The organism is Haloplanus sp., assembly GCF_028275055.1.
Lineage (GTDB): Archaea > Halobacteriota > Halobacteria > Halobacteriales > Haloferacaceae > Haloplanus.
Genome location: NZ_JAQCNJ010000046.1, coordinates 1 through 55,716 on the forward strand (window position 1 = coordinate 1; position 55,716 = coordinate 55,716).

Consider the following 55,716-nt stretch of genomic DNA (forward strand, 5'->3'; position numbering starts at 1 on the left):
TCGCCAACGCGGCAACTGGTCAGACAGGGTGCCGCGCTCCAGCAGGTCGAGATACGCCCCGATTCGAACGATATCGCCGTGACGGTGCGGTTGCCGTACGAAACCGAGATTCGGGAGTACGTCGACACCGTCACCGACGTGCTTGACGGCGCCGAACTGGTCGCCAAACGTCACCGGTCCGTCGACCGGCAGTCGGACTCGACCGTCGCCACGGCCGTCGACGACCGACTGACGGATCGACAGCGCGAGGCGCTCCAAATAGGGTTCCACGCGGGGTACTTCGACTGGCCGCGGAACGCCGACGCGGACACCGTCGCCGCGGAGATGGGTATCGCACAGTCGACGTTCAGCCAGCACCTCCGGGCGGCGGAGCGCAAACTGCTCGAGGAACTGTTCTCGTAGGCGCCGACAGCGCTTCCCCCGACGCCGGTCGCTTTGGCTCCGTCCGAGCCCACGCCGTTCCGGTCTCGAGACATCACACGCGGTACACCCCCACGTCCACGTGGTCGAAACTCCCCCGGCAACGGTGCAGGCCATGTCACACTCGAATACACATCGGGGCCGAGCGGCACGGCCCGATATAGATGCCAGTGAAGGCGTTACGACCACGGACACGCCATGGCGTATGGCAGTGTTCCGCGGTGGACAACGGAGTGACTCCCACGACGACGTCCCGGCAGACGCGGTCGTTTGACCCACCACAGGTGACGACGTCCTCGGCCGTTCGGCGTCGGCTCCGGCGGTCGTCATCGCGGGCGAGACCGGTTCGATCACCCGCTGCGCGTCCTGGCTGGCGGACACATACGAAACGCAGACCGTCCGCCGCGGGGAAACGATACCGCCCCATCCCGGCACGGAGGTGGTGGTCGTCGACCACCGGACGCCAACGATGGCGGGGGAACGTGCCCGTGGCCCGATCAGCCGGCGGCGTGGTAGCTGCCGGGTGCTTGCACCTGCTACGCTGACCCCGTGTGACGGTTTCATCGACGGGTACATCGCCGAACCGGTCGGTCGGGACGGACTGCTCGGACGCGTCGAGACGGCCATGCGGATGGCGACGTACGACGCCAGTATCGCGGAACTGGTCTCGTTGACCATGCGGAGGCGAAGACTCCGGAACCGCGCAGCCACCGGCTGTGCCGACCACGGCTCGGACATCGCCCGCCTTTCCGAGCGGATCGACACGCTCCACCGCCGCATCGACGACGAACTGTCGGACGTGGAGTCCCGGTACGCCACGCGACTCGGGCGAGAACGCCGGCAATCGACTCGCCGGACGACGGACGAGAGCGCATGAGACATGTTTCGGCCGTTCACCACCTGCTGGTCTGGGTGTACGCAATCGCCGTGTTGTTGTTGTCCTTCGGGATGTTGTTCACGCTGCTCTGACCGACCCACCGCCGGTACGACACCACGACCACCGGGTGCCGACATCGCACACCACACGAACGGAGCCGAGACGTCGTTCACCGACGTATCCCGACGGAAACGAACCCTCAACGGTGAGTGCCCGGCGACCAATGGCACCGTTCTCCCACGGTTGAGACACGCCTATAACCGATATGGATCGGTATCCATGCTCGGACACCGATGGCGAGAGGCGAAGACGCTGTACCGCAGTGGGCGGTACCACGGATGTGAGCCGTCAACGGAACCCGAGTGCCGTCTCAGATACGAAACCCCAGGGAGAGACAGACGTATGCGGTGTGTCAGGATGGACGACGGAGACGGAACTGGTACGAGGCTTCGACCGCCCGGTCATGGTGGCCGACGCGGTCGGGGTAACGATCCGCGAAGCTATCCAGGAGTGGTCGGAACTGTCCGAGACGCCGCCACTGTACCAGTCCGTCGACGTCGAGAACTTAGACGGACTGTTCAGGCCACAAGCCACGGGCGACGGCGGGTGGCTTCCATCGGTGAAGTTTCAGCACCAGAGCTGTCGGGTGACGGTTCTGTACGGGTCGTCAGTCCGCGTGATCGTCGAGCGTGACCCATGAGGAGCATGCACGCCACGCCGGTACCGTCCGGTATCCACCCCCCCGTGGACGGCGGATCAGGGACTCCCCGCCGACCCGTGCGCCCGACACCGGAGATATGACACCAACGGACACCGAACAGCTACGCGTCCTCATCGTCGAAGACGAGCAGAACCTTGCCGATCTCTTCGAGATATGGCTCGCGGACGAGTACGACGTTCAAACGACATACTCCGGTGAGGCGGCCCTGGAGGGTGTGGCGGACCACGGAGCGGACGTCGTGCTTCTCGACCGCCGAATGCCGGGGCTTTCCGGCGACGAGGTCGCGGACCGACTGGACGAGACCGGGTGCGACGCACAGGTGATCATGATCACGGCCGTCTCGCCGTCTCCCGAGATGGCCGCCCTTCCGGTCGACGATTATGTCACGAAACCCATCACGAGGGGACAGTTGCGGTCGATGGTGGAAACGGCGGCACTGGTCAGAACGTACAACGACGACATCACGGAGCTACTGGCCCTGACGGCACGACGGCAGGCGCTGAAAGAGGAGGTTCCCGCAGACGAGTTGGAAGCGAGCGAGGCGTTCGATCGACTGGTGAGCGACATCGGGGACGCACGGGCGTCGATAGACAGCACAATCGAGGAACTGCGGTCCCGGTCGGAGACGACCGTGTTTGCGCGGATCGAGAACGAATTGACCGGTGAACAGATCGAGAACGAGAACACCGATCTGCGCCCGTGAAACGGATCGGCAAGGTGTCACCGAACGCGCCGTTACCCGGGGTGACAATCCCCGGCCCGGTCCCGCCGCGGAACGAAACGGACGACACCGCGGGCGGGCACACGGCGTGTGTACTGCCGTCTATCGCCGCCGATACGGGTCGTCGAATTTGGCTTGACACCCTCCTCGGTCGACGTTCCCCGAGACGGTCGACGATGCTACGCTCGGTTACGACGACACCGAAGAACCCGTCACCACAGGTCGGCTGTGTGCCTCCGGATCGACCTCACCATCGCGTCCGACGGCGGAGGCGCTTGGCACGGACACCGAGGGGATCTTCAACCGAGCGGCCCAATCGAATCGTATGGCCGATGAGCCGCGAGCCTCGCGCTCGGTCGACGCGAGCCCCGATCCGGACGGCCCGGTCGTTCTGTTCGACGGCGTCTGCAACCTCTGTAACGGGCTCGTCGGGTTCCTGATCCCCCGTGATCCCGAGAAACGCCTCCGGTTCGCGCCGCTCCAGTCCGAGGCAGGGCGGGCGCTCCTGAACCGACACGGCTTCCCGACCGACGATCTGGATACGGTCGTTCTCGTCGAGGGCGACCGGGCGTACACGAAGTCGGACGCCGCGATCCGGATCGGCGAACTGCTGGGTTGGCCCTACCGTCTGGCCCGTCTCGGCCGGTTCTGTCCGACCGCCGTCCGTGACCGCCTCTACGACGCCGTCGCCAACAGACGCTACGACTGGTTCGGGCGCAGGGATCGGTGTCTCGTCCCCGACGACGATGTCGCCGACCGGTTTCTCCCGTAGGCGCCCCCGTGTCAACCGTCCGTATACACGGATCCGTTCCGTTCGCCGACCTACCCTCGCGTCACTCGACATCGCGGCCGCCCGGCACTCCTCCCGGTCGGTGTTGCCCGTCTGTTCGGTGGGGGTTCAACGCCGTTGTCGCCGGGGTCGTCGCCACTCGCCGACCGACCGCAGTCGATGACGCGAGGTTTTTTATCGCCCGACCGCTCACCCACGTTTGTGCGCATCGAGAACAGTTTCATCCCGATACACGGCGTCGGCGAGACGACCGAACGCCGCCTCTGGGAGGCCGGCATCACCCACTGGGAGGAGTTCGACGGCTCCGTCGTTGGGCCGACGACCGCCGACCGTATCGGTGAGTTCGTCGATGTGGCGACCGACCACCTCCGCCGGGGGGACGCCCGCTTTTTCCACGACTCCTTCCCTTCGGGCGAGCGCTGGCGCCTCTACGAGAACTTTCGCGACGACGCGCTCTTTTTCGACATCGAGACCACCGGTCTCGACGCCGCCCGCCACGACGTGACGACGGTGAGCGTCCACCGCGGCGGCGACACGGAGACCCTGATCCGGGGCGACGACCTCGATGCTCCCCGGCTTCGAGAACGCTTCGTGGACGCACCCCTGATCGTCTCGTTCAACGGCGCACGCTTCGACGTGCCCTTTCTCGAGGACACCTTCGACCTCGAGATCACCGCACCACATCTCGATCTCATGTACCCGTGTCGCCGCCTCGATCTGACCGGCGGTCTCAAGCGTATCGAGGCGGAGGTTGGTATCGGTCGCGACCGGCCGGACCTCGCCGGCAAGGACGCTGTTCGCCTCTGGCGCGAGTACGAACGCGGCGACGAGGCCGCACTCGATACGCTCGTTTCGTACAACCGCGAGGACACCGAGAACCTCCGGACGCTCGCGGATCTGGTCACCGACCGCCTCCACGAGGCGTGTTGTCCACCCGACGCAACGTTTTAGGCAAACCTAAACGCTCAAGTGGGACGGCTCGTAGGTGGGGGTATGAGCGAGTACACCTTCGACGACGTGTCCGTCGTGATGGGGACGTACAACGAGGAGGCGGCCATCGGCAGCGTGTTGGCAGACATCGAACGTGTGACCGACGGACGGGCCGAGGTGGTCTGTGTCGACGGGTCCGACGACCGGACACCGGAGATCGCACGCGGGATGGGCGCCCGGGTAATCGAACAGGAGCCACGGGGGTACGGCGTCGCCGTCCACGAGGCCGTCCGCACACCCGACCGGCCGGTGGTCGTTACGACCGACTGCGACGACACCTACCCGATGGAGCGTCTCCCCGATTTTCTCGACCGGATCAACGAGGGGTACGATGTCGTGAGCGGCGACCGTATCACGCCCAACCCGGAGACGATGCCGGCGCTCAACCGGCTTGGTAACCGGATTTTCGCGGGGCTCGCCAGCCTCCTGCTCGGCCGGCGCCTCCACGACGTGACCACGGGGATGCGCGCCTACCGCCGTGACCTTCTCCACCGGATCGAGTGGACCGAAAACACCGGGCTGTCGGCCGAACTCCTGATGCGGCCGGTCGCTCGCGACTACCGCGTCACGGAGACGACCATCGACTACGACGAACGTGCCGGCGAGACGAAACTCGACCCTTTCCGTGGTGGTGCCGCCATCGCGAAGTCCATTCTCCGGGTCGGCATCGAGGAACGGTTCGGCACGTCGCTCGACTCGGTGTCGACGACCGACGTCGTTGAGCGGACGTAGCGCCGGTGTTCCCGGCACCGAGAACGGTGCCCGTCCGCCGACCGCCGGCGGCGTCACCAGGGACAAGAACCGCTCGTGTCACGGCCACACATGGATATCGTTCCCTTCCCGGCCGACGAGGCCGCCGTCCGTCGCTACGTCGAGAAGTTCTGGCTCCCGTCTCACCGGGAGCGCAAGGGACTCGTCGACCGGTTTGCGCTTGCAGACGGCGTCGACCTCGTCGCCGAGGAAGTCACACATCGGCCCAACCGCCACGAGACGGAGCGGTATCGGGCGTGGATCGCCGACATCGACGGTTCGGTCGCCGGATTCGTCACGACCGACCTCGACGAATCGCCGAGCGTGTTCGACCGCCCCGACCGTCCCGTCGTCGTCGACATCTACGTCCGCGACGCCTACCGAGGAGGCGGGCTGGCCCGTGAACTGATCGCCCGCGCCATCGCCTTCGACGAGAAACTCGGATTCGAGCGGAGACGACACACCATGACCGCCGACGTTGATCGGTAGCGGGCGTCCCGGTCGGCGGGTTCTTCGGACGTCGAGGCCCCACGACGCCGGCGCGTTCCGGTCCTGACGGGATCGCTCCGTGTAGCCACCCGAGCGCCGGGGGGACACGCCTACCGCAGAATGTCGCCGATCCGTCGTGGTTCGCCGCCGAGTGCCGGATCCTTCTCGACCATCTGTAACACCTCGTGGTCGGTCACGTCGGGGTAAGACTTCTCTATGGCGTCCTCGATCAGTCCCTTCTCCAGTCTGAACTCCGTCCCCTCGTACACAACGTCGACGCCGTCCTCATCGAAGGCGAGCGTGGTCATGCGCGGCCGTTGTCGGCCGTCGGTGAAAACCCCTCCCTTCGAGCCGTTGTCGGACGGCTGTCTGACGGCCGTTTTAATAATAGCGGCGTCTACGAACGCGCGTGGCACTCGGAAGGGATCCGCTCGATTCGCTGGAGATCCCCGACGGGACGACCGTCGAGGAACACGACCTCGTGACCGACGGCGACGTGATCGTCGGCGGACAGAGCACCGTCGAGTTCGGCGTCCGTGGCCGGAACGTCATCGCGGGCGAGCGTGTCCGGTTCGGCGGCGACATCGAGGCCGAGAGCGACTGCCGGTTGGACGTGTGGTGTGACGTGGCGGGCAACGTTCTTGTCGGTGACGACGCGTATCTCGGCGAACGCGTCCACGTGGGCGGTCAGTTGATGGTCTCGGGCGACCTCGACATCGGCGACGACGTGGAGATCGACGAGGGGTTCGAGGCCAACGGCTGGATCGTGATCCGAAACCCCGTCCCGACGCTCGTGTTCTATTTTATCGTCCTTTCGCAACTGCTCCGGGTCGGCGAGACCGACGCTGCCGAGAGCATCGCCGAGGCGCTCGGCGGCGAGGCCCCGGACGATCCGCTGGTGATCCCCCGCGGGAGCGACGTTTCCGACGACTCCTGGCGGGTTTCGACGGCCGCGGAGGTGGGCGACGACTGCCGCCTCCACGGCAACGTCCGCGCCGAGTCCATCGAGATGGGCGCGGACGACAACGTCTTCGGGAGCCTGCGCGCTCGCGGCGACATCTCCGTCGGTGCGAACACGCGTATCCACGGCGACGTGACCACCCGCGGCGGGACCGTCCGCCTCGACGAGGGCGTGCGCGTTCTCGGCGACGTTTCGTGCACCGACCTCGAACTTCACGAGGACGCCGTCGTCGACGGCTCGATCAGATCCCGCGGCGAGATGCGGATCCGCCGCCCCGACGCCGGCCGCGAAATCGAGTGAACGGCCGTCCCCACGGTGGTTCACAGCTTTCATGACGACGGGGACATCATGTTATCGTATGTTAGACGGGGAGGACGTCGCCGCGGCCGACTGCCGGTACGCTGACGTCCGTGCACAGTTCGATGAGTTAGAGCCCGGTGCACACGTCGCACTGTTCTATGACTCCCCCGATCTGCAACTCCGGGTCGCGGCGGCCTTTGTCGCGAGCGCGCTCCAGCGGGAGTACGAGTGTCTCTACCTGACGGACGACACCGACACCGACGAGGTACACCGGCGGTTCCGCGACGCCGGTATCGACATCGACGCTCGGATCGACGCCGGGGACCTGCGGATCCGCCCGGCTGCAGAGGTGTATCCCGACGACGGCCACCTCGACGTCGACCGGGTCGTCGAGGCGCTCGCGACGGCCGCCGAGGATGTCGGCGCCGGCCGGCAAGGGCTCTGTGCCGTCGGCGAGAACTCGTGGTGTTTCCGCACCGAGAACGACTTTGACGACGTGGCAACGTTCGAGGCGGCGCTCGACGCCCGGTCTTCCGACCTGCCGACCGTGACCCTTTGTCAGTACGGGTTGGACGAGTTCGACGACGAGGCCATCGCCAAGGCCCTCCGGAGCCACGAGTACGTTGTCTATCGGGAGACGCTTTGTCGGAACCCCTACTACGTTCCGCCGGAGGAGTACGTCGAGACCGATGAACCGGGGCCAAACGCCGCGCTCATGCTCGAACAGACCCACGACATCGCCCGGAGCCGGCGGCGACTCGAACGCCACGAACAGCGTCTCTCGGTGCTCAACCGAATCCTCAGACACGACATCCGAAACGACCTCAACGTTGTTCTCGGTAACGTCTCCAAGATTCAGGAGAACGAGGCACTCGACGACGCCGGCTGCGAGTGTCTCGAGACCATCGAGCGTGTCACCACCCGCATCGTCGACCGCGCCGACAAGGCCAGACACGTGCAACGAACGCTCGCCGAATCGACGATCGATCGGGTCGACCTCGGCCAGATGATCACCGACGCCGTCGCCGAGGTCCACGACGCACACCCCGAGGTGTTTATCGCGGTCGACACGACCGACGCGCCGACGGTTCTCGCGGACATCCACCTGCGAACGGCGCTGGTCGAACTGCTCACCAACGCCGTCGTCCACGGCACTGCGGACGCCCGCTCCGCGACGGTCACCGTCTCCCGAACCGATGGGCTGGTGACCGTCGAGGTATCGAACCCCGGGGAGCCGGTTCCGGAACGCGACCGACGCGCGCTCCGGCGCGGGATCGAGACGCCGTTGTCTCACGGCCACGGACTGGGGCTCTGGCTGGTGAAGTGGATTGTCGAGAACTTCGGCGGCACGCTCCGATTCCCCGACGACGACCCCGAGGAGTGCCGGATCGCCATCGACCTCCGGCCTGTCGAGGCATAATCCACGGACCGAAAGGCAGTTGCCGCCGACCCGCCCACGTCCAGTATGCTCTCTCTCGCGCTCGCTGGCAAGCCCAACGCGGGCAAGTCAACGGTTTACCGGGCCGCGACGCGGGCCGACGTGGACGTTGGAAACTACCCGTTTACCACCATCGACGCCAACCGCGGGGTGACCCACGCACGGACCGACTGCCCCTGTCTCGCTCGCGACGAGCGGTGTGGCAACGAGCACTGTCACGACGGGAAACGATACGTTCCCGTCGAACTCCTAGATGTCGCCGGACTCGTCCCCGGCGCACATGAGGGACGGGGTCTCGGCAACCAGTTTCTCGACGAACTCACCAACGCCGACGCCATTCTCAACGTCGTCGACGCCTCCGGCGGGACGAACGCCGAGGGCGAACCCGTCGAGGTCGGCGACTACGACCCCCTCGAGGAGGTGGACTTCGTCGAACGCGAGATGGATCAGTGGCTCGCGGGCATCGTCGACAGCAACTGGGAGTCGGTCGAGCGCAAGTCCCGGTCGCCGGAGTTCGACATCGACGAGACGCTGACCGACCTACTTACGGGCTTTGGCGCGACGGTGGCCGACGTGGCCGCCAGCCTCCGAGCGCTCGATTACCCCGAGGACCCCATCCAGTGGACCGACGAGGACCGCACCGCGTTGGCCCGCGAGATACGGGCCCGCACCAAACCGCTCGTTGTCCTCGCGAACAAGGTCGATATCGCGCCACCCGAAAACGTTGCCCGCCTCCGGGAAACCGACCGCCCCGTGATCCCGACGACGGCGGACGGCGAACTCGCCCTCCGGACCGCGGGCGACGCGGGCGTCGTCGACTACGACCCCGGTGACGAGGCGTTTGGCATCGTCGGCGACGTGACCGACGCCCAACGCGAGGGGTTGCAGCGAATCGGCGAGGTGATGGCCGACCACGGCGGCACCGGCGTTCAGGCCGCCATCGACCACGCCGTCTACGACCTTCTCGACCACGTCACGGTCTACCCGGTCGGAAACGAGACGAGATGGACGGACGGGAGCGGAGCGGTTCTCCCCGACGCCGTCCTGCTCCCCCGGGGGTCGACGCCGCGTGACCTCGCCTACGCCATTCACTCCGACATCGGCGACGGCTACCTCCACGCCGTCGACGCCCGCTCTGACCGACGGATCGGCGAGGACCACGAACTGAGCGAGGGCGACGTGATCAAAATTGTCAGCACGGCGAACTGAACGGGGAAGGGGGGAGGGGGAGGGGGAGGGGCCAGGGGCCGTCAGCGGGCAAGTAAACTTGCGGCACGTGGATAGTTTAACGTGACGTTCCCCCCACCGAAACCAGTTTATTCACGTTTATCGCCCGTATCACCGCCACAGCTTGATATGGCCGACGCATGAACGCCCCATCACCGATGACCCCATTCGACGGCGTCGACACGGCGACGCTTCTCTCGGGCCACGCCGACTGGATCGGCCGTCAGGGGGCCGCCCGTCTCTCGCGACCGGCGCTCGACTGCCTCGAGACGGAGTTCCCCCACCACGTCGGGCGCGTTGACGGCCCGGACGGCCCCGAGCGGCCGCGGGAACGGCACCCGGTCTTCTACGGCTGTTACGACTGGCACTCGGCCGTTCACGGCCACTGGACGCTGGTGCGTGGGCTCCGCCTGTTCGACGACCACCCCGCCCGTGCCGAGGCCGTCGACCGGATCGACGCTCGCCTCACCGCCGACGGCGTCGCCCGCGAGGTCGAACGGTTCGAGGTGGAACCGACCTTCGAGCGACCGTACGGCTGGGGGTGGTTTCTCCGACTCGCGGCCGAACTGTCCCTCTGGGACGACGCCCGGGCCGCCGAATGGCGGGCGATCCTTGATCGGCTGGAACGTCGGATCGTCACCCTCGTCGAGTCGGACCTCCGTTCCCCGTCACGGCCCAACAGGGTCGGCACGCACGGCAACACCGCATTCGCGTTGTGTTGTGTTCTCGACTACGCCCGAACCACTGGAGCCGACGAACTGGCTGCGGCCGTCGTTGAGGCGGCGACCGACCACTTCGCGACGGATCGGGACGCCCCCGCGGCGTATGAACCGTTCGGGCTCGACTTTCTGTCGCCGTCGCTGACCGAGGCGGACCTGTTGCGCCGCGTTTTCGATCCGAGTCGGTTCGCGGCGTGGCTCGACGACTTCCTGCCCGGCCTCGACGCGGACGGCCTTTCGCTCGACCCCGTCGAGGTTCCCGCGGACCCCACGGACGGGACCGCACTCCACCTGCTCGGTCTCAACCTCTCGCGGGCGTGGTGTTTGGCGGGCGTGGCCGAGACGCTTGACGGCCATCGCGACGGCGCGGCCGAGGCGGCCAGGCGCTGTGGGGCGCGACACGCCGAACGCGGTGTGTCACGGGCGTTCACCGACGCGTATGCCGGGTCACACTGGCTCCAGTCGTTCGTGCTGTACCTCCTCACGCGCAACGAGGGCGGAGTCACGCCGGACGCGTGATCAGCCGAGGTCCACCACTACCCCGGCCATCACGTCCAATGCTTCTTCGAGCGTCGCCGTGTCGGTCGCATAGGAGAGCCGCGCGTGGCCCGCGCCCGCGTCGCCGAACGCCTCGCCGGGGACGACGATCACGCCCCGGTCGAGGCAGGCGTCGACGAAGCCGTCCGGCACCTCCGGCATCGCGTAGAACGCGCCTTCGGGCGTAGGCACGTCGAGTCCCATTTCCTCCAGTCGGTCGAGAACGAGATCACGGCGCTTCTCGAACGTGTCGGCCATCTCGTCGACGTGGTCCTGTGGCCCGGTGAGCGCCGCCTCGGCGGCGTACTGTGCGGGGGCCGAAGCACACGCCTGCACGTACTGGTGGACACGGAGCATCCGTTCGATCCGGGGAGTCGAGGCGGTCACCCAGCCCAGCCGCCATCCCGTCATCGAGTACGTCTTCGAACAACCGTTGACGACGACGACGTTGTCGGTGTCGGCGTATGTGAGCGGCGAGTGGTGATCGCCGTCGAAGACGAACCGCTCGTACACCTCATCGGAGATACAAACCACGTCGTGGTCGTCCGCGATGCGGGCGAACTCGCGAACGTCTTCCTGTGGCGACACCGCGCCGGTCGGGTTGCCGGGGCTGTTGACGACAAAGGCGGCGGTGTCGTCGGTGATGGCGGCCTCGACGGCCGCAGGATCAAGCGTCAGGTCGTCCCGGAGCGGAACCGGCACGGCCGTCCCACCGGTGAGTTTCGTCAACGCGTCGTATGAGACAAACCCCGGATCGGGGATCAGTACCTCGTCGCCGGCGTCGACATGGGCCTCCAAGGCGAGGTGGAGCGCCTCGCTCCCGCCCGCGGTGGCGATGACGTCGCCGGCGTCGACATCGACGCCCTGTTCTCGGGCGTGTCTCTCTGCGATGGCCGCCCGAAGGGGTTCGATCCCTTTGTTCTCGGTGTAGGCGTCGGCGTCACCCGCCTCGATGGCGTCGACGGCCGCCCGTCGGGCGTGGCCCGGCGCGGGGAAATCCGGTTGGCCGAGGCCGAGGTTGATGGCGTTCTCGCCGGCCGCCTCGAACACCTCGCGGATGCCGCTGATGGATATCGACTCGACGCGCGTGGAGAACTCGGTCATATTCCCGTTCCGGGTCCGGGTCGTGATAGGTGTTCCCGTTTCTGACCCGACGCCAGCGACGAACTGAACGGGATTACCGGAGCTTTCGGGCAAGCCGAAGAAACACCGAAACGGCCACTCCGAGTCCGGGGACGCGCGACGAGAGCGCGGCCGCCCCGAGGAGGAGGACCCCGCTCTTTCGCCGGCCGCGGGCGAACGCCACCGCGGCGTCGACGAGCGTTGAAACTGTGCTGACTCCGTGTATCGATCCGGCCGAAATGTTAGCCATAAGACAGTACCAGCTTCAAGACCCAGAGTCAAAAAGGTGCGCTTCGTGGGGGTGAGCGTGGCGGAGCGGGCATCGCCCGCCTACTCGGCGTCGTCCTCGTGGGCGTCCCGGAGCGTCGAGACGTGGTCGCCCAACTGTGACAACGCGGTGTCGGCGTCGATATACCCGTCGTCGTACTCGTCGTAGACGCCTTCGGCGGCGGCGAGAAACGCTTCCACCTCGGTGTCGAGGTTCCCGGAGTCGGAGCCCATGGTCGACCCCGCGGGCGGAGCGCATTTAGTTCCACCCCTCCAATCCTGACTGTGACCCGCCGTGTCCGGTACGACGACGGGACGATCACTCTCGACGGCGAGATTCCCGACCCGCCGGGCGTCGCTGGCCTCCCGGTCACCGAAGACGACCGTAGTCTGACGTTCCGTGCGCCCGGCCACCGGTACGCCGACCTCGTTGCGGCGCTTGAGAACGCCGGTGTCGACCACGAGGACACCGTCTTCGATCTTCCCGACCTCGGTCTCTCGACGACGTACGACCTCCGGGCGTACCAGACCGCAGCCCTCGACGCGTGGCGTGACAACGACCGCCGGGGCGTTCTCGAACTCCCCACGGGAAGCGGTAAGACCGTTATCGCGGTCGGCGCGATGGCGGCGTTGTCGACGCCGACGCTCGTCGTCGTCCCGACCGTCGACCTTCTCCACCAGTGGCGGCGCGAACTCGAAACGGAGTTCGAGGTTCCGGTGGGCCAACTCGGCGGCGGCGAAGGGTCGATAGAAGCGCTCACCGTCGCGACCTACGACTCGGCGTATCTTCGCGCCGACGAACTCGGCGACCGCTTCGGGTTCGTCGTCTTCGACGAGGTTCACCACCTCGGCGGCGAGAACTACCGCGACATCGCGCGCTTGCTTCCCGCGCCCGCCCGCCTCGGCCTGACGGCGACGTTCGAGCGCCCGGACGGCGCACACACGGCCGTCGCGGACCTCGTCGGACCCGTCGTCTACGACCTCGACGTGGACGACCTGGCCGGCGACCACCTCGCGGACTACGAACTCCGGCGGGTCGAGGTGGAACTCACGCCTGCGGAGCGCGAGGCCTACGACGAGGCTCAGGGGACCTTCGTCGACTACCTCCGGCGGTCGGGGCTCTCGATGGAGCGCGGAAGCGACTACCGCGAACTCGTCATGCGGTCGGGCTCCGATCCGGAGGCCCGGGAGGCACTCCTCGCCAAACAGGAGGCCCGTGAGGTGATGATGAACTCCGACGCGAAGGTGGCGGCTCTGGAACGGATCCTCGAACGTCACCGCGGCGAGCGAACCATCGTTTTCACCGCCCACACCGACCTCGTCTACCGGCTCTCCGAGCGGTTCCTGCTCCCGGCCATCACGAGCGAGACGGGGGCAAGCGAGCGCCGGTCGATACTCGATCGGTTCCGCGAGGGAACGTACACCCGCGTCGTCGCCGCGAACGTTCTCGATGAGGGGGTGGACGTGCCCGACGCCGCCGTCGGTGTCATTCTCTCGGGCAGCGGGAGCGAACGCGAGTTCACCCAGCGTCTCGGGCGACTCCTCCGGCCGAAGGCGGACGGCCGAGGAGCGATTCTCTACGAGGTGGTCAGCGCCGAGACGGCCGAGGAGCGGGTCGCGGAACGCCGGCGGTAGACCGTGGACCGAGCGGAACCCCCCTTCTTTATCCTCGCGCCGTGTAGGCAACACATGGTTTTAGCGTCACGGCCGATCCGCGTCGTTCTCGTCGCCGTTGTCGTCGTTCTCGCGGGGTGTGGCGGCGCCGGCCCCGTCGACGGAGGTGGCGGGGTCGACGAACCGTCGGAGCCGACGGCGACGGCGGCCGTGGACCAGGCAAACGCCCCGAACGGGACGGTGGAGGTCCACTTCATCAACGTCGGCCAGTCGGTGAGCACGCTCGTCGTCGGGCCGACGGGCGAGACGATGCTGATCGACACCGGTCACTACAACGACGACGGCGCGTACGTGTTGGCGTATCTGGAGCGCCACGACATCGAACGCGTCGACCACCTCGTCGTCTCGCATAACGACGCCGACCACATCGGCGGCAACGCGGCGGTCATCGAACGGTTCGAGACGGAAGGCGACGGGATCGGAGCCGTCTACGACCCGGGTATCGCCGCGAGTACGGGCACGTACGGCGAGTATCTCGATGCGGTCGAGGCCCACGACGTGACGCTGTACGAGACGCGCGAGGGCGACACGGTGCCGATGGAGGGAGTCGATGTCGACGTTCTCGGTCCCCCGGACCCGTACCTCGAAAACGAGGCTCGAAACGAGAACAGCATCGTTCTCAAACTCACACACGGCGAGACCGGGATCCTGTTCTCCGGCGACGCGGAGGACGATCAGGAGGCCTACCTCACCGAGACCTACGGCGATGAGCTCCGGTCGACCGTGTTGAAGGCTGGCCACCACGGCTCGTCGAGTTCCTCGACGGAACCGTTTCTCGACGCAGTTCGGCCGGAGGCGGTCGTCGTCTCCAGCGCCCACGACTCCCGGTACGGTCACCCGACCGACGAGACCCTCCGGCGGTTCGCCGACCGATCGGTGCCGACCTACTGGACGGCGACCCACGGCGATGTCGTTCTGATCAGCGACGGACGCGGTGTCGCCGTCCGAACCCAGGCCGCGGCACCGACGGCACCGCTTGACCTCCGGGCTGGTGACCCCATCGACCCCGGGAATCAGAGCGTTGTCGCCGGCCGCGCCCGCCTCGGTGGCGGGTCGGACACGGCCCCGCCTCCGACCCCAACCGCGACCGACGGCGGGACCGACGCTCCGGCCAGCGGCGAGATGGTCGTTGCCGGGGTGCAGCCGGACGCCGAAGGGGACGACCGCGAGAACCTCGACGACGAGTACGTCGTTTTCGAGAACGCGGGCGACGCCACGCTTGATCTCACGGACTGGCGTGTCGAGGACGAGGCCGGCCGGACGTACGCGTTCCCCGACGGCTACACGCTCGACCCCGGCGAGACGGTGACGGTGCGAACCGGCACCGGAGCCGACGGCGACGGTAACCTGTACTGGGGATCGGAGTCGCCGGTCTGGAACAACGACGGCGACACGGTAATCGTGCACAACAGTGACAACGACACGGTTCTTCGAGAGACGTATGACTGACATCGAGGCGCTGGACGACGGCCGGTACACGGCGGTCGTCGACGCCGTCGAGGACAGGTTCGCGACGGTCTTTGTCGAGCGAGACGGCGAGGAGATCGGTAACGCGGTGCTGGAGACCGACGCCCTCCCCGAAAAGGCTCGACGCAACGACGCGGTCCTGCGGATCACCGTCGCCGACGGGACGCTACTCGAAACCGAATACGATGCCGACCGGACCGACGACCGGGCGGCGCGGGCACAGAACCGGTTCGACCGCCTCTCCGAGCGCCCGCCGGACGACTCGTAACCGGGCTCAGGTCTCCGCGACGACGGAGACGTACCCCACGTCGCCGGTCTCGACCGCCCGCTCGACGTTTTCGATGGCGTCCAGTGCCCGCCGACCCCGTTCACCCATGAGACCGAGCAGGCTTTCGTAGTCGACCTGCTCGGTCACCCGATCCCGCATCGCAAGAAGGTCGTCGCGGTGGTCCCGTGTCGCTCTCGGGTCGAAGCCTGCGTCCACGAGGTAGGCCATCAGCGTCTCGGAACTCCGTGCGCCATCGAGACAAAGCGCCTCGGCGACCGGATCGGGGACCGTGGGCCGGTCGCCCTCGACGACGACGTCGGAGACGGCGAGGCGTCCGCCGTCGGTGAGAACCCGTTTCGCCTCGGAGAGCGCGGTCGGGAGATCGGTGAGACAAAGCACGCACTCGGCGAGCACGACGTCGGTACAGCCGTCCCGCAGGGGGAGGGCCGTCGCGTCGGCCCGGAGCGCCCGGCTGGCCGACGGAGACGGGTCGACGCCGACGGTCTCGGCTCCACGTTCGCGGGCGACCGTCAGCGCCTCGCCCGCGCCACAGCCCACGTCCACCAGGCGTGTCCCCGCCCCGACGCAGGCCCGGTCGAGTAGTTCGGCGGTCGCCTCGGTGCCGCCCGGGTGGAGCGGGCCATCGAGCACGGTGTCGAGTGTGCCCCACGGGTTCGCGAGCGCCGCATCGAGCAGTCCGTCCATCACTCACACCCACCCCCGTGGTCGCCCGGTCCACAGCCACCGTCGGTGGCGGTCCCGTCGTACCCGGATCCGGTCGCCCCGTCGTCCTCGTCCTCGCCCGCCAGTGGCTCGTCGACCGCTGCCCGGCCACCCCACCCGTTGCGGGTTCGGAGGGCGTACTCGCCGCTCTCGGTCGTCATGTTGTAGCCACAGAAGGGGGCGAGGTCGCCGTCCGGCGTCGGGACCGAGAGACAACAGTTGCTCAGTCGGTTCACGTCGGCCGCGTCGGCGTCCATAAAGCCGGTGAAGGAGACGGGAACCACCTCGTCGAACAGCCCCTCAACGCCGCCGGGCACGTCGACGCCACAGCAGCCGGCGGTCTTACACGCCCACTCCTCGCCCGCGGCGGTGCCGGCGAGCAGTTCCATGTAGTCGCTCTCGTCGACCAGCCCAGAGAGCGTGTCCCAGAGGCCGTCGTCGACGTACTGTGTCAACGGAATGAACGCGTCGCCGTCGTCGCCGTCGCCGCCGGCCGGCCCCGCGTCCTGCGGGACGAACGCCGTCCCGATCTGACAGTAGGCCGAACAACAGGGCGCGGGGAGCATGTCCCGCGGATCGAGCGTCTCGATCTGGTCGGCGAGCAGTCGGGTGGCGTCGTCGATGGCGAACCGGCCGTCGTTCGCCTCGTACCGACCGAAATGCGCCACGGGCTGGAAGTTGACCGAGCGGACCACGTCCCGGTTGTCGAGCGCGAACCGGACGATATCGCCCATCTCGTCGTCGTTGACGCCGGGGACGACCGTCGGAACGAGAACAACCGGCAGGTCGGCCGCCCGACAAGCCTCGATGGCGTCGTGTTTCTCCGCGACGAGATCAACCTCGCGGATCCGTTCGTATGTCTCGCTCGTCAGGCCGTCGAACTGCAGGTAGACGGCGGTGACGCCGGCGTCGGCGAGTGCCGCGGCGTACCCGTTCTCGGTCGCCAGCCGGATCCCGTTCGTGTTCACCTCGACGTGGTCGATGCCGCGGCTCCGTGCGCGGTCCACGAGGTCGGGCAGGTCGTCTCTGACGGTGGGTTCGCCCCCGGAGAACTGGATCGGGCGCCCGCCCGCCTCCGCGACGGTGTCGAGCAGCGACTCGATCTCCTCGGTCGAGCGGTGTGGGCCGCCCGGGCCGGAACTCGCGAAACAGTACGAACACGAGAGGTTGCAGTCGTCGGTCACCTCGACGATAGCCAGACAGGCGTGGTCGTCGTCGACGGTCAGGTCGCCGCCGTCGTGTTCCGGACTCGGGCCGAACTCGGCGGCCCACTCCCAGTGGTCGATCGACCCCCAGACGCGACGGGACGTCTCGCCGTGGTCCGGACACTCGCGGCTGAGGAACACGCCGCCGTCCCGTTGTTCATAGCACCCCGGAACCTGTTCCAGACAGTCGGGGCAGAGACTCGTCGTCGTCGAGAGCACGTCACCGCTTGCCATGGGAGTGGGGAGGACTCCCGGTGAATAAACGTATCGCAGGTGTGTGACGCCTGCTCCCACGCCCGTCCCGCACTCTGACGCTACCGACGCCAGCCCGCACAACCCTTTTTCGACGCCGTGACCCACATATCACATGCCATCACCGGCACTGGCCACGCACCCGCCGGAATCCGACGACTCACCGACGGCGCTCGCCCGAGCGTTGCTCGTCGCGTGCAAACGCAACGACCCGACCGACCGGTATCGGGACGCCATCGCCGCGGCGACCGACGCCGACCTCCACGACGTTCGGACGGACCGACGGACTGCGCTTGCCTTCTGGCTCAACTGTTACAACGCGGGCACGCAACTCCTTCTCGGCGACCGACCCGAGCGCTACGATAGCCCGTTGCGGATCGTGCGGTTCTTTCGTGCGCCCGCGCTGACCGTCGCCGGCACCCCGCTCTCGCTCGACCGCATCGAGAACGGGCTGCTCCGGGGCGGACGCTCGAAGTACGGACTGGGCTACCTCCCGAAACTCCTCGTGACGACCTTCGAGTCCCGCCACCGTCTCGACGGCTGTGATCCGCGAATCCACTTCGCGTTGAACTGTGGAGCCGAGAGCTGTCCGGCGATCCGAGCCTACGAACCCGCCCGCGTCGACGACCAACTCGATCTGGCGACCCGTCACCACCTCGACCGGACCGTCGAGTACGACCCCAGTGCGGGTGTCGTCCGTGTCCCCCGCGTCTGCCTGTGGTTCCGCGGCGACTTCGGCGGGTCGTCGGGACTCCGGTCGCTGCTCCGGACCCACGATGTCATCCCCGCCGACGCGACGCCGACGGTCCGGTATCTGTCGTGGGACTGGTCACGGGCCGCCGGGGCGTTCGTGGAGTAACTGCCGGTGGCGTTTTGGGTTCGAGGCCACAACCAGTCGTTATGACAACCCAGGGACAGTCGTTCTCGCTCCCGAACGTGGCGGCCGGCCCGGATCCGTTCTCGCTGGGGTCGCTCCCCGACGACGTCGACTTCGCCGTTCTCTTCTTTCAGCGCGATCATTACTGTACGAACTGCCGGTCGCAGGTCCAGTCCCTCGCCGACCGGATCGACGAGTTCCGTGACCGCGGCGCGGAAGTCGTCTCCATCGTCCCCGAGCCGGTCGATCGGGTCGAATCGTGGCAGGCACAGTACGATCTCCCCTACCCGCTGTTGGCGGATCCGGAAACCGAGGCGGGAGACGCCTACGATCAGCCCGTCCGATTCGGGGTTCTGGGCCGGTTTTCCGACCTCTTCGGCCGAATGCCCGAGGTGGTTATCGTCGACAGACGCGGGGCAGAGCCAGCCATCGCGTACGTCCACCGCGGCTCCTCGACGTTCGACCGTCCCGAGATCGACGACCTGCTCGCGGAACTCGACGACCTCCGGGAGTGAGATCGGGGGCGGCGGCGCGGGCGGCGCGTCCGGGAACGAGGGAGCAACACCGCCGCCGACCCGGCGATGCCGATGCGGTGACGCCGACCCACCTCTGGAACCTCAACCGTATCCTCATCGACACCGCCCGCCACGACCGGCCCGACCGCGCGTTACTCCACCCGCGAGCGGAGCGACCCGCCACCGGAGAAGTCATCGAAGGCGACCCCCTCGAAGCCGACCACGACCTCGCGCTCGCCGTCCCCGGAGACGCTCACCTCGCGGCGTCGCTCCGTTGTCGACCCCTCGACCGAGACCGTGACGACGAGCGTGCCCGCCCGTTCGGCCCCGCCCCGGTTCGTCACCGTCACCAGCACCCTGAGATGTCCGTCGTCCGCGGGTTCGACGCCCTGATCGGTGACACGAAGCGACGACCCGGACGATCCGGACGACCCGGACGACGTCGGCTCGCCGGGCGTCGGCGGGGTCCGTGGTCCGCTGGCTCGTGGCGGGTTCGACGAACAGCCCGCGGTCAGCGTGAGTCCGGCGAGGCAGAGGAGGGCGCGCCTGTCCATACGGTGGGCACCGCCGCGACCGAAAAGAGCGTTGCCCTCGACGGCGGCGGGATTTTACCCTGCCCGCCACAAGCTCACCCGTGCTCCGAAAGGATCTGCTCCGGGTGTCGCGAGCGGGCGGGGGCTACCACCCGCAGTTCGCCGACCGTGCCCACCGGCCACTCGCGGCGCGTGTCCTCGGCGCGTTCGCGGACCACGTCGGCCGCCCCCGGGCGGCGCTCGACGACGCCCTCGACACGCTGGAGTCGGAGGCCGACGACTTCAAACTCGTTCGCGGCTTCGCCGCGTTGTGTGAACGCGATGCGATTTTCGAAACGCAGGCGTCGGTCCCGCCGGAGCGCGTGCGCCGCGTCGTCTTCGAGGCCGCCGAAGCCGTCGGCGTCGTCTCCGAGGGGGACCGCGACCGGGCACTCGACCGCGCGGCCGACCGCCTCGGCGTCGACGCCGGCACCGCCGAGTCGTCGTTGTACGCCGACCGCGGCGTTCGGCAGGTGCTGGTCGACTTCGATCCCCGGTGGACGCCGGACACACTCCTCGATCGGTACGACCTCTCGCTGGCACAGACGGCGTTGTTCGACGCCGTCGAGGTCCGGGTCCGGAGTTCGGATCCCCGGGCCGTGATCTCCGCGGTGAAACGTCTCGGCCTCATGTACGAGGTACGCCGGACCGACACGGGCCGCGAGGTGGTCGTCACGGGACCCGACCACCTTTTCCGACGAAGCCGTCGGTACGGAACGGCCTTCGCCCGCCTGTTGCGCTCGGTCGCCAAAACCGCCGAGTGGCGGCTCGACGCGACGATCGATGACCGGGGGACCGAGCGGGAACTCTCGCTCGACGGCGACGACATCGGCGTCCCGGGGGTCGACCCAATCGCCGAACCAACCTACGACAGCGGCGTCGAGGCCGACTTCGCCGCCCGCTTCTCGGCGCTCGATCTGGACTGGAGACTGGCCCGCGAACCCGAACCGCTTGCGGTCGGCTCCCAGGTGATGATCCCCGACTTCGCCTTCGACTACCGGTTTGCCGACTTCCGGGTGTTTTTCGAGATCATGGGCTTTTGGACCCCGGAGTACGTTTCGAAAAAGCTCGGCCAACTCGCCGACCTCGAGGACGTCGAAATGCTCGTCGCCGTCGACGAGAGCCTTGGCGTGGCCGAGGACATCGAAGCTCGGGATCATCGGGCGATCCCTTACACCGGAACCGTTCGCGTCAAGGACGTGGTCGACGTTCTCCGGCGCTACGAGGAGCGACTCGTCGCCGAGACGCGGGCGGAGTTGCCCGACACGCTCCACCCGGGGGCCGACGCTGTCGCGCTGTCGACGGTCGCCGAGCGCCACGGCGTGAGCGTGGACACGATTGAGGATGTTGCCTTCCCCGATCACGAGCGCGTGGGTGGATGGCTGTTCCGGCCGTCGCTGTTGTCGGCGCTTGCCGCCGACCTCGACCCCGGTATGTCGTTCGACGCGGTCGAGGAGCGTCTCGCGGCGTCTGGCGTCACCGAGACGAGCGCGGTGCTGTCGCGTCTCGGCTACGAGGTCGTGTGGGACGGGTTGAGCGGGGGCACACTCCGGGAGAAAAGTCGATGAATCCAATGTCGCGATACGAAATCGTTCGGGTCCGGGTTCCGTGGCTGGGACCACCGGGGGCAACACGGAGCCAACGGAACGCACCGCCGCTTTCTCCCCTACTGTGACATCTCGAACTCGAATTCGAACCGTGCTCCGCCATCTGACCCCTCCGTTACGCTCACCGTCCACCCGTGGGCCTCTACGATCCGTTTTACGATGGTCAGCCCGAAGCCGGTGCCGCCACTCGTGGACGAATGACCCGGTTCGAAGACCTCGTCGCGCCGGTCTACAGGAATTCCGGGCCCGTCGTCCTCGACGTAGATGGTGTCCGGACCGACACAGCCGACACGAACCGTTACGCCCGGACCGCCGTGTTCGACGGCGTTTCGGAACAGGTTTTCGAACACGTGTTGCAACCGGTCGCGGTCACCGTCGAACACCAACTCGTCTGCTATCTCGAGGGTCGCCTCGTCCGTGTCCACCACCCCCCAGCACTGTCCAACGAGGTCGGTCAGCCTGACCGACTCCGCCTCCTCTATCGTGTCCCCCTGCCGAGCGAGCGTTAGCGTGTCCATGATGATGGCCTCCATCCGGTCGAGCGCCCGGACGAGCGGCCCCGTGTGTTCGCTCTCGATTTGCTCATCCAGAAGCGTTGCGCGGCCCTGTGCGACGTTGAGCGGATTGCGAAGGTCGTGTGAGATGACACTCGCAAACTCGTCGAGGCGCTCGTTCTGACGACGGAGCCGTCGCTCCTGCTTGACGCTGTCGGTGACGTTCCGAGTGATTCCCACGAGACCGGATATCTCACCGCCGGTGGTAACCGGCGCGAGTCTCGTCTGCCAGACGCGTGCCTCCCCGCCGATCCGCAGTTCCTCTTGATACGAGATCGGCTCTCCGGCCTTGACACAGCGGTGATAGTTCGCTTCCAGCCTCGCACCCCGCTCCTCACCGAACACCTCACGCGGCGTCTGGCCACGAACCTGTTCGGTCGTGAGTCCGGTCTGTCGCTCGTACGCCGGACTGAGGCGGTCGAACCGGAACGTGATCTCCCTCGACGTGTCGACATCGATAAAAAGATGACGTCGGCCGCGTTGTTCAGAAGCGCCTTGTACTCTTTGGCGAGCGTTTCGCGTTCGCGTTCCTGTCTTTTCCGCTCGGTGATATCACGGCCGTTGAGTAGAATCCCGTCGATAACGTCGTCCTGAAGCCGGTTCCGCATCGTTGCCTCGATCCAGCACCAGGTGCCATCGGCGTGTTTGAACCGGACCTCGACGACCTGTGGCTCCTCCGGAGTTTCGATAACGGCCTCGATGGCGTCGGCGTTTCGCTCCCGGTCGTCGGGGTGGACGTACTCGTATCCGGTGTTCCCGATCAACTCCTCCGGGTCGTAGCCGAGAACACGGGTAACCGCGGGGCTGACGTACGTTATCGTTCCGTCCGTGTCGATGATCGTGGCGATATCGTTGGACTCTTGAACGAGCTTCCGGTACCGGCCTGCCCGATTCTGGCTCCGGTTGTTCGAAGTCTCAGCGTCTCCCATTGGTCTTGACTGACGCGGTGGGTATAATAATACCTACCGTCCGTTGCCGGGGGCATCCACCTGCGTGGTGTCAAACCATCCTGCTGTGTGACCATCGGGCCGGAATCGCACCGATGTCGTGGTGTCGGTCCCACCTCGATCCATCCGGCGGTCGGGGGTGATCGAGCGGCGTGACACACCGGGCTTGTGGAGGGAGGAATCGACGGACGAATAAGATGGCCCCGGTACGACATCTGCTCCACGCGGTGAGTCGTTCCCGAGTGTGACCTCGCCCCCGAACCTGTACGGCCGGACCGGGCTCCGAACACCGGGTTCACCGGGTTCGTGTGTCCGACCGTCCCCTTTGTGTCGGTGATGATGGCGGCGACCCGTTCGCCGGCACAGCCGACGGCCTCCGAACCGCTTGCCACCTTCACGCTCGAGCGCCACCCTTGTCGGCGTACATCGGTCACTGCGGCCCCTCCCGATCCGTCGTGACTCCCGATACAGCACGAGTCTCACAGCCGAGACCCAGCGGCAACGCCATCCGTTCTTTTCACGGACTACGCCTCGAACGGCATGCCGTTATCTAGATGTGGGAGTTATGTCGCCGTTCACTCTACGCACCTGTTATGGCCGATTCGCCACAGTTTGGCCGCGACGACTTCGGACAGGGCGGTCTCAACGACCAGTTGGACGTTGACTCGCTGGTCGACGCCATCGGCCTCGACGAGTCCGAAATCCGGTGGCGAAAGGAGTTCGTCGGGTTCACCGACGACGATGTCCGCCGCCTCCGGACGTATCAGGATGACTTCGCCGCCAACGCCGAACAGGTGGCGGACGACTTCTATGATAACCTGACCGACCACGACGAGACGGTCTCCGTTATCGAGCGCTCGCCGAAGGATCTCGAACAACTCAAGCGGACGCAATCGGCGTATCTCGTGACGCTTGCCGAGGGTGAGTACGGCACGGAGTATTTCCGCGACCGGGCCCGTATCGGCAAACTTCACGACCTGCTGGAGATGCCGATGAAGCAGTATCTCGGCCAGTACGGTGTCTACTACGACCTCATCCTCCCGCTGGTCGGCGACCGCCTCGTCGAATCGCTCACCGACCGACTGACCGACGCCGCCACAGACGGCGGGGCCGAACCTGTGTCCGGCGAGCGAACGGACGAACCGGGACCACACGCCGGGGTCTCGCGTCGCGGGATCGAAGCGGCGATCGAGGAGGAGGTCGACGACGCCGTGCAGGATCTCCTCGCGATTCTCCGACTGATCGATCTCGATATGCAGGTGGTCACCGACACCTACATTCATTCCTACAGCCAGCAACTCGAAGAGGAGACCGAGCGCAACCGGCAACTGATGGCCGATGTCGAGGCGGACGTGAAACAACCGGTGAGTGACCTCCAAACGAGCGCCGAGGACGTCGCCGAGAGCGCCACTGCAATCAGCGATGCGGCGGCCCACCAGTCGGAACGGGTCGACGACATCTCGTCCGAGGTAGCGGATCTTTCGGCGACGGTCGAGGAGGTCGCCTCGACAGCCGACCAGGTCGAGAACGCGAGCGAGCGGGCGGAAACGCTCGCGGTGGACGGCAAGGAGGCTGCCGACACCGCTGCCGAGGTCATGGACGACATCGGCGAGGCGGTAACCGACGTCGCGGACGACGTCGCCGCATTACAGGATCGCGTTCAACAGATAGACGAGTTCGTCGACGCCATCGACGGCATCGCCGAGCAGACGAACATGCTCGCGCTGAACGCCTCGATCGAGGCCGCCCGTGCCGGGGAGGCGGGTGAGGGATTCGGCGTCGTCGCCGACGAGATCAAATCACTCGCCGAGGAGTCACAGACCCACGCCAGTGATATCGAGACGATGGTCGATGGAATCCGGGCGGATACCGAGGAGACGGCGGCGAATCTCGCTGCCACGACCGAACAGGTCGACGAGGGTATCGAACAGGTGCAGAACGCAATGAACAGCTTGACCGAAATCGTCGAGGCTGTCACCGAAACGGGGGACGGGATCAGCGAGGTCGCAGACGCGACCGACGACCAGGCGGCTACCGCCGAGGAGATCGCGTCGATGGTCGACGATGTGGTCGGTCGGACCGACCGCGTCGCCAAGGAAACCGAAAGCCTGGCTGCCGCGAATCAGGAACAGGCGGCGATGGTTTCGGAGGTCGAGGAGTCGGTAACGCGCCTATCGGGTGACCGCTCCGCCACGGACGGCGGGCGAGACGCCGTCACCACGACGGCCCCCGACGAGGTGTCGATTCCGGCCGATCTCCCCGACGACATGCCGGACGCCGCGGCGGAACTGCTCTCCGACGAACAACTTCGAGCGGTGGCTATCGGGACCCTCGACCCGAACGACCTGGCGTGACCGACGCTTCACACAACGACAGGCTCCAACGGCCGACGATGCCGGACAAGGGGCACCGAGGCTGAACACAAAAGAGATGTGTTGGATGGATACGAACGCGGCTCCGTTGACCGATCTGCGGGCCAGTATCGAGTGTGTCAAACACCACGAGAAGGAACTCCGTCTGTTCAACGTCGACCCAACCGATGCGATACACGAGGCTCTTAGAACGCAGTTTGCGATGCTGAACGTGCGGATCACCGTCGGACAAACGGCCTCGAAAGCCCCGGAAGATGTCGCGGTCCTTAGCAACCGGCGTGTCGTACTCGCGGTCGTCGATGGCTCGACTCTCAGGGAGTTACTCGGAGACGTGCCGACAAAGGCCGGCCGACTCGGCGTTACCAACGGAAAATACCGGACCATTCTCCGGCATCTCAAGGAGACGACCTTCACGTCCTACGACACGGAACAGTTGCTCTACGGCTCCCGGGAGATCGAGGATCGCGCCCGACGGATCGGTCAGGGCTCGATTCATGCGGGGTTCCAGCGCTGTTCTGCCATGACAGACCAACGATCTGTCTACGCCGACCTCGCCAGCCAAGGTGTCTCGGTACACGCCTACGGTATCCCCGACGCCACGCCACCGGACCTCGGTTCCGGCCACGTTCACGCGGTCCCGGCGGACGAGATCGCCGAAACGTGGTTCGTCGTCTTCGACGGCGGCGGTGATGAGACCCAGAAGACCGCCTTGCTCGCGTGTGAACGCGCCGACAACGAGTTTTACGGTGTTCTAACGTACGATCCTGGATTCGTCGACCCCCTCCTCGCGTACCTCGATCGAACGTACGACACCTCAACCGACGGCGTGGAACCCGACCTCTAATCGCCGCGGATGGGAGTTCGTCCCGAAGCCAGGACCCGCGGCACGGACCGCCGACAAGTGTCCACGTGGACGGGCCAGCGCGTGCGTTCTCAAAATATAAAATCGGTATGAGGGTGTTAAGACGTGGGGGGATGACTCCGAGGTAGCATGAACGAACAGGATCGCCACGAGACGATCAAAGACGGCGACCGCCCGAACCGCGTCGAATCCGCTGCTCACGGTTCTGTTGCGTGGCGCGACCGTTTCGGGACCGAAGGATCCGCGCCGGAACGGGGGACGGCCGGCGAGGACCGCGGTTCCGGAACGAGCGGCGAGAACGCACACGACGAACCGACGAACGCGCTGGGCGCAGTCACGCGGGCGAGTGAACTCTTTCCCGGCTTGCCCGACGATCTCGACGACGGACTCCGGACCTACGTCTCCGAGCTCCCTCGGTGGTTTCGACGCCCGCGAACGATCGAGACCGAGATACGTGTGGACGGCGATGTGTTCGAAACCGACGGCTTTCACCCGACCACCGACCGCCTGACAGCGGAGGCACACACACGTACCGGAACGGATCTCTCGGTGACGGTCGCCTGCACGGATCGGCGAACATGGCTCGCCAGCGAACGGGAACTGGTCGAGGCGGTCGTCTCGGTTCTCAGGGATGGACTCGACCGGTTGGAGACGGACAGTCTGGAGCGTGTGCCGGATGGTGTCGTCGTACTCGACGGTGATCTCAGATGCACACACGTGAACAGACAGGCCGAACGGTTTCTCGGACGGGACCGGCAAAAGCTGCGTGGCGAACACGTCCGGGGCGTTCTTTCCGGGGTAGCGGACACCAGCGCCGAAGACGAGTTCCGAACGGCCCTCGACACACGGTCGCCCACGTCATTCGAGCGATATGACGCACACCACGAGCGGTGGGTCGGAGTCGAAATCCATCCGGCTGGAAACAGCGTTATCGCCGTATTTACCGAGAGCACCGATTCAAACGTGGCCCGGCGGGAGCCGAACCACGTTCTGGAAACGGCCCCCGTCGGTATCGTCCTCCTGGATGCCGGCGGAGATGTCACCCACGCGAACTCCCGTGCCGAGGAGTTGCTCGGGTTGTCCAGACACGACATGGCTCAACAGGAGTCCGACGACTCCGACTGGGACATCTGGGACGAGACGGGTGCTCCGATTCCACACGGGGACCACCCGGTCACGCGTGCCCGCAGAACCGGCGAGGTCGTGCAAGGATTCACCCACGGAATCACACTCCCGGACGGCTCCGAACGGTGGTTATCGAGCAATGTTACCCCGGTCAGAAACCGTGACGGATCGGTCAGACGGATCATCGTTGCGCTGGAAGATATCACCGGGCCAAAACGTCTCGAACAACTCGTCCGGACGATCCAGCCGGTTAACGAGGCTCTCAACGGCGCAACACCGACCGATGAGACTGAACAGACGCTCTGTGAGCTGTTGACGGAGACGCGGGCGTACCAGCGCGCACGGCTCATCGAACACACGCCGGGCACGCCGCTGACCGAACGGGCCGTTTCGGACCATCAGAACGGCTGCGGTGACGACGAGTCGGTGTCCGTCTCGACACAGTCGCGGACGGAGGTCGGTCCGGCAGAGGCCGCCGTTGAAACGGGCGAGATACAGGTCGTCACGGGGAGTCAGCGAAACTCACGGTTCGGACGGTGGCGAGCACACACACTGAATCAGGGGTTCCAAGGCGGAGCCATCGTTCCGCTCGAACACAGGGGTCGGACCCACGGTCTGCTCGTCCTGTACACCGACCGTGGAGAAGCGTTCGGGGGCTACGAGCGGACACTCTTGACGACGCTCGGTGAGAGAACCGGGCAGGTTCTCCACTCGCTTGCGATGGAGCGTGTGCTCCATACGGACAGCGTGGCCGAACTCACGTTCAACAGTACCGACACCGGGTCATTTTTTATCTTCGCTTCCAAACAGCTTGGGTGTACGGTCGAAATCACGGGGACCATTCCGACCGCAAACGAGACGTTCGTTCACTATGTGTCCGTTCGGAATGCCTCGTTGGATTCTCTCGCCGACATTGCGGAGCACGCGGACTGTGACGCCGAGTTGCGACGGGTCCGGCGGACGGAAGACCCCCCGGGTGGAGACGTCGAAATCGAACTGCAGCGTCGGTCCTTGGTGCAAACACTCGTTACAGCGGGTGCAGTCGTCACGACTGATCTTGTAGCCGACGGTCAGGCCGAGGTTGTCTGTGAGGTGCCGCTTGGGACGGATATTAGCTCGCTCGTGACGCGTGTCCAGCAATCGTTCCCGGACACGACGTTTGTCTCAAAACGTGAGTACACGGGCTCTTCGGGGGTGAGTGTGCGTGAAACCGGCCGGGTGCTCCGAGACACCTTCGATGATGAACTCACGGATCGGCAACAGCAGGTTCTGCGAGCCGCGATACACGGTGGCTACTTCGAATCACCGCGACGGAGTACAGCCACCGAAATCGCCGACGCTCTCTGTCTCACACAGTCGACCGTCTCCTATCATCTACGAAAGGCACAACAGACGCTCTTCGAACGGCTGTTCGACCGGTCGCAACGGCAATGATCATCGGCCCGCCGGAGCGTACACCTCCTCGCGGGAGGCACACGCTCCGTGTTCTCGGCGAGGACTAGCCGTCCCCCGAGTCCGTCCGACCGAGCCAACGCCTCCCGTCTCCACTCACACCGATTTCAACGGATACGGATGCAGGACCCGTCCACCGGTCCGTTGGCACCCACCACGGTCCGGACGACACCATTCCGAGTTCGGCCTCGCGCCAGGTATAGCCCTCGCTTCGCCTGTAACGTGCATCCTGAAGTGGCCGCGTCGTCGAAGAAAGGCATGAGCAACCGAGAGGTCGACGACGTGGACAGGGCAATCCTGTACGCGTTACAGAAGGACGCCAGAAACACCTCGTCGGGCGACATCGCCGAGCGGACCGGTACCTCGGACAGCACCGTCCGCAAGCGGATCCAGCGACTCGAGACCAACGACATCATCAAGGGGTACAGCGCCGACGTCGACTACCAGGCTTCGGGCTACCCGCTCAGAATGTTGTTGTTCTGCACCGCGTCCATCGCCGACCGGGGTGAACTCATCCCCGAGATACTCCGTATCGACGGGGTCGTCTCGGTCCAAGAACTGGTCACCGGCGACCGAAACCTCCTCGTGACGGCCGTCGGCGAGACGGACAACGACATCACACCCGTCGCCCAGGACCTCATCGACATGGGACTGACGGTCGCCGACGAGGTGTTGGTCCGGAGCCACGAGACGACGCCCTTTGGGGAGTTCGACCCCGAGACCGATCCGGACGACTAGGTGATGACCCGGTCGACGTCCAGAGCGGTCGCACGCCGAACGACCGCCCGCACCGGATCGGCCGTGCCGGCCAGATTGTCCGAGTCGCCGTCGAGAACCAGGAGCGCGGCCCGTCGCCCGGGTTCGATCAGGCCGCAGTCGAGCCCAACGATTTCGGCCCCAGCACGCGTCGCCATCCCCAGCACCTCCCGGGCGGTCACGTCGAATCGTTTTGCCGTGTACGCCATCTCCCGAAACATCGACGGCGGGTTCAACATCACGTTATCGGTCCCCAACGCGACGGTCGTGTGATCGAGAAGGTCACGGATCGGTGGCCGGCCGACGCCGAGTACCGTGTTCGCGCGCGGGCAGACAGCGACCGGCACCGCCTCGTCGGCGACGCGGTCGAGATGGTCGGGTCCCGCGTGGATCATGTGGACGAGCAGATCCGGAGCCAGGTCGAGTGCGGGGTGGACGTCCGTCGGATCCGGTTCGCCGGCGTGGATGGCGAAGGGGACGCCCCGTTCCTCGGCGGCGGCGCGCTGCTCGGTGAAGTCGTCGTCGTTCGCGCCGCTCGCCCCGTAGCCGTCCGCGACGTCGAGAACGGATCGATCCCCGCTGCCGAACACGAACGGCTCCACGTCGACCGGGCGGGCCGCATCGCGGAGCGCACGGACGCCCTCGACGCCCGACTCGCGGAAATCCAGACAGGACGCCGTCCCCGTCTTTCGCATAAACCGGAGCGTCCGCCGTATCGCCGTCACGAGGTCGGATCTGTCGGCGGTCGACAGCCGCCGGTGTTTCAGGCTGTCCGGCGGGGCCACCGCCTCGTCGAGCGACAGGCCCACGCCCGCCTCCTTCGCGACGGAGTCCCCGAGATGCGTGTGGGCGTTGACAAACGCCGGCGCGACGATGTCGGTTGAGTCCGTCTCCGCCTCCTCGACGGCCTCGATCCGGCCGCCCTTGACGGCGACTCGTCCCCGAATCGGGTCGAACGACTCCCCGCGTAGCACGGTCCCCTCGATCAGCTTCATACTACCACTCCCGACTTCGTACCGATATGTGTTACTGCGATGGCCGCTCGAACGGGTCGTGATCGCCGCCCGCTACCCGTGGGCATCTGTCGTTCGCCGGGCAACACCCCGAATCGACGTGTCCGGCCCCGTGTGACCCGGACACGACCGTCCGACGAACACGTTCGCCGCCCGCGAGCGAGAAACATAATGTTCTATGATACGAAATTTTGGAACGATTTGTGAATATAGATAGATTTAATAACCGATTCGTTCGTATATCTGGTAACGACGACCGGCGTGCGTGGTCGTGGGCGGCGGCCCGCCCGGTCGTTGCCGGACAACGATGGCAGGAGATCAACGGACGACAACGGTTGGGGAGCTTCCGACGCCGGAACCGGACGGGACGCGTCTCCCGGCGGTGGTGACGACGGTGGTATGGCTTCTGTGGGCCGTGAGTTGTGTCGCCCTCGGCGTCCAGTCCCGGACCGGCGCCTGGGACCTCGCCGGCGTCGTGCGCGTGGACGGCCTGACGGCCGTGATGTGGACGACAGTGACCTTCTTCAGCGGGATCGTCCACAGTTACTCGCGGCGGTATATGACCGGCGATCGGACGATCGACCGCTTTTTCGCCCGCGTGTTCGCGTTCACGCTGGTCGTGATGCTTCTGGTTGCGGCCGACAGCCTCGCGCTGTTCTGGGTGGCGTGGCTCGTGATGGGGCTTCTGATGGCCGGGTTGATCGGTCACGTCGGGGACTGGCAGCAGGCGCGGGCGGCGTCGTCGCTCGCGCGGCGGTACTTTGTGGCCGGTAGCGCGTCGCTCGCAGTCGGGTTCGTGAGCCTCTGGTGGGTTACCGGTGCAACGACCGTTTCCGGCGTCGCATCCGCCCTCGGAGCCGACGCTCCGGCGGCCGTTCTTCTCGCCGCCGGCGCACTCCTGCTTGCGGCGTCGATCCAATCGGCGCTGGTTCCGTTTCACGCCTGGCTGCTCTCGTCGATGACGGCCCCGACGCCGGCCTCCACGCTGATGCACGCCGGCTTCGTCAACGCCGGCGGGGTTCTTCTCGTGCGCTTTGCTCCCGTCGTCACCGCCGATTCGGCGGTCATGCTCGGTATCGTTCTCGTCGGCGCGGCGAGCGCCCTCGGTGGGAAGCTCCTGAAGACCGTCCGGACGGATATCAAGGGCCAACTCGGCTGCTCGACGGTCGGCCAGATGGGCTTTATGATCATGCAGGCCGGTCTCGGCTTCTTTGCCGCCGCCATCGCCCATCTGATTCTCCACGGGTTCTACAAGGCCTACCGGTTTCTCTCCTCGGGGAGTCACGTCGGCCACGAACACCCCGACCCCTCGACTCCGGCCGAATCGATGGGCCCGCTCGGTGCCGCCGTCGTCGTCGGCACCGCGCTCGCGGGCGGTGGTCTGTTCGCCGTTCTCACCGGAAAGGGAACGGGCGTCGACAGCGGCCTTCTGCTCACGCTTGTGGTCGTTCTGACCGTCGTCCATGCGGCCCGTGACGTGGTCACACACGCCGCGTTGCCGCCGGCGATCCGGTACGGCGCCGTTCCGCTCGTCGCGCTGCCGGCGCTCGCCGCCTATGCCGCCATCTACCGCGTTCTCGACGGGCTTTTGACCGGCCTGCCGGCGACCGGTCAGCCCGTGGCACTGACACCGATCCACGGGTTCGTCGCCGCCGCGTTCGTCGTCGTCTACCTCGCCGTCGAGCGCGGTGCCTACACGCGCAGTCGGCGGCTGTACGTGGCGTTGCTGAACGCGGGCCGCCCGCCGACCGACACCCTGCTGACAAACACGGAGGAGTACGATGAGCACTGACACTTCGATCCACGGAGGTATCGACGCGGCGGCCGATGCGGTCGGCTCCGTCTGGCCGCTCCATTCGTTCGTGACGGCAAACCCACTGGCTGGGTTCGAGGACCGACCGTTTCACGAGGCCGTCGCGGACGCCGAACGTGTTCTCGGCGGCGACGGGTACCCCAGCGCCGACGTGTTTCGTCGGGCGTGGGAGGCCGGCCGGATCGATCCCGGTGAACTTCGCTCCAGACTGACAGCCCACGGGTACGACGCCGACCCGGCGGCGTCGCTCGACCGCATGGCCGAGCGGACGGTCGCCGGCCGCGAGACGGTAGCAGAGACCGACCGGGTCGACGCGGTCCTGACGAAGTGGCTCTCGGCCTTTCTCGATCAGGGGCAGGCGACGTGGCCGATGCCGAACCGCGAACAGGGGTTCTACCGCGCGTTTTGCGCCGTCGCTCCCTACGACGGCGAGATTCCGGATGGCGACGTTCTCGCCGACCTCCCCGATGACCCGGCCGATGCCATCCGAGACCGCCTCTCCAACTACCCCGTCGACCGGTGGCCGGATATCTTCGAGTTCCAGTTGGCGGCGCTCCCGGGCTGGACGGGCCTTCTCAAGCAACGGGCCGCTGCCGGGGGCGACTGGCAGTCGGCGTTCCCGATCACGCTAGCGGGGTACCTGGCTGTCCGGCTGACGCTCACGGCCCAGTTCGACGCGCCCATCGCGCCGGCGGAGGCCCCCGGCGACGTCGACGACGCCGCGACGGACGGCGACCGTGTCCCACTTCCCGAGGTCTGGTTGTCCGCGTGGGAGGCGACATACCGCGCGGAACTGGTCGAGTCGGTCGCCGACGCGACCGACTCGGTCGCGGACACCGGCGAGGGGGACGGCGACGCCGACCGGCCGGTCGCCCAACTGGTCTTTTGTATCGACACCCGATCGGAGATCATCCGGCGCCACGTCGAGGCGGCGGGAAACTACGAAACCCACGGCTACGCCGGCTTCTTCGGCATCCCGATGCGCCACGACGGCTACGAGTCGGACGTGGCCACCGACGCCTGTCCGCCGATCCTCGACCCCGAACACCGGATCAGGGACCGGCCGGCCGACGGCGCGGCCGACGAACGCGACGACTACGATCGGTGGGACACCGTTCTCGACGCGGCGAAGTCGGCGGTCCACGGCCTCGAGTCAAACGCCGCGACGGCGTTCAGTTTCGTTGAGAGCGCCGGCTTTGGATACGGGGCGGCGCTGGCCGCTCGGACCCTCCTCCCGGGTCGTGTGGCCGACCTGCTCGCCGCCGCCGACGGACGCGTCCCCGACCGACACGAGTTCTGTGAGCCCTCGGTCGACCACGACCCGGATACAGAGGGCGACCTCCCCGAGGGACTCACGCTCGAAGAACGGGTCGAGTACGCCGCGACGGCGTTCGAACTGATGGGCTGGGAGGAGTTTTCCCGGCTCGTCGTCTTCACCGGCCACGGCAGTCGGACGGCGAACAACCCGTTCGACTCCAGTCTCGACTGCGGTGCCTGTGCGGGCAACCCCGGCGGGCCAAACGCCCGTGTTCTTGCGGCCATCTGCAACGACGATGCGGTCAGGGCGGCACTCCGCGACCGCGGCATCGACGTACCGGAGGACACCGTCTTTCTCGCCGGCGAACACAACACGACGACCGACGAGGTGGAACTGTACGCGTCGACCGTTCCCGAGAGCCACGAGGCGGCTCTTGATCGCCTCCGCGCCGACCTCGACACCGCCCGTGCCGGTGCGGCCGCCGAACGCGCCGGCGACATGGGGGCCGACCCCGACTCCGGGCTCCGCGACACACGCCGCCGCGCCGTCGACTGGGCGGAGACGCGGCCGGAGTGGGGACTGGCCGGAAACGCCGGATTCGTCATCGGCCCCCGCGCCCTGACTGACGGCCTTGACCTGGACGGCCGCGCGTTTCTCCACTCCTACGACTGGACGACCGATCCGGACGGCGACGGCCTCGAGGCGATCCTAACCGGACCGCTGGTCGTCACCCAGTGGATCAACACGCAGTACTACTTCGCGACGGTCGACAACGCGGCGTATGGAAGCGGATCGAAGGTAACACACAACCCCGTTGGCAACGTCGGCGTCTACCAGGGCAACGGCGGCGACCTGATGACCGGGCTCCCCCTCCAGTCGCTGATGAGCGGCGACGACGAGCCGTACCACCAGCCGCTCCGTCTCTCGACGGTCGTCCACGCGCCGACCGACCGCGTAACCGAGATTCTGGCCGACAACGAGCAGATCGCCGGGCTTCTGGACAACGGGTGGTTGTCCCTGACCGTCGTCGATCCGACACAGAACGGCCGTGCGTTCCACTACGACGGTGACCTCGCTTGGACGCCGGTCGCCGAGCGCCGGACGGTCGGCGCGGCCACCACTGACCCGGAACCGGCCACACCCTCGGCCGCAGGCGACTGAGCCCGGTCGATCCCACGTTGACGCCGTTTTAGGCTCGCCCGGCGTCTACGTGAGGTCACCGCCGCGTCCACCCGCGGAATTTTGTACGATGCGCCGCTACACCGATCGTGTCTCTCCGTGCGCCCTCCCCGGAGATTCTCCGACCGATCGGTGCCGAGCTGGGGCTTATCACCGGCGTGTTCGTCGTTCTGTATCTCTGGCAACGCCTCCTCCGTGCCGCCCCGTTGGCCGCCGTCCAGCCTTCGGTCGGTGGACCCCCGGCCGCCGGTGCCGTCAACGGCGGACTCCTGCTTTGTGGTATCGTGGCCGTCGTCGGCGCGTACGCCGCGGTTCGGGACGTCGATGCCGGCGTGATCCGTCCCTCGGCCGCCGATCTGTGGTGGGCCGGACCGGCGACGCTGACGCCGCCAGCCCTCGTCACGCTCACCGCGCTCGTCGGCTCGGCAACCGGCGTCCGGTACGGCTCGTTGACCGGCACCGCCGTCGCCGCCGATCCGCCGCTTGGTCCGGTGGTGCTCGTCGCCGGGCTTGGCCTCCTCATCGGCGTTCCATCGCTCGTCGCGGTGTGTCAGGTGGTCGTTCAGGGAAGCTTCGCACACGTCGTCGATGGTGATACCGCGGCGCTCCTGACGACGGCCCTGACCGGGTTCGTTGCGGTGAGCAACACCGGTGGTCTGACCCCGATCCCCGATACCGGGCGTCTCATCGGCGTCGTTGGCCTCGCGGGCCTCCTCGGTGTCGGCGTGTTCGTGGACGAACGGACCGACCGCCGTCCGGCCCGACTCCTCGGTTATCTTCCCGCCGCGGCGCTCGGACTGCTCGTCGTCGGTTCGGGGCTGGCAGGCGTCGGCTCCGCCGCCGCCGGGTTGTTCGCGGCGACGCGGCTCGCCACCCTCGGGATCGCCGCGTGGTCGTACGACCGAACGGGGTCGCTTCTCGTTCCGGCGCTCGCGTACGCGTCCGTGCTGTTGGCCGATCAGGTCGTCGTGGTAGTTTTCGAGGCGGGAGCAGGGCTGTGAGTGTCTCGCCGCTACCGACCGGTGGTACGGCCGACACGGACCCGCACCTGCTAAGGATCACCGTCGAACCGGTCGGGTCCCGAGGAGCGGACGCTCGGCCGGTTCCGCGCGACGGTTCCGAATGCCGTGGCCGATACACCGACCGGGCGGGCCGGTCTCACTCGGCCCGCGCCGGATCCCGGCTCCCCTCCATGGAGAGGGCGTCGCCGCTCCAGTCGATGTCGAGTCGGTGACGCGAGAGGTACGGGGCGAGGTCGTCTCGGACGACGAGGCCGACGTATCTCCCGTCGTCGACGACCGGGAGCCGGTTCACGCCGGCGTCGCGCATCCGGTCTGCCGCGAGTCCGACCGGCCGCGACGGGGATGTGGTCACCACCGGTGTGGACATGAACGATCCGACTGACGGATCGGTGCCGCCCTCTGCAACGACCGCGACGATGTCGGACTCGGTCACGATCCCGACGACCGACCCTGCCGCGTCGGTCACGACGACGGCCGCCACCTCCGACCGCCGGAGGCGGTCGGCCGCCTCGACGGTCCGGGTGTCCGGCGCGACGGTCGCCGCCGCGCCGGTCATCGCCGCGGAGACAGGCACGTCAATCATAACACAAAATTAGACTAAATATATTTAAAAATTTTGGCTAAGAGAAATATTACTGGCCATAGCAGTAGCAATTCTATTTATAATCGTATCTACAGACAGATAATTTTCGATTAGCCGGAAGAACAGCAGATATCGTGCAACGATCGATGTGGCACGACCTGGGCTGGTCACTCCGCCGCAGGCCGCGGCGACGGTGTCGCCCATCCGGTAGCGCACGCGTCGGCGCGGAACCAGTTGTCACAGAACCGGATCGTCGGGATGGAACCGACGCTTCCACAACAACCGACCATCGGGCGAGGTAGCCGACAACGAGCGTCTCCGTGCCGGCGAGAACGGCCGCCACCCGGTGGCAGTTGTCGACGCGACGGCCGCTTACCAGCACCGACCACATGTCGAGAACGGAGGCGTAGGGAAAGAACGCGTGTGCCATTCCCTCCGCGATTCAACTCAACAGAGCGGCCGGTTCAGTGGAAGGTCCGGCTCGAGTCGGTGCCACTCGCCGGGCCGGTCCGATCGGTGCTGAACCGTTGTTCGATTTCGCGGTAGCGCTCGCGGGTCTCCTCGGTCACGCTCGCGACAACCTCGTTGAGCGCCTGTTCGAAGTGGTTCATCGTGATCCGAACGTTTCCCAGCGACTCGTCGATATCGTCTGTGGAAACGCTGTTGATGAACTCCCGGGAGGCGGCCATCGAGGCTTCGCGGCAGACCGCCTCGATATCCGCTCCCACGTAGTTCTCCGTCCGCCGTGCGAGGCGGTCAAGGTCGACATCGTCCGCGAGCGGTTTGTCGCGGGTGTGGACCTCGAAGATGGCTCGGCGCGCCGTCTCGTCGGGCACGGGCACGTGGACGTGTCGGTCCAGCCGGCCCGGGCGCAGGAGCGCTGAATCGATGAGGTCCGGCCGGTTCGAGGTGGCGATCACGACCACGTCCTCCAGCGTCTCCAGCCCGTCGAGTTCGGTCAGGAGCTGCGAGACGACGCGTTCGGAGACGCCGGAGTCGCCGGTGTTCTGTCCCCGCTCGGTCGCGATGGCGTCGATCTCGTCGAAAAAGATCACTGTCGGGGCGTTCTCGCGAGCCTTGCTGAAGATCTCGCGGACGCCCTTCTCGCTCTCCCCGACGTACTTATCGAGCAGTTCCGGTCCCTTCACCGAGATGAAGTTGGACTCGGCCTCGTTGGCGACGGCCTTCGCAAGCAGGGTCTTCCCCGTGCCCGGCGGGCCGTACATGAGCACGCCCTTTGCCGACTCCATGTCCATGGTCTCGAACACCTCGGGGTAGTCGAGGGGCCACTGGATCGTCTCGCGGAGGCGTTCTTTGGTGTCCTCGAGACCGCCGACGTCCGCCCACGTGACGTCGGGCACCTCGACGAACACCTCCCGGAGCGCCGAGGGTTCGATGCCTTTCATCGCCTCCCCGAAGTCGTCCTGATCGACCTCGAGCGATTCGAGGACCCCGGCGTCGATCTCCTCTTCTTCGAGGTCGATCTGTGGGCGAATGCGCCGGAGTGCGCTCATCGCGGCCTCCTTTGCGAGACTTTCCAGATCCGCCCCGACGTAGCCGTGGGTGGAATCGGCGAACCCTTCGATGTCGACGTCATCCGCGAGGGGCATGTTGCGGGTGTGGACCTGCAGGATCTCGCGGCGACCGTCGCGGTCCGGCACACCGATCTCGATCTCACGGTCGAACCGACCGCCACGCCGGAGCGCGGGGTCGATGGCGTCGACCCGGTTGGTCGCGCCGATCACGACGACCTCGCCGCGCTCTTCGAGTCCGTCCATGAGGCTCAACAGCTGTGCGACGACCCGTCGTTCGACGTCGCCGCCCGCCTCGCTCCGCTCGGGGGCGATGGAGTCGATCTCGTCGATAAAGACGATGGCGGGTGCCTCCTCCTCGGCCTCCTCGAAGACCTCGCGGAGTTGCTCCTCGCTCTCGCCGTAGTATTTCGACATGATCTCCGGGCCGCTGATGTTGTGGAACGCGGCGTCGATCTCGTTGGCGACGGCCTTCGCGATCAGCGTCTTCCCCGTGCCCGGCGGGCCGTGGAGGAGCACGCCCTTCGGCGGGTCGATCCCCAACCGTCGGAACAGCTCCGGGTGGCGCATCGGGAGTTCGATCATCTCGCGAACCTGTTCGAGTTCGCGGTCGAGGCCGCCGATGTCCTCGTAGGTCACGTCGGGCGTGTCGCCGTGGGCCTCGCCGCTGGCCTCCTCCCGAATCTGCTCGGCCGGTTTCTCGCTGACGGCAATCTCCGTCGAATCGGTGACGACGACCGTCCCCGACGGCTCGGTGTCGGCGACTTTCATCGGGAGTGCCTTGCTCTGCCGGCCGCCGATAAACCCGAACCCGAAGGGAACCCGCAGGGTCTGGCCCGTCGTGATCGGCTTGTCCGTGAGTTTGTCACGAAGGTAGTGGCCGATGTCGCCCCGGATGCCGATCTGTTGGGGAAGCGCGACCGTCACGCGCTCGGCGGCGCTCACCTCGGCTTTCTCGACTTCCACGCGGTCGTCGATGCCGACATCCGCCTGCTGGCGGAGTTGGCCGTCGATGCGGATCACGCCCGTGCCCTGATCCTCGGGGAGACCGGGCCAGACGCGAGCGATAGCGGTGCCGTCCCGCCCCTCGATCCGGACGTAGTCACCGACCTCCAGACCCATCTCGCTCGCAGCCGCGCGGTCGATGGCGGCCAGTCCCCGGCCGGCGTCCTTCTGTTTCAGGGGCTTAACGGTGAGTTTCATGCTCCACGAACCTCCAGCACACCGTTGTTCGTGTCGACGCCGTCGACCGATCCGGGGAGATCGAGTTCGACTTCGGTCTCCCCGTCGACGACCACGATGGCCGTGTCGTCGACGACGTCGACATCCAGGTGGTCACCGCCGACACCGACGTCGGCCGCGATCACCCACTCGTCGTTGTAGTCGTACCGACGCACAAACGTCTCGGACTCTCCGGCGTGTTGTTGATCGTTCATGGTACTTCTTAACTCCAAGTTAGTTAGCCACGTATATAAATGTTTTGTGTAGCAATCGCAGTACAACGGCGGGGTGAAAAATTTGAGTGTACTTGCGGTTCACGAACTCTTTCCACCGGAAGCGGGTTTATCAGCCTGCCCCGGTAATCGGTCGTATGGAGACAGTCACACACCACGGTCGAGAAACAGCCTACCGGCGACTCAACCGGGGTGGCGACGGGGAGCCGCTTCTCTTTGTCCACGGGAGCGGCGGTTCCCACGCTGTCTGGAGCGCACAGACCCGCCTCGCCGACGACCGCCCGGTGATCGTACCGGATCTGAGCGGCCACGGCGAAAGCGAGAACGTGGACGCCGGTCCTGGCTACGAGACGCTGTCGGCGTACGTCGACGACACGCTTGCCGTCGCCCGGGCGACCGACGCGCGCGTTCTGTGTGGCCACTCGATGGGCGGTGCGGTCGTTCTCTCGTTGTCGATCAACCGTGGCGCCGAGTTGTCCCCCGACGGGGTGATCCTCGCCGGAACGGGCGCGCGCTTGGTCGTTCTCGATGACCTCCTCCGGTGGCTCCGCTCGGACTTCGAACGGGCCGTCGAGTTTCTCAACGGTCCCGACCGACTCTTTCACGACCCCACCGACCGGCTCCTGTCGGCCGCCAGCGAGGCGCTCCGCGATGCGGGACAGGCCGTCACCGACCGCGACTTCCGGACCTGCCACACGTTCGACGTGCGTGGACGACTGGACGAGGTGGACGCCCCTGCGCTCGCGCTCGTGGGCGAACACGACGCGCTCACCCCGCCGTGGTACCACGAGGCCCTCGCAGAGGGCATCCCGGACGCGAGATGGACGACCATCGACGGCGCGGCCCACCTCGCCATGCTCGAACAGCCCGAGGCGTTCAACGAGGCGGTGTCCGCGTTTCTCGGCCGGACCGCCACCCATTAGCGCGTCGCCCCGCAATCGGGATACGTGCCACAGCCCGTCGAACGGACGGACCCAGAGGGCGTCGACTTCGGGTGGGTGATGCAGGTGACGTTCGTCGCGACCATCGTCGTCGGCGCGCCGCTGGTGGCGGCCCTGTCGACGACGACGGCGCTCCCGACGTGGAGTGCGCGGGCGGTCTTCGCCGCCCGCGTGGGAGCGCTCGTCTGGTTCGTCACCGCACTTTTTACCTACGCGTACGCCCGGCGCACGACCGATTCCGCGGATCCGGACGCCGACTGACCCCGACGCGGGCCCGTGGTCCCGCCGCCGAGGCCGGAACCTCTTTGCCTCGGACACGACACCACACGGTATGATCGACGAGACCATCGAGGAAATCCGTCGGATGCAGACACACAGCTCGTCGGTGGTCGCTGTCAAGGCCACGGTCGCACTGGGCGAACTGCTCGACCGCGAGTACCGGAACGTGGAAGAGTACGAGCGTGACCTCGAACGCAACGCCGGCGCACTCCGGCGAGCCAACCCCTCTCACGCCTCGCTACACAAAGCGATGCGAGGGGTCGTCGACACCGTTCTCGGGGCGGCCGATACGGTCAGGGAAGCCAAATCCCTCACCGAAGCCGAAATCGACCGCATCACCGAGGAGATTGAGACGGGCAAGCGGCGGGCGGCCGACCGGGCGGCCGACACGTTCGACGACGGCGAGACGTTTCTCACACACGACTTCTCCTCGACCGTTCTGGAGGCCATCGAGACGGCGGCGGCCGACGGCCGACATCTCACCGCCTACGTCACAGAGGCACGACCCCGTTATCTCGGCCGCAAGACCGCTCGAACCCTCGCCGAGATCGACCGGGTCGAGCCACATCTCCTCGTCGACAGCGCCGCCGGCTACGTCCTCGACCGCTGCGATCGGATGGTCGTCGGCATGGACTGCATCGTCGGGGACACCCTCTACAACCGGGTCGGGACGTTCCCCCTCGCAGCCGCCGCCGACGTGGTGGATGTCCCGGTAACCGTCGTCGGATCGGAGTCGAAGGTGATCACCGACGATTTCGTTTTCGAGAACGAAACCCGACTCCCGGCAGAGGTGGCCCGCGAACCGATCGAAGGTGTCACCATCGAGAACCCGGCGTACGATGCGACGCCGGTGTCGCTGGTCGACCACGTGGTGACGGATAAAGAACGGTACGAACCCTAACGCCGGATCAACTCGGAGAGCCGGTCGCGGAGGCGCTCGTTGGAGCCGAGCCGGAGGTAGTAGGCGTCGCCGTCGTCCTCGTAGTAGCCGTCGATGCGGCGCTTGATCTCGAACCCGATCGACTCATAAAACGAGAGCGCCCCCTCGTTTGTCGCTCGCGCGTGACAGGTCACGGTCCGGTGGTCCTCGGCCACCTCGGCGATGAGGCGTCGGCCGAACCCCTCGTCACGGTGTTCGGGGGCGACGGCGAGAAAAAGGATGTAGCCGTCGCGCCGTGTCGTCGCAAACCCTACCAGGTCGTCGCCGAGATACAGCAGGTGGGTCGTTGACCGTCGGTACGCGTCCATAAAAAAGCGTTTCCGTTGTTTCAGGACGTTTTCGGTCCGCCGGATGCACTCTTTGAGTTCCCACGCCTCATCGGCGTGGTCGGTCGCTCCGGGCCCATCCACTCGCTTCTCGACGGTGACGCTCACTACCAAAACGCTAGTGTCGGCGTCCATTATAACTGCATCGTCCCCGTCCCTCGTTGCCGCCGTTCCGTCGAATGGATAAGGAACCGTTTTCAGGATGCCCGTTCTGTCTCCGACGACCGACCCGGCCAACAGATCATGACCTTCGAACTCCGCTCTCACACGGCCGACGTGGCCGTTTCGGCGACCGGAGCTACCCTCGGCGAGGCGTTCGCCGCCGCCGCCGACGGCCTCGCGGCCGCCACCTGCGACGATATCCCTGACGCCGGCGGGCGGTTTTCGCTCACCGTCCGCGCCGAGGGTCCGGAGGCACTCCTCTTTGACTACCTCGACCGACTCATCTACGAACGCGACGTTCGAGGCGTCCTCCCCGCCGACAACGAGGCGACGATCCACGAGAACGAGAACGCCGACGGGTGGGTGATCGAAGCGACCGCCCGCGGCGTGCCCCTCGGCGCCGTCGACGCCCGCGAGGTGAAGGCGGTGACGTACTCCGAGATGCGGATCGACCGCGTCGACGACGGCTGGGAAGCGTACGTCGTTCTCGACGTGTAGTAACGTATTCCTGCGTCGGTCACGTCGGCACGCACATGACCACACGCGAGTTCGATGGGGTCCAACTCGAACGGGTTCGGGAGTTCGTTTGGGAGATCCCACAGGAGAACGGCATGGGCGTCCCCGCGCGGGTGCTCGCCAGCGAGGCGTTGTTGGAGCAGATCGGCGACGACAAAACGCTTCGGCAACTGAAGAATGCGGCACATCTTCCGGGGATGACCGGCCACGCCATCTGTATGCCGGATGGCCACCAGGGGTACGGCTTCCCGGTCGGCGGCGTCGGCGCGACCGACGCCGAAACCGGCTGTATCTCGCCGGGGGCGGTCGGCTATGATATTAACTGTGGCGTGAGAATGATGACCACAAGTCTCACCTACGACGACGTTCGCGGCCGCGAGGAGGAACTCGTGGAGGCGCTCTTTGCGAACGTCGCGTCGGGACTCGGCGGCGGTGGGGTCATCGACGGCGACATGGACACCGTCGAGGCGATTCTCGAACGTGGCGTCGACTGGGCCGTCGAGGCCGGGTGGGCCGTTCACGACGACCTCGAACACTGCGAGGACGAGGGTCGACGACCGGACGCCGACCCAGGCGCCGTCTCACAGAAGGCCAAAGACCGCGGCAAGAACCAACTCGGCAGTCTCGGGAGCGGCAACCACTTTCTCGAAATCCAGCGCGTGACGGACGTTTACCGCGACGATGTGGCCGACGCGTACGGGCTGGAACCCGACCGGATCGTCGTTCTGATTCACTGTGGCAGTCGGGGACTCGGCCACCAGACCTGCACCGACTACCTCAGAAAGATCGAGAAGCGCCACGGCGATGTGCTCGCGGACCTGCCCGACAAGGAACTGGCGGCCGCCCCCGCAGGCTCCGAACTCGCAAAGGACTACTACGGCGCGATGTGTGCCTGCATCAACTTCGCGTGGGTGAACCGTCAGTTGATCATGCACCGGACCAGACAGGTGTTCGAGCGGGTGTTCGACCGGTCCTGGGAGGAGATGGGGATGAGCCTGTTGTACGACGTAGCTCACAACATCGTCAAAAAGGAGCGCCACCGGGTGGACAACGAGAAGCGCGAACTCTACGTCCACCGAAAAGGGGCGACGCGGGCGTTTCCCGCCGGTCACCCCGAGGTGCCCGCCGCCTACCGCGACGTGGGCCAACCGATCATCATCCCTGGGAGCATGGGTGCGGGGAGCTACGTCCTGCGGGGCGGCGACGAGTCGATGGAGCGTACGTTCGGGTCGACCGCCCACGGCGCCGGTCGACTCATGAGTCGGACACAGGCCAAACAGGAGTTCTGGGGCGAGACGGTGCAGGACGAACTCCGCGATCAGAACCACGTCTACGTCAAGGCCCAGAGCGGGGCGACGGTCGCCGAGGAGGCCCCCGGCGTCTACAAGGATGTCGACGAGGTGGTGCGGGTGTCGGACGCCCTCGGTATTGGCGACCGGGTGGCACGGACGTACCCGGTGTGCAACATCAAGGGGTAGTCGAACTCACGGACCGGGATCGAACCCCGGCCCCGACGACGCCGGCCCGTCCGTCCCGCTTCCCAGTTCGACGAACTCGCTTTCCGGGACCGGTTCGACCGCCTCGCCGTCCTCGTATCGGAGGTAACTCAGGTAGAACGTCTCGCCACAGCCCTCGGCGTCGTCGTCGCGGAGCGTCCCGTCCTCGCCACAGACGAAGCGAACGCCGTCCTCGGATTCGATGTCGTCGTCGCCGCCAGCGTCGACGTACGTCCACCCCGCCAGCGGGTACGGCGTCACCGACTTGTCTTCGAGATACCCTTTACGTTCGAGTTCGACGATGGCCTCGCAGTTCGGACAGTGGTAGGTGACGGGATACCCCATGCCCACGGTAGGGACGAGACGGACTTATAACGTGTCGTGTGTCATCGTCGCGTTGGTTGGCCGCTCCGCGACGGTGGCCGGCCCGGGCGCCCACCGAGTCCGCTTTGATACCGGGACCGTACACCTACTCGTGCGCATCCGACGCTACCCGACCGCCTGAACAGCCATGTTCAGCGCTTGGGGCAACAGGACGCTGATGATGATTTGAGACCACATCGTAAATGTCGCCGGATACACCCGGGTGTCACTGATCTCCTGTCGTCGCCGGTCGATGTCCTTCAGTCGCTCTTCGTCGGTAACCTCCGACTTATTGATGTCGTACGGGTTCCGAATAATGTCCTCTATGTCTGCCTCTAGTTCGTTGATCCGTTGTTCTTTTTTGCTGGCCATCACGCGGTGCAATGTCATCATAGAGTACGCAATAGAGGCGACACCAATGGTCCATGCCGCGGAAAAAAACACGGCCTCGACAACCCCCGGTTTCGTCGGGACTGTTCCACCGAACGAGAATAACACTGAGCCATACGTCAGAACGAAATACAGCAGTAGACCGGCGGTATAGAGGTAATATGAGTGCTTGAGGAGTTGGCCAACCGAGGCGAATCCTCCCATGTTGCGTGGGTCATAAAAGAACATCGTGACGTCTGCGTTCGCTATGCGCCGCGGTAGCAACACGTGAACGCCAAAATACATGAGTCCGAACTCCACGACAAACGGGATGTAGCCTACTTCCCAGACGAACAACCAGTTGATGAGGCCAGCCGCCCCCTCGGTGGCAACGATGTTTCCCAGTCCGACGTTCACGATACCATTCACATATACGCCAACAACGGCGATACCGTACACCACGAGTTTGACTCGGAACGGTACGATGCGCTCGAATACCGCGATATCATCTCGATCAAGGCTGTCGAGGGGTAGTCCTTCGACCGCACTGGCATAATTGCTGAAGAGGTAACTGATGCCGACAGCCGCGAGAAGTAACCCCAGTGGGCCGACAACGACGTACGGCGAGTCAAGGAGAACGTAGGTCGCATCGCCAGTAACATGACTGTACGTGTTGACGATGCCGAAATCGATGACGAGAAACGCCGCTAAATAGAGGTATGGCGGATAGATGTCTCCAGGGAGTAACTCAGCAAGCCGGTCGACCCGAAGCACTTCCGCGAAACGTTCTACGAGAAGGGGTTCCTCAACCACGATTGGAGACTCACCCATGAGTCCGAGTAGTGCCAAGTATAATAATAAGTGACAGGGTATCCCACTCCGGCGAACTCCGTCGTCCTACGGTGGTGCTTTTCAACGACCGATTCGGTCACTCGGAGCATACGTCACGCCGATGCCAGGCATGGGGGTTCACGCACCCGGACAGCCGCGGTGGAGTCACTGCACGACTGTCACCGGGACCGGCGACCCTCGGACGACCGTCTCGGCGACGTTGCCGACGAACAGCCGATCCATCAATCCGCCGCTGTGGCTCCCGAGCACAACGCCGTCGAACGCTTCCGCACGGTCAAGGATGGTCCGGGCCGGATGGCCAACCCGCACCTCGGTTTGTATCTCGGCGTCGCACTCGGAAGCGACCGCCCGCGCCCGGTCCAGGGCATCCTCGGCGTGGTCGTCTGCGACCCCCTCAGGGTCGTCCGAGAGGGCGATTTCGGTCGCCTCACCCATCATCGGCGACGGGCCGCCGCTGACGTGGAGCACGGTGACCTTGGCGCCGGGAAAGACCTCGAGCGCGTACCGAAGCGCACGACCGGCCATCTCGGAGTCGTCCATCGGCACGAGGACGCGGGCTATCATACACAGGATACGGCCGACCGACTGATAAGGACCCGCCCGTCGAGCGGCGTTACCTTCGGTACGTTTATTATTCCAACCCATAGCCTTTGTTGGCATGAGCGGACGACCCCTCGACGTGCTGGAGGCTTCACTCGACGAGGACGTGACGGTACACCTCAAAGACGGCCGGGCGTTCCACGGCGTGCTCGGCGGCTACGACCAGCACATGAACGTCGTGATCGAACCGACCGACGATGTCGGTGACATCGACGAGGGCCTTCTCGGCGACCCGGACCTCAAACGGATCGACAACACAACCATTATACGCGGAGACAACGTCATGACAATAACAACATGACGGGAGCAGGAACGCCGAGCCAAGGAAAGAAAAACAAGACCACCCACGTCAAATGTCGACGCTGTGGTGAGAAGTCGTACCACGTCCGAAAGAAGGTCTGCTCGTCGTGTGGCTTTGGCAAGTCGGCCAAGCGCCGCGACTACGAGTGGCAGAGCAAGGCCGGCGAGTAGCCACGCCGCTCCGCCCCGCGCTCGTGCCCCGAGATGTGTGTCCCTGTTGACTAGTTCTCTCCTCCGCGCGTCGTAATAACGTGGATTTTTACACTCCCGCACAGTACGGTCGCTCATGGCACACCGGCGGGATCACCGTTCCCCGGACGGGATGACGGAGAAATGTGGCGTCGTCGGCGTCTCCCTCGCCGGTCGCGACGCCGCGCGACCCCTGTACTACTCGTTGTACGCGCTCCAACACCGGGGCCAGGAGTCGGCAGGAATCGTCACGCACGACGGGTTCCAGCAACACAGCCGCGTCGAGATGGGGCTCGTCGGCGACGTTTTCGACGCCGACGACCTCGATCAGTTGAACGGGCCGACCGGCATCGGCCACGTCCGCTACCCGACGTCGGGCGGCGTCAACACCTGTTGTGCACAGCCGTTTTCGGTTTCGTTCAAATCCGGATCGCTCGGCCTCGCACACAACGGCAACCTGGTCAACGCCGCCGAGATCCGGTCGGAACTGGAGGCGCTCGGACACGCCTTCACATCAAACGGTGACACCGAGGTGATCGCCCACGACCTCGCACGGAACCTCCTGGAGGAGGATCTGGTCCGTGCGGTCAAGCGGACCATGGGCCGCATCCACGGGTCGTACGCGCTGACGATCATGCACGACGACGCCGTTCTCGGGGTACGCGACCCGCAGGGGAACCGCCCCCTGTGCATCGGCGAACTCGACGACGGCTACGTGTTGGCCTCCGAGTCGGCCGCCATCGACACGCTCGATGGCACTCTCGTCCGCGACGTTCGTCCGGGCGAGTTGATCGTTCTCGCGCCCGACGGCTCCGGTTTCGACTCGTATCAACTGCTCGACCGCGACGACACCGCCCACTGCTTTTTCGAACACGTCTACTTCGCCCGCCCGGACTCGGTCATCGACGACAGCCTCGTATACGACGTGCGCCGAGATCTCGGTGGGGAACTGTGGGCCGAGACCGGCATCGAGACGGACGTGGTAATGCCCGTTCCGGACTCCGGACGCTCGTTTGCCTCGGGGTACGCCGAAGCCGCAAACGCCGACGGCGCGGACGTTGAGTTCGCGGAGGGGTTGATGAAAAACCGGTACGTCGGCCGCACGTTCATCATGCCAACACAGGACGAACGCGAACGCGCCGTTCGGCTGAAGCTCAACCCGATCAAAAGCACCGTGGAGGGCAAAACCGTCACCATCATCGACGACAGCATCGTCCGGGGAACCACCTCGACGCAACTGGTCGATCTGATCCGCGAGGCAGGCGCCGAGGAGGTCCACGTCCGCATCGGCGCACCGCCGATCGTCGCCCCGTGTTACATGGGCATCGACATGGCGAGCCGGGACGAACTCATCGCGGCCGACAAAAGTACCGAGGAGATCCGGGAGATGGTTGAGGCCGACAGCCTCGCCTACCTCTCCATCGACGCCATCGCCGACGTTCTCGACCGGTCGCATGGCGACCTGTGTCTTGGCTGTGTTACCGGCGAGTACCCGTACGACATCGACGGCGAACGAACCGACCGAGAGGTGTCCCGACCCGCCGTCGGCAGCGGCTCCGCCCCCGCAGACGACTAACCCAACCTGTCAGGGGTGTGAAAGCGGCAATCACAGGCGAAACCGGCAATATTTTTCAATGGGTCGTGTGTATCCGTATCTGACAATGACCGAGGAACGCGACGCTTGGCTGGGACGGCGACGGTTGTTGCGGGCGGGTGCCGGTGCCGTCGGGGCTGGTCTCGTGGGTGCTGGAACGACCGGGACCGCAGCCGCGCAGTCCGACCCGTTCGACGGGTGGTTGAGTAGCGTGGGCAACTACGAGGGACTCGTCGACGAGACGGGAACCGACGAGGTAACCGTCGAGGTCGGCGTCGAACAGGGCAGCGGTGCCTTCGGCTTCGGGCCGGCCGCGGTCCAGGTCGACCCCGGGACGACCGTCGTCTGGGAGTGGACCGGCGAAGGCGGCGTTCACAACGTCGCCGCCGAGGCGGGGGCCGACTTCGCCAGTGAAACCCTCCAGGAGGAGGGCGCCACGTTCGAGCAGACGTTCGAGGAGGAGGGCGTCGTCAAGTACTTCTGCCAGCCACACCGGGCGCTGGAGATGAAAGGTGTCGTTGTCGTCGGCGACGTCGACACCGGCGCGGAGGTGATCGGTGGTGGCGACGGTGGCGGTGGTGGTGGCGGTGATGGCGGTAGCGGCGACGGCGGTGGCGGTGGCGGCGACGGGAGCGGTGACGGCAGTGGCTTCGTCATGTCGCTGACGGTCGGTGGTGCCATCGTCGCGGCGTTTCTCTCGCCGATCATCTTCGGTCTCGTCTTGATGTTGCGCGACGCGTCGGACAACACGGCCGAAGAGCCCGCGGAACACGGCGAGTCGGGCCACTAGAACTCGGTGTCGTCGGCGAACGCGCGGATGATCGCGCCCTCGGCACGGTGGAGTCGTTCACTCGCGGTCGATTTCGCGATACCGAGGTGGTCCGCGAGTTCCGTCAGCGTACACTCCCGTGGCGTGTCGTAGTACCCGCGTTCGAGCGCCGTCTCGATCAGCCGTCGCTGTTCCTCGCTCACGACCGAGTCGTCGTCGGCCGACGTGTGGATCGACCGCACGTCGAACTCCAGTCCGAACGTCCGGAGTTGCTCCCCCAGCGACGACAGGCGGTCCCGCGAGGCGGTGATGTTGAGCGTTGCGACGCCGTCCCGGACGGTCACCGGCGGTTCGAACGGGGCACGGGAGTTTCGCATCGACAACAACACGAGCGGTTCGTCCGTCTCGAACTGGACGAGCGCCCGGTTCTCGCCCCGGTGGAGTACCTCGAAGATACGGACGCCGCCCGTGTCGTCGAGTTGCGAGAGTACGGTCGCGATGTTCTCGGCGGTTATCTCAACCAACCCGACACCCGTCTCACCGTCGGGGAGCGCCGCGAGAACGCGCCAGGTCGCCTCGGGAAACCGCGTCGAGAGCTCCGCGATCCAGACCGACTCGGGGATGGTCACCGCGAGTGTCGCAGTCGGCATGCCCCAACTCTCGGGGTCCGACATCAAATACCCTGCCGGACCCTCGTCGCTTGAAAAGTGGCGTGACCTCGTGTGGTATGACCCGCCGCGAGTCGGCGTCACGGGACCGGTCGCGACGCCGACGCGATCAGGTCAGGCGGGCGTGGTTTTGCCACCTCCCTCCCGTGGGTCGGGGTCGAAGATCTCCGGACGCTCCTCGCCCTCGGCGGTGACGATCGCCAGACAGCCCCGGCGGGCGACCCGGCTGAGCGCGTGGTCAACGAGTTTGAAGTTCCCCGGGACTGGGAACTCCATCGTCGCGATACAGGTGCTCCCGGGCGCGACCGGCGAGGTCTGGATGTGGGTCTGTGGCTCCGTCGTGAGCGAGCCCTGTGGCCAGAACTCCTCCCAGACGTTGCCGATGGGGTGGAAACTACTGGTGAGGTTGGGACCGCCGGTGACGAAGTACACCCGCGCGGTGTTCCCGGTGGACACCGTCGCCGCCGAGCCGTGGACGTCCGGGGTCATAGCGTACTTCTCCCCGTTCATGACGACGTAGGTCGGGTCCTCCGCCTTCATCGCCGCCATGTCGAAGCTGTGGTTGCCCTCCTGGCCCACCTGGCCGTCGGTGTAGAGTTCGTGCTGTCCGAGGTAGAGTTCCTGATCGACCTCAGGGAGGCCTGCCTCGGGTTCGACGAGGATGACCCCGAACATGCCGGCGCTGATGTGCATGTCCATGTTCGGGACGGCACAGTGGTAGATGTACGCGCCGGGGTATCTCGCCGCGAACCGCAGGTGTGCCGTCTCGCCGGGCGCGGTCATCGTCGCCTCGGCGCCGCCACCGGGTCCCGCGGCGGCGTGGAAGTCCACGTTGTGTGGCAGGGCGTTCTCCGAGGGGTTCTCGAAGGTGAGGTTCACCGTGTCGCCACGCCGGACCCGGACCATCGGTCCGGGAACCTGTCCGTTGTACGTCATATAGTCGAAGGTGACGCCGGGTTCGACCTCGGCGGTCACCTCCTCGGGGCGGAGGGTCACGTCCACCTCCGCCGGTTCGTCCCGGTCGATCGGTTCCGGGATATCTGTCGGATCGGCCGCGACCCGGTCGACGCTGGGCGTCGGCGCCTGCTCAACGCGGTCGCGCTGTTTCTGTGCCGCCTCCGTTGAGGGGGCCTGAACGCTGCATCCCGCGGCCGCCGCCGCACCACCGACCCCGAGCGCTTGGAGCGCTCGACGCCGGGTTGTTTCGAACATTGGTGGTCACCTCTACACCTCCATCTGTCGGAGCCACACGTATGAACCAGGACGGGGATTCCCTCGGGCCGGGATCCACCCCGAACCAGTTCGGGCCGAGGAGGTGTAGGCGGGGAACGGCCGCGGCTGGTGGCGGCGTGGCGGCGGGACGACAGGGAGTATCCCCGTCAGCAACAGAAGATGAACGGGTAGACGAGGCTCACACGGTCGCCGTCCTCGATCTCCGTGTCGAATCCGTCTAATACTTCGTTGAACTTCCCGTTGATCAGCACGCGGGCGTATGGTTTGGTCTGTTCGCCCTCGGGATTTTTGTGCCACCTGCCGGGGAGGTTCTCTGGCGGCTCGGCCCACCCGGTCGTCGTCGCCTCGGCCTCCGTCTCCGCGACCAGCATCTCCGCGAGTTCCGGCCGTTCGTCGAACAACCTCTCGAGGAGGGCACGCAGTGTCGTCCCCTCGAACGTGAACTCCTGGTGGGGCTGGTCCATCCGCGCACGGACGTGCCCCGTCGCGTGGAGCGCGACGGTCGTCCCCGGCGTACTCTCGACCTCGGCCTCTGTTGTCGTACTCATGACGTATTTGGATACGCAAGGCCCCCCGGAAAAGCTGTGTGCGAACATGTTCGAACCGGGTCGAACGGACTCGATCGGCAAACGGCGGGCCTAAGTAACTCCCTCAGCCAAGTGTCGTATGGTGCGTGATCCGCTGTCGGGTGACGACTCGCCCGACCTGCAGTCGGTTCTCGATGCGCTCGACGACGCCGACTGCCGGACCATCATCAGGCATCTCGACGAACCGATGACGGCCACCGAGGTGTCCGGGGAGTGTGATATCCCCATGTCGACGACATACCGAAAGCTCGACCTGCTTACCGACGCCTCGCTGCTCGTCGAGGGAACGGAGATCAGGCCCGACGGCCACCACGCGACCCGGTACGGACTCGACTTCGAGACGGTCTCCATCGGCGTGACCGAGACCAGAGCGATCGAGGTGTCGATCGACCGGCCGGCACGGACCGCCGACGAACGCCTCGCGTCCCTGTGGGGGAGGTTCGGAAGGAGACATGAGTCACCTCGATATCGCATTGACGGCGGTCAAATCCGGGATGCTCCTGCTGGGGAGTCTCATCGTCCTCCTCTCGTGGAAGGCCTACCGCCGAACGGGCGCTCCCGCGTTGCGGGCGCTCAGCGTCGGCTTCGGGCTGGTCACGGTGGGCGCCATCGCCGCCGGCGTTGGCCACCAGTTCACGTCGCTCTCGCTCGCACAGTCGGTCGTCATCGAGAGCACGCTCACGTTCCTTGGCTTCGCGGTCATCATCTACTCGCTGTACGCCGAGTGATCAGTAGACGACGTACAGGAGGGCGTACACGGCGTTTCCGAGAACGAACGACACCAGCCACAGGCTCGCGGCCACCCGGCCGATACGGGCGTGTGCGGTGTCGACGAGCGCCCGGATGGGGTGGGTCGCCCCGAGCAACAGCACGTAGTACAGCAACGGGATACAGACAACGGCGAGCAGGATGTGGACCGCGAGCAACGGGAGGTAGAGTAGCCGGTACACCCTCTCGGGCCCTGGGAACTCCGCCGGGCCTTCGAGAGCGACCTTGTAGAGGTACAGAATCAGGAAGACGGCGAACAGTCCGGCCGAAAGCGCCATCATCGCGCGGTGGCGGCCGAACTCGCGCCGGCGGGCGAAGGTGACGCCGGCGGCGATGGTGACGATTGCGACGGTGCTGACAACGGCGTTGATGTGTGGGATGGCCGCGAGAACGTAGCCGGGAGCGCGTGGGAGCGCCGCCCGCGGAATCGCCCCCAACGCCGCCGCGAACACGAGTGCCAGCGATGTCAGCGAGAGGGCCACGGTCAGTTCCGGAACCCGGTCGCGTGCGTTCGAGTACATGTCGGCTTTGAGTGGCCGATCCACAAAATCCCCGCGGCTTCGTGATCGTAGAACCCCGTGGTGGCGACGGGACACCGGACCGCTGGAGTGGCAAAAGGAAAGCCATTTCAAATACCCCCGTCAACGGACGTATGCGTCCGACACGACACAGAACTCATGCGAGCGTGGGTAGCCAAGCTAGGCCAACGGCGCAGCGTTGAGGGCGCTGTCCCATAGGGGTCCGCCGGTTCGAATCCGGTCCCACGCATCGCACCGGCGGGTCACACGCCCGCCGTCCACCGTACAGGTGGCGATGCAGGTGATTCCCGCTTCGGGACATCACCCACGCACAACTTCTCCGGCGCGCCGATCCGACGAGTCAGTGGTCGATCCGAAGCGTTCAGGATCGTTCCGCACAGACGACGAACCGATGGCGCTTCACGTACACACGATTCCGCTGATCGGCCCGGCGTCGATGGGTCTGGTCACCGTCGTCGCCGTTACCATCGCCGCCCTCGGGGCGGCCACACTGTTCGGCCTTGCCCTCGCGGCGTTCGTCCGCCGGCGGTCGCGGCCGTACCTTCTCCTCGTCGCCGCCTTCGCGGCACTGCTCGCACGGTCGGCGGTTGCCGCGGCCACCCTGTCCGGCTTGCTCTCGCCTACGGCCCACCACGTTCTCGAACACGGACTCGACGCTGTTCTCGTCGCACTCGTCGTCGCGGCCGTCTACTACGCCCGGACAGTCCGGCGGGAGGTGTCGCCGTCGTGAGCCGACAACGCGACCGAATCCGGCGACACGTCGCGTCCAACCCTGGCGTTCACTTCAACCGACTCGTCCGTGACCTCGACTTGGCGACCGGGCAGGTCCAGTACCACCTGCGGAAACTCAGGCGGATGGACGACGTGATCGCCGACCCCCGATACGGCCGCACCCACTACTACACCCCCGAGTACGAACCGTGGGAGCGCGGTGCGCTCGCGGTGATCCGGCGGGAGACGGCACGTGATGTGCTCGTTCACCTGATCGAGACCGGGCCGAGCGCCCCCGGATCGGTCGCGTCGGCGCTCGATGTGGCCCGCAGTACACTGGAGTGGCATCTGGACCACCTGACCGAACAGGACCTCGTCGAGAAGCGCCGCGACGACGGCCGCGTGACGCTCGTTCCCCTTCGACCCGAGGAGACCGCCCGACTCATCCGACTGGTTGAGCCGACCCTCCCGGAGCGCCTGGTCGACCGGTTCACCCGACTCGTCGACGGACACAGCGACGGGTAGCGCTCGCCTTCGAGAGCCGAACCACAACCCCGATGCGTGCAAGCCCCCAACCGACGTTACCCCATGTTCGACGGCGACCTCCCGCGACGGACCGTTATGAAAGCCGCCGTCGCTATCGGCAGCGCCGGTGCGTTGAGCGCCTGTCTCAACCGTGCCGACGGAGCCGACGCACCGACCGGCGACCCCGACGCCAAGCCATCCAGACAACACGCGTGGCGGGAGCACGTCCGCCACGACGACCACGGTAACACGCAACTCCCCGCCCACCAGATCCTCATCTACTTCGACATCGACGGCGCCGGCCCGCCGGCCGACGACGACCGGGCCGGTCTCGTCGAGACGCTCGACGGACTGGACCGCGCATACGAGTGGAGCAACGACGGCCTCCTCCACTCGGTGGCCTACTCGCCGTCATACTTCGACCGGTTCGACGTCGACCCGGCCGGCGTCTCGCTCCCCGAACCGAGCGCGCTCTCGCCGTTCGAGTCACCGACGTTCGACCGGCAGGACGCGGTGCTTCACCTGGCGAGTGACCGTCCGGAGGTGGTTCTCGCCGCCGACCGTGCCCTCCGGGGTGAACGCGAGACTGCGAACGGGGTCACCGTTCCGTCGCTGACCGACGTGGCGACAATCGACTCCCGGCGGACCGGTTTCGTCGGCGCGGGCCTCCCCGCCGAGAACCAGGACGCCGCGGGGGTTCCCGACTCCCGGCCCGTCCCCGAGGCTTCGCCGCTGTTTATGGGCTTTACCGCCGGCTTCCGTGGCAATCAGGCGACCGAGTCCTACGTCACCCTCGACTCCGGCCCCTTCGCCGGCGGGACGACGAAGGTGATCGCCAACATCCGGCAGCGTCTCGACGACTGGTACGACGAGCAGTCCTACGACGAGCGGGTGACGGAACTGTTCAGCCCGGGCCACGCCGAGAACGACCTGGTTGAGGGGGTCGGCGAGACCCTCGGGGCCGACAGCGGCATCGACCGATTCGTCGACGACGTCGTGGCCGACGCAAAGGAGTACGGTCGCGTGGGACACGCTCAGAAGGCGGCGCGGGCGAACCGCGACCCGGAGGGAAACGTTCGTCTCCTGCGTCGGCATTTCGAATCGACCGACGACATCGGGTCGGAGAAGGCGGTGGCGAGTCTCCACTTCCCGTCGCTGCAACGGACCATCGCCGAGTTCGAGACGGTTCGACGGTCGATGAACGGCACCGACGCGACGGCGGCGACGCCGGCGGTGAGACAGCGCGTCAACAACGGCATTCTGGAGTACATCTTCGCCCGTCGCCGGGGCTACTTTTTGGTCCCACCGCGGCGACACCGGGCACTCCCAACACCCGATCCGGAGTGATCCGTTCGAGGACCGGACCAGAACGGGTTTTCCCGCTCAGGCCCGAATATGTGTATGGAGCGTCGAGACCTGCTTCGGGCTGGAGGCGCGTTCGCGGTGGCGTCGATGGCGGGCTGTTCGAGCCTCGCCGAGACACAGGCCGGGGGCGTGCCGTCGGTCCTCGAAGATCGACCGGACGGCGTCTACCGCCCGACTCACGTCGAAGGGATGGAGACCGTCGACACGGCGACG

At 66.2% G+C, this 55,716-nt stretch carries 59 protein-coding genes, 1 tRNA gene and 2 pseudogenes (1 of these 62 only partly in view); 41 read left to right on the forward strand and 21 right to left on the reverse strand.

The annotated features are described in order from the left end of the window. From Q0925_RS06020 to Q0925_RS06055, 8 genes are all read left to right on the forward strand, one after another. Positions 1-402: helix-turn-helix domain-containing protein (locus Q0925_RS06020; RefSeq protein WP_299332857.1), on the forward strand; the 402-nt coding region annotated here is incomplete at its 5' end. 487 nt (positions 403-889) lie between these two features. Then, entirely contained in the window at positions 890-1,297 is a 408-nt protein-coding gene (locus Q0925_RS06025) for a hypothetical protein (RefSeq protein ID WP_299332860.1), read from the forward strand. A gap of 409 nt (positions 1,298-1,706) precedes the next feature. Further along, entirely contained in the window at positions 1,707-1,997 is a 291-nt protein-coding gene (locus Q0925_RS06030) for a HalOD1 output domain-containing protein (protein ID WP_299332863.1), read from the forward strand. A 97-nt stretch (positions 1,998-2,094) separates the two neighbouring features. After that, positions 2,095-2,721, forward strand: a complete 627-nt coding sequence (locus tag Q0925_RS06035; protein ID WP_299332865.1) for a response regulator — start codon at positions 2,095-2,097, stop codon at positions 2,719-2,721. A gap of 343 nt (positions 2,722-3,064) precedes the next feature. Further along, positions 3,065-3,511 carry a thiol-disulfide oxidoreductase DCC family protein gene (locus Q0925_RS06040; protein ID WP_299332868.1) on the forward strand — a complete coding sequence of 149 codons (447 nt, stop codon included), beginning with the start codon at positions 3,065-3,067 and terminating at the stop codon, positions 3,509-3,511. Positions 3,512-3,730: 219 nt separating this feature from the next. After that, complete coding sequence (locus Q0925_RS06045) at positions 3,731-4,480, forward strand: ribonuclease H-like domain-containing protein (RefSeq protein ID WP_299332871.1); 750 nt, start codon at positions 3,731-3,733, stop codon at positions 4,478-4,480. 42 nt (positions 4,481-4,522) lie between these two features. Further along, positions 4,523-5,251, forward strand: a complete 729-nt coding sequence (locus tag Q0925_RS06050) for a dolichyl-phosphate hexose transferase (RefSeq protein ID WP_299332874.1) — start codon at positions 4,523-4,525, stop codon at positions 5,249-5,251. Positions 5,252-5,341: 90 nt separating this feature from the next. Then, positions 5,342-5,758: a GNAT family N-acetyltransferase gene (locus Q0925_RS06055; RefSeq protein ID WP_299332877.1), complete on the forward strand. Its 417-nt coding sequence runs from the start codon at positions 5,342-5,344 to the stop codon at positions 5,756-5,758. A 110-nt stretch (positions 5,759-5,868) separates the two neighbouring features. Here the strand turns inward: Q0925_RS06055 and Q0925_RS06060 are convergent, their stop codons facing one another. After that, positions 5,869-6,066: a DUF5800 family protein gene (locus Q0925_RS06060; RefSeq protein ID WP_299332879.1), complete on the reverse strand. Its 198-nt coding sequence runs from the start codon at positions 6,064-6,066 to the stop codon at positions 5,869-5,871. Between the two features lie 101 nt (positions 6,067-6,167). On the opposite strand from Q0925_RS06060, the gene Q0925_RS06065 reads away from it, so the two are divergent. The 4 genes from Q0925_RS06065 (at position 6,168) to Q0925_RS06080 (ending at position 10,922) form a co-directional block, all read left to right on the forward strand. Next, complete coding sequence (locus Q0925_RS06065) at positions 6,168-7,019, forward strand: polymer-forming cytoskeletal protein (protein ID WP_299332881.1); 852 nt, start codon at positions 6,168-6,170, stop codon at positions 7,017-7,019. A gap of 58 nt (positions 7,020-7,077) precedes the next feature. Further along, complete coding sequence (locus Q0925_RS06070) at positions 7,078-8,439, forward strand: MEDS domain-containing protein (protein ID WP_299332883.1); 1,362 nt, start codon at positions 7,078-7,080, stop codon at positions 8,437-8,439. A gap of 45 nt (positions 8,440-8,484) precedes the next feature. Beyond that, positions 8,485-9,666 (forward strand): redox-regulated ATPase YchF, encoded by a 1,182-nt coding sequence (locus Q0925_RS06075; protein WP_299332886.1) that lies wholly within the window; start codon positions 8,485-8,487, stop codon positions 9,664-9,666. A 176-nt stretch (positions 9,667-9,842) separates the two neighbouring features. Next, positions 9,843-10,922 carry a DUF2891 domain-containing protein gene (locus Q0925_RS06080; RefSeq protein WP_299332889.1) on the forward strand — a complete coding sequence of 360 codons (1,080 nt, stop codon included), beginning with the start codon at positions 9,843-9,845 and terminating at the stop codon, positions 10,920-10,922. Here the strand turns inward: Q0925_RS06080 and Q0925_RS06085 are convergent, their stop codons facing one another. The 3 genes from Q0925_RS06085 to Q0925_RS06095 all read right to left on the reverse strand — a co-directional run bounded on the left by Q0925_RS06085 (position 10,923) and on the right by Q0925_RS06095 (position 12,563). Continuing rightward, positions 10,923-12,044, reverse strand: a complete 1,122-nt coding sequence (locus Q0925_RS06085) for a pyridoxal phosphate-dependent aminotransferase (RefSeq protein WP_299332891.1) — start codon at positions 12,042-12,044, stop codon at positions 10,923-10,925. 73 nt (positions 12,045-12,117) lie between these two features. After that, positions 12,118-12,312 carry a hypothetical protein gene (locus Q0925_RS06090; protein ID WP_299332893.1) on the reverse strand — a complete coding sequence of 65 codons (195 nt, stop codon included), beginning with the start codon at positions 12,310-12,312 and terminating at the stop codon, positions 12,118-12,120. 80 nt (positions 12,313-12,392) lie between these two features. Continuing rightward, complete coding sequence (locus Q0925_RS06095) at positions 12,393-12,563, reverse strand: hypothetical protein (RefSeq protein WP_299332896.1); 171 nt, start codon at positions 12,561-12,563, stop codon at positions 12,393-12,395. A gap of 51 nt (positions 12,564-12,614) precedes the next feature. Here Q0925_RS06095 and Q0925_RS06100 point away from each other — a divergent pair, with 51 nt between their 5' ends. Genes Q0925_RS06100 through Q0925_RS06110 form a run of 3 tightly spaced genes read left to right on the forward strand, consistent with a single transcriptional unit; the run spans position 12,615 to position 15,738 of the window. Next, entirely contained in the window at positions 12,615-13,964 is a 1,350-nt protein-coding gene (locus tag Q0925_RS06100; RefSeq protein ID WP_299332899.1) for a DEAD/DEAH box helicase family protein, read from the forward strand. Positions 13,965-14,018: 54 nt separating this feature from the next. Beyond that, positions 14,019-15,452 (forward strand): lamin tail domain-containing protein, encoded by a 1,434-nt coding sequence (locus tag Q0925_RS06105; RefSeq protein WP_299332902.1) that lies wholly within the window; start codon positions 14,019-14,021, stop codon positions 15,450-15,452. Next, positions 15,445-15,738, forward strand: a complete 294-nt coding sequence (locus tag Q0925_RS06110; protein WP_299332905.1) for a DUF3006 family protein — start codon at positions 15,445-15,447, stop codon at positions 15,736-15,738. The genes Q0925_RS06105 and Q0925_RS06110 overlap by 8 nt, the downstream gene beginning before the upstream one ends. Positions 15,739-15,744: 6 nt before the next feature. Here Q0925_RS06110 and Q0925_RS06115 read toward each other — a convergent pair whose 3' ends face one another. Further along, the gene (locus Q0925_RS06115) at positions 15,745-16,443 is read right to left on the reverse strand and encodes a class I SAM-dependent methyltransferase (RefSeq protein WP_299332907.1); all 699 of its coding nucleotides are present in this window, start codon (positions 16,441-16,443) and stop codon (positions 15,745-15,747) included. After that, positions 16,443-17,900 (reverse strand): radical SAM protein, encoded by a 1,458-nt coding sequence (locus Q0925_RS06120; protein WP_299332909.1) that lies wholly within the window; start codon positions 17,898-17,900, stop codon positions 16,443-16,445. Before Q0925_RS06120 ends, Q0925_RS06115 begins: the two co-directional genes overlap by 1 nt. Positions 17,901-18,033: 133 nt before the next feature. On the opposite strand from Q0925_RS06120, the gene Q0925_RS06125 reads away from it, so the two are divergent. Beyond that, the gene (locus tag Q0925_RS06125) at positions 18,034-18,777 is read left to right on the forward strand and encodes a DUF547 domain-containing protein (RefSeq protein ID WP_299332912.1); all 744 of its coding nucleotides are present in this window, start codon (positions 18,034-18,036) and stop codon (positions 18,775-18,777) included. Between the two features lie 41 nt (positions 18,778-18,818). Then, positions 18,819-19,310, forward strand: coding sequence for a peroxiredoxin family protein (locus tag Q0925_RS06130; RefSeq protein ID WP_299332914.1), 492 nt, complete (start codon positions 18,819-18,821; stop codon positions 19,308-19,310). Positions 19,311-19,462: 152 nt separating this feature from the next. Here the strand turns inward: Q0925_RS06130 and Q0925_RS06135 are convergent, their stop codons facing one another. Continuing rightward, positions 19,463-19,864, reverse strand: a complete 402-nt coding sequence (locus tag Q0925_RS06135) for a hypothetical protein (protein WP_299332916.1) — start codon at positions 19,862-19,864, stop codon at positions 19,463-19,465. A gap of 80 nt (positions 19,865-19,944) precedes the next feature. Here Q0925_RS06135 and Q0925_RS06140 point away from each other — a divergent pair, with 80 nt between their 5' ends. Then, positions 19,945-21,450, forward strand: coding sequence for a DUF790 family protein (locus Q0925_RS06140; RefSeq protein ID WP_299332918.1), 1,506 nt, complete (start codon positions 19,945-19,947; stop codon positions 21,448-21,450). 98 nt (positions 21,451-21,548) lie between these two features. Here Q0925_RS06140 and Q0925_RS06145 read toward each other — a convergent pair whose 3' ends face one another. After that, on the reverse strand, positions 21,549-22,502 hold the full coding sequence (locus tag Q0925_RS06145) for a PAS domain-containing sensor histidine kinase (protein WP_343218108.1): 954 nt from the start codon (positions 22,500-22,502) through the stop codon (positions 21,549-21,551). A gap of 122 nt (positions 22,503-22,624) precedes the next feature. After that, positions 22,625-22,972, reverse strand: a pseudogene (locus Q0925_RS06150) (PAS domain-containing protein); the annotation flags it as partial. A gap of 611 nt (positions 22,973-23,583) precedes the next feature. Between Q0925_RS06150 and Q0925_RS06155 the strand changes: the two are divergent. The 4 genes from Q0925_RS06155 (at position 23,584) to Q0925_RS06170 (ending at position 29,539) form a co-directional block, all read left to right on the forward strand. Beyond that, complete coding sequence (locus Q0925_RS06155; RefSeq protein WP_299332921.1) at positions 23,584-25,344, forward strand: globin-coupled sensor protein; 1,761 nt, start codon at positions 23,584-23,586, stop codon at positions 25,342-25,344. A gap of 106 nt (positions 25,345-25,450) precedes the next feature. Continuing rightward, positions 25,451-26,206, forward strand: a complete 756-nt coding sequence (locus Q0925_RS06160) for a DICT sensory domain-containing protein (protein WP_299332922.1) — start codon at positions 25,451-25,453, stop codon at positions 26,204-26,206. A gap of 147 nt (positions 26,207-26,353) precedes the next feature. Further along, on the forward strand, positions 26,354-28,783 hold the full coding sequence (locus Q0925_RS06165) for a bacterio-opsin activator domain-containing protein (protein WP_299332923.1): 2,430 nt from the start codon (positions 26,354-26,356) through the stop codon (positions 28,781-28,783). 276 nt (positions 28,784-29,059) lie between these two features. Further along, on the forward strand, positions 29,060-29,539 hold the full coding sequence (locus tag Q0925_RS06170; protein WP_299332924.1) for an Lrp/AsnC family transcriptional regulator: 480 nt from the start codon (positions 29,060-29,062) through the stop codon (positions 29,537-29,539). Here Q0925_RS06170 and Q0925_RS06175 read toward each other — a convergent pair. Then, the gene (locus Q0925_RS06175) at positions 29,536-30,552 is read right to left on the reverse strand and encodes an amidohydrolase family protein (protein ID WP_299332925.1); all 1,017 of its coding nucleotides are present in this window, start codon (positions 30,550-30,552) and stop codon (positions 29,536-29,538) included. The two genes, Q0925_RS06170 and Q0925_RS06175, sit on opposite strands and share 4 nt — an antisense overlap. A 325-nt stretch (positions 30,553-30,877) precedes the next feature. Between Q0925_RS06175 and Q0925_RS06180 the strand changes: the two genes are divergently transcribed. From Q0925_RS06180 to Q0925_RS06190, 3 genes are all read left to right on the forward strand, one after another. Beyond that, positions 30,878-32,362, forward strand: coding sequence for a proton-conducting transporter membrane subunit (locus Q0925_RS06180; RefSeq protein ID WP_299332926.1), 1,485 nt, complete (start codon positions 30,878-30,880; stop codon positions 32,360-32,362). Next, positions 32,352-34,802 (forward strand): DUF2309 domain-containing protein, encoded by a 2,451-nt coding sequence (locus Q0925_RS06185; RefSeq protein ID WP_299332927.1) that lies wholly within the window; start codon positions 32,352-32,354, stop codon positions 34,800-34,802. The genes Q0925_RS06180 and Q0925_RS06185 overlap by 11 nt, the downstream gene beginning before the upstream one ends. 107 nt (positions 34,803-34,909) lie before the next feature. Continuing rightward, positions 34,910-35,821 (forward strand): hypothetical protein, encoded by a 912-nt coding sequence (locus tag Q0925_RS06190; protein ID WP_299332928.1) that lies wholly within the window; start codon positions 34,910-34,912, stop codon positions 35,819-35,821. A gap of 157 nt (positions 35,822-35,978) precedes the next feature. Here the strand turns inward: Q0925_RS06190 and Q0925_RS06195 are convergent, their stop codons facing one another. The 3 genes from Q0925_RS06195 to Q0925_RS06205 form a co-directional block, all read right to left on the reverse strand. After that, positions 35,979-36,425, reverse strand: coding sequence for a cyclic nucleotide-binding/CBS domain-containing protein (locus Q0925_RS06195; protein ID WP_299332929.1), 447 nt, complete (start codon positions 36,423-36,425; stop codon positions 35,979-35,981). A gap of 464 nt (positions 36,426-36,889) precedes the next feature. Further along, on the reverse strand, positions 36,890-39,160 hold the full coding sequence (locus Q0925_RS06200; protein ID WP_299332930.1) for a CDC48 family AAA ATPase: 2,271 nt from the start codon (positions 39,158-39,160) through the stop codon (positions 36,890-36,892). Further along, positions 39,157-39,393 (reverse strand): DUF7127 family protein, encoded by a 237-nt coding sequence (locus Q0925_RS06205; RefSeq protein WP_299332931.1) that lies wholly within the window; start codon positions 39,391-39,393, stop codon positions 39,157-39,159. The genes Q0925_RS06200 and Q0925_RS06205 overlap by 4 nt, the downstream gene beginning before the upstream one ends. 155 nt (positions 39,394-39,548) lie before the next feature. Between Q0925_RS06205 and Q0925_RS06210 the strand changes: the two genes are divergently transcribed. The 3 genes from Q0925_RS06210 (at position 39,549) to Q0925_RS06220 (ending at position 41,532) form a co-directional block, all read left to right on the forward strand. Next, complete coding sequence (locus Q0925_RS06210; RefSeq protein WP_299332932.1) at positions 39,549-40,334, forward strand: alpha/beta fold hydrolase; 786 nt, start codon at positions 39,549-39,551, stop codon at positions 40,332-40,334. 24 nt (positions 40,335-40,358) lie between these two features. Next, a complete protein-coding gene (locus Q0925_RS06215) occupies positions 40,359-40,613 on the forward strand; it encodes a DUF5822 domain-containing protein (RefSeq protein WP_349254394.1) in 255 nt (84 codons plus the stop codon). A gap of 70 nt (positions 40,614-40,683) precedes the next feature. After that, positions 40,684-41,532 (forward strand): translation initiation factor eIF-2B, encoded by an 849-nt coding sequence (locus Q0925_RS06220; protein ID WP_299332934.1) that lies wholly within the window; start codon positions 40,684-40,686, stop codon positions 41,530-41,532. Here Q0925_RS06220 and Q0925_RS06225 read toward each other — a convergent pair. Further along, positions 41,529-42,005: a GNAT family N-acetyltransferase gene (locus Q0925_RS06225; RefSeq protein ID WP_299333000.1), complete on the reverse strand. Its 477-nt coding sequence runs from the start codon at positions 42,003-42,005 to the stop codon at positions 41,529-41,531. The genes Q0925_RS06220 and Q0925_RS06225 overlap by 4 nt on opposite strands. Before the next feature lie 135 nt (positions 42,006-42,140). Here Q0925_RS06225 and Q0925_RS06230 point away from each other — a divergent pair, with 135 nt between their 5' ends. Together Q0925_RS06230 and Q0925_RS06235 are read left to right on the forward strand one after the other, a co-directional pair. Beyond that, a complete protein-coding gene (locus Q0925_RS06230) occupies positions 42,141-42,557 on the forward strand; it encodes an archease (protein ID WP_299332936.1) in 417 nt (138 codons plus the stop codon). A 35-nt stretch (positions 42,558-42,592) separates the two neighbouring features. After that, the gene (locus Q0925_RS06235; RefSeq protein WP_299332938.1) at positions 42,593-44,053 is read left to right on the forward strand and encodes an RtcB family protein; all 1,461 of its coding nucleotides are present in this window, start codon (positions 42,593-42,595) and stop codon (positions 44,051-44,053) included. Between the two features lie 6 nt (positions 44,054-44,059). On the opposite strand, the gene Q0925_RS06240 is transcribed toward Q0925_RS06235, so the two are convergent. The 3 genes from Q0925_RS06240 to Q0925_RS06250 form a co-directional block, all read right to left on the reverse strand. Continuing rightward, positions 44,060-44,416: a hypothetical protein gene (locus tag Q0925_RS06240; protein ID WP_299332939.1), complete on the reverse strand. Its 357-nt coding sequence runs from the start codon at positions 44,414-44,416 to the stop codon at positions 44,060-44,062. Between the two features lie 144 nt (positions 44,417-44,560). Then, on the reverse strand, positions 44,561-45,634 hold the full coding sequence (locus tag Q0925_RS06245; protein WP_299332940.1) for a hypothetical protein: 1,074 nt from the start codon (positions 45,632-45,634) through the stop codon (positions 44,561-44,563). Positions 45,635-45,799: 165 nt separating this feature from the next. After that, positions 45,800-46,219, reverse strand: a complete 420-nt coding sequence (locus Q0925_RS06250) for a universal stress protein (protein ID WP_299332941.1) — start codon at positions 46,217-46,219, stop codon at positions 45,800-45,802. Positions 46,220-46,313: 94 nt separating this feature from the next. Between Q0925_RS06250 and Q0925_RS06255 the strand changes: the two genes are divergently transcribed. The 4 genes from Q0925_RS06255 (at position 46,314) to Q0925_RS06270 (ending at position 49,128) form a co-directional block, all read left to right on the forward strand. Then, positions 46,314-46,556 carry an LSM domain-containing protein gene (locus Q0925_RS06255; RefSeq protein ID WP_299332943.1) on the forward strand — a complete coding sequence of 81 codons (243 nt, stop codon included), beginning with the start codon at positions 46,314-46,316 and terminating at the stop codon, positions 46,554-46,556. After that, positions 46,553-46,726, forward strand: a complete 174-nt coding sequence (locus Q0925_RS06260; protein ID WP_049936239.1) for a 50S ribosomal protein L37e — start codon at positions 46,553-46,555, stop codon at positions 46,724-46,726. The genes Q0925_RS06255 and Q0925_RS06260 overlap by 4 nt, the downstream gene beginning before the upstream one ends. Positions 46,727-46,877: 151 nt before the next feature. Then, on the forward strand, positions 46,878-48,320 hold the full coding sequence (gene purF, locus Q0925_RS06265) for an amidophosphoribosyltransferase (RefSeq protein ID WP_349254395.1): 1,443 nt from the start codon (positions 46,878-46,880) through the stop codon (positions 48,318-48,320). Positions 48,321-48,405: 85 nt separating this feature from the next. Continuing rightward, positions 48,406-49,128, forward strand: a complete 723-nt coding sequence (locus Q0925_RS06270) for a halocyanin domain-containing protein (protein ID WP_299332950.1) — start codon at positions 48,406-48,408, stop codon at positions 49,126-49,128. Here Q0925_RS06270 and Q0925_RS06275 read toward each other — a convergent pair. The 3 genes from Q0925_RS06275 to Q0925_RS06285 form a co-directional block, all read right to left on the reverse strand. Next, on the reverse strand, positions 49,125-49,757 hold the full coding sequence (locus Q0925_RS06275) for a helix-turn-helix domain-containing protein (protein WP_299332952.1): 633 nt from the start codon (positions 49,755-49,757) through the stop codon (positions 49,125-49,127). The two genes, Q0925_RS06270 and Q0925_RS06275, sit on opposite strands and share 4 nt — an antisense overlap. Positions 49,758-49,889: 132 nt before the next feature. Beyond that, positions 49,890-50,987: a copper-containing nitrite reductase gene (gene nirK / locus Q0925_RS06280; RefSeq protein WP_299332954.1), complete on the reverse strand. Its 1,098-nt coding sequence runs from the start codon at positions 50,985-50,987 to the stop codon at positions 49,890-49,892. 167 nt (positions 50,988-51,154) lie between these two features. After that, on the reverse strand, positions 51,155-51,556 hold the full coding sequence (locus Q0925_RS06285; protein WP_299332956.1) for a MoaD/ThiS family protein: 402 nt from the start codon (positions 51,554-51,556) through the stop codon (positions 51,155-51,157). Between the two features lie 118 nt (positions 51,557-51,674). On the opposite strand from Q0925_RS06285, the pseudogene Q0925_RS06290 reads away from it, so the two are divergent. Together Q0925_RS06290 and Q0925_RS06295 are read left to right on the forward strand one after the other, a co-directional pair. Continuing rightward, positions 51,675-52,051: pseudogene (locus Q0925_RS06290) on the forward strand (helix-turn-helix domain-containing protein). Further along, positions 52,048-52,323 carry a DUF7521 family protein gene (locus Q0925_RS06295; RefSeq protein WP_299332958.1) on the forward strand — a complete coding sequence of 92 codons (276 nt, stop codon included), beginning with the start codon at positions 52,048-52,050 and terminating at the stop codon, positions 52,321-52,323. The pseudogene Q0925_RS06290 and the gene Q0925_RS06295 overlap by 4 nt, the downstream one beginning before the upstream one ends. Here the strand turns inward: Q0925_RS06295 and Q0925_RS06300 are convergent, their stop codons facing one another. Next, entirely contained in the window at positions 52,324-52,884 is a 561-nt protein-coding gene (locus tag Q0925_RS06300) for a DUF420 domain-containing protein (RefSeq protein ID WP_299332961.1), read from the reverse strand. 162 nt (positions 52,885-53,046) lie between these two features. On the opposite strand from Q0925_RS06300, the gene Q0925_RS06305 reads away from it, so the two are divergent. The 5 genes from Q0925_RS06305 to Q0925_RS06325 form a co-directional block, all read left to right on the forward strand. After that, positions 53,047-53,131: transfer RNA gene (locus Q0925_RS06305), tRNA-Leu, on the forward strand. A gap of 162 nt (positions 53,132-53,293) precedes the next feature. Beyond that, a complete protein-coding gene (locus Q0925_RS06310) occupies positions 53,294-53,632 on the forward strand; it encodes a DUF7471 family protein (protein ID WP_299332962.1) in 339 nt (112 codons plus the stop codon). Beyond that, positions 53,629-54,138 (forward strand): winged helix-turn-helix transcriptional regulator, encoded by a 510-nt coding sequence (locus Q0925_RS06315; protein WP_299332964.1) that lies wholly within the window; start codon positions 53,629-53,631, stop codon positions 54,136-54,138. Before Q0925_RS06310 ends, Q0925_RS06315 begins: the two co-directional genes overlap by 4 nt. A 63-nt stretch (positions 54,139-54,201) precedes the next feature. Next, positions 54,202-55,485, forward strand: a complete 1,284-nt coding sequence (locus Q0925_RS06320) for a DUF7405 family protein (protein WP_299332966.1) — start codon at positions 54,202-54,204, stop codon at positions 55,483-55,485. Positions 55,486-55,539: 54 nt separating this feature from the next. Then, positions 55,540-55,716, forward strand: the 5' portion of a protein-coding gene (locus Q0925_RS06325) for a DUF7350 domain-containing protein (RefSeq protein WP_299332968.1). It continues 891 nt past the right edge of the window; only the first 177 of its 1,068 coding nucleotides appear in the window; it begins with the start codon at positions 55,540-55,542; its stop codon lies beyond the right edge, outside the window.

Bases quoted from the DNA above. Each gene is read 5' to 3' on its own strand.
- Q0925_RS06025 (WP_299332860.1), top strand. From the start codon at position 890: ATGGCGGGGGAACGTGCCCGTGGCCCGATCAGCCGGCGGCGTGGTAGC.
- Q0925_RS06035 (WP_299332865.1), top strand. From the start codon at position 2,095: ATGACACCAACGGACACCGAACAGCTACGCGTCCTCATCGTCGAAGAC.
- Q0925_RS06040 (WP_299332868.1), top strand. From the start codon at position 3,065: ATGGCCGATGAGCCGCGAGCCTCGCGCTCGGTCGACGCGAGCCCCGAT.
- Q0925_RS06050 (WP_299332874.1), top strand. From the start codon at position 4,523: ATGAGCGAGTACACCTTCGACGACGTGTCCGTCGTGATGGGGACGTAC.
- Q0925_RS06055 (WP_299332877.1), top strand. From the start codon at position 5,342: ATGGATATCGTTCCCTTCCCGGCCGACGAGGCCGCCGTCCGTCGCTAC.
- Q0925_RS06060 (WP_299332879.1), bottom strand. From the start codon at position 6,066: ATGACCACGCTCGCCTTCGATGAGGACGGCGTCGACGTTGTGTACGAG.
- Q0925_RS06070 (WP_299332883.1), top strand. From the start codon at position 7,078: ATGTTAGACGGGGAGGACGTCGCCGCGGCCGACTGCCGGTACGCTGAC.
- Q0925_RS06075 (WP_299332886.1), top strand. From the start codon at position 8,485: ATGCTCTCTCTCGCGCTCGCTGGCAAGCCCAACGCGGGCAAGTCAACG.
- Q0925_RS06080 (WP_299332889.1), top strand. From the start codon at position 9,843: ATGACCCCATTCGACGGCGTCGACACGGCGACGCTTCTCTCGGGCCAC.
- Q0925_RS06085 (WP_299332891.1), bottom strand. From the start codon at position 12,044: ATGACCGAGTTCTCCACGCGCGTCGAGTCGATATCCATCAGCGGCATC.
- Q0925_RS06090 (WP_299332893.1), bottom strand. From the start codon at position 12,312: ATGGCTAACATTTCGGCCGGATCGATACACGGAGTCAGCACAGTTTCA.
- Q0925_RS06095 (WP_299332896.1), bottom strand. From the start codon at position 12,563: ATGGGCTCCGACTCCGGGAACCTCGACACCGAGGTGGAAGCGTTTCTC.
- Q0925_RS06105 (WP_299332902.1), top strand. From the start codon at position 14,019: ATGGTTTTAGCGTCACGGCCGATCCGCGTCGTTCTCGTCGCCGTTGTC.
- Q0925_RS06110 (WP_299332905.1), top strand. From the start codon at position 15,445: ATGACTGACATCGAGGCGCTGGACGACGGCCGGTACACGGCGGTCGTC.
- Q0925_RS06115 (WP_299332907.1), bottom strand. From the start codon at position 16,443: ATGGACGGACTGCTCGATGCGGCGCTCGCGAACCCGTGGGGCACACTC.
- Q0925_RS06120 (WP_299332909.1), bottom strand. From the start codon at position 17,900: ATGGCAAGCGGTGACGTGCTCTCGACGACGACGAGTCTCTGCCCCGAC.
- Q0925_RS06125 (WP_299332912.1), top strand. From the start codon at position 18,034: ATGCCATCACCGGCACTGGCCACGCACCCGCCGGAATCCGACGACTCA.
- Q0925_RS06130 (WP_299332914.1), top strand. From the start codon at position 18,819: ATGACAACCCAGGGACAGTCGTTCTCGCTCCCGAACGTGGCGGCCGGC.
- Q0925_RS06135 (WP_299332916.1), bottom strand. From the start codon at position 19,864: ATGGACAGGCGCGCCCTCCTCTGCCTCGCCGGACTCACGCTGACCGCG.
- Q0925_RS06155 (WP_299332921.1), top strand. From the start codon at position 23,584: ATGGCCGATTCGCCACAGTTTGGCCGCGACGACTTCGGACAGGGCGGT.
- Q0925_RS06165 (WP_299332923.1), top strand. From the start codon at position 26,354: ATGAACGAACAGGATCGCCACGAGACGATCAAAGACGGCGACCGCCCG.
- Q0925_RS06170 (WP_299332924.1), top strand. From the start codon at position 29,060: ATGAGCAACCGAGAGGTCGACGACGTGGACAGGGCAATCCTGTACGCG.
- Q0925_RS06175 (WP_299332925.1), bottom strand. From the start codon at position 30,552: ATGAAGCTGATCGAGGGGACCGTGCTACGCGGGGAGTCGTTCGACCCG.
- Q0925_RS06180 (WP_299332926.1), top strand. From the start codon at position 30,878: ATGGCAGGAGATCAACGGACGACAACGGTTGGGGAGCTTCCGACGCCG.
- Q0925_RS06185 (WP_299332927.1), top strand. From the start codon at position 32,352: ATGAGCACTGACACTTCGATCCACGGAGGTATCGACGCGGCGGCCGAT.
- Q0925_RS06195 (WP_299332929.1), bottom strand. From the start codon at position 36,425: ATGATTGACGTGCCTGTCTCCGCGGCGATGACCGGCGCGGCGGCGACC.
- Q0925_RS06200 (WP_299332930.1), bottom strand. From the start codon at position 39,160: ATGAAACTCACCGTTAAGCCCCTGAAACAGAAGGACGCCGGCCGGGGA.
- Q0925_RS06205 (WP_299332931.1), bottom strand. From the start codon at position 39,393: ATGAACGATCAACAACACGCCGGAGAGTCCGAGACGTTTGTGCGTCGG.
- Q0925_RS06210 (WP_299332932.1), top strand. From the start codon at position 39,549: ATGGAGACAGTCACACACCACGGTCGAGAAACAGCCTACCGGCGACTC.
- Q0925_RS06220 (WP_299332934.1), top strand. From the start codon at position 40,684: ATGATCGACGAGACCATCGAGGAAATCCGTCGGATGCAGACACACAGC.
- Q0925_RS06230 (WP_299332936.1), top strand. From the start codon at position 42,141: ATGACCTTCGAACTCCGCTCTCACACGGCCGACGTGGCCGTTTCGGCG.
- Q0925_RS06235 (WP_299332938.1), top strand. From the start codon at position 42,593: ATGACCACACGCGAGTTCGATGGGGTCCAACTCGAACGGGTTCGGGAG.
- Q0925_RS06240 (WP_299332939.1), bottom strand. From the start codon at position 44,416: ATGGGGTATCCCGTCACCTACCACTGTCCGAACTGCGAGGCCATCGTC.
- Q0925_RS06245 (WP_299332940.1), bottom strand. From the start codon at position 45,634: ATGGGTGAGTCTCCAATCGTGGTTGAGGAACCCCTTCTCGTAGAACGT.
- Q0925_RS06250 (WP_299332941.1), bottom strand. From the start codon at position 46,219: ATGATAGCCCGCGTCCTCGTGCCGATGGACGACTCCGAGATGGCCGGT.
- Q0925_RS06255 (WP_299332943.1), top strand. From the start codon at position 46,314: ATGAGCGGACGACCCCTCGACGTGCTGGAGGCTTCACTCGACGAGGAC.
- Q0925_RS06260 (WP_049936239.1), top strand. From the start codon at position 46,553: ATGACGGGAGCAGGAACGCCGAGCCAAGGAAAGAAAAACAAGACCACC.
- purF (WP_349254395.1), top strand. From the start codon at position 46,878: ATGACGGAGAAATGTGGCGTCGTCGGCGTCTCCCTCGCCGGTCGCGAC.
- Q0925_RS06270 (WP_299332950.1), top strand. From the start codon at position 48,406: ATGACCGAGGAACGCGACGCTTGGCTGGGACGGCGACGGTTGTTGCGG.
- Q0925_RS06275 (WP_299332952.1), bottom strand. From the start codon at position 49,757: ATGCCGACTGCGACACTCGCGGTGACCATCCCCGAGTCGGTCTGGATC.
- nirK (WP_299332954.1), bottom strand. From the start codon at position 50,987: ATGTTCGAAACAACCCGGCGTCGAGCGCTCCAAGCGCTCGGGGTCGGT.
- Q0925_RS06285 (WP_299332956.1), bottom strand. From the start codon at position 51,556: ATGAGTACGACAACAGAGGCCGAGGTCGAGAGTACGCCGGGGACGACC.
- Q0925_RS06295 (WP_299332958.1), top strand. From the start codon at position 52,048: ATGAGTCACCTCGATATCGCATTGACGGCGGTCAAATCCGGGATGCTC.
- Q0925_RS06300 (WP_299332961.1), bottom strand. From the start codon at position 52,884: ATGTACTCGAACGCACGCGACCGGGTTCCGGAACTGACCGTGGCCCTC.
- Q0925_RS06310 (WP_299332962.1), top strand. From the start codon at position 53,294: ATGGCGCTTCACGTACACACGATTCCGCTGATCGGCCCGGCGTCGATG.
- Q0925_RS06320 (WP_299332966.1), top strand. From the start codon at position 54,202: ATGTTCGACGGCGACCTCCCGCGACGGACCGTTATGAAAGCCGCCGTC.